The sequence below is a fragment of the Mesorhizobium calcicola genome (assembly GCF_042682105.1).
In the GTDB taxonomy this organism is placed as follows: Bacteria; Pseudomonadota; Alphaproteobacteria; order Rhizobiales; family Rhizobiaceae; genus Mesorhizobium; species Mesorhizobium calcicola.
Genome location: NZ_JBHUGY010000032.1, coordinates 54,999 through 112,014, shown reverse-complemented (window position 1 = coordinate 112,014; position 57,016 = coordinate 54,999). Strand labels below are relative to the sequence as shown.

Below are 57,016 nucleotides of genomic sequence, written 5' to 3'. Positions count from 1 at the left end.
AGGCAAGCGCGTGTCGCTCTTCGGGCTCGGTGGCTCGGGGATCGCGACGGCGCGCGCGCTGATCGCCGGCGGGGCGGACGTGCTGGCCTGGGACGACAATCCCGACAGCGTTGCCAAGGCAGCGGCCACCGGCATCGCAACCGGCGATCTGCGTGGCGCCGACTGGGCGAAGTTCTCGGCTTTCGTGCTGTCGCCGGGCGTGCCGCTGACGCATCCCAAGCCGCATTGGACGGTGGAGCTGGCGCGCGGTTCCGGCGTCGAGATCATCGGCGACATCGAGCTGTTCTGCCGCGAGCGGACGCTCGCCGCGCCGGCCGCACCGTTCATCGCCATCACCGGCACCAACGGCAAGTCGACGACGACCGCACTGACCGCGCATATCGTGAAAGCGGCCGGGCGCGACACCCAGATGGGCGGCAATATCGGCCGCGCGGTGATGACGCTCGATCCGCCTGAACCCAATCGGCATTATGTCGTCGAATGCTCATCCTACCAGATCGACCTCGCGCCCTCGATCGACCCGACAGCCGGCATCCTGCTCAATTTGACGCCCGACCATCTCGATCGCCACGGCACCATGCAGCATTATGCCTCGATCAAGGAGCGGCTGGTGGCCGGCAGCGAGACGGCGATCATCGGCATCGACGATTCCTGGTGCGCGCAGATCGCCGAGCGGCTGGAGCGGGCGGGGCGGCATGTCATTCGCATTTCCAAGCGGCTGCCGCTCACCGACGGCTATTTCGCCGACGGCGGCAACCTGATGGAAGCGGTGCACGGCCGCTACAGCCGCGTCGCCTTCCTCGAAGGCATCGGCTCGCTGCGTGGCCAACACAATGCGCAAAACGCGCTGGCGGCGGTCGCTGCTTGCCTCAAGGTCGGGCTGGACCTCGGCGAGATCCAGTCGGGGCTGGAAAGCTTTCCCGGCCTCGCGCACCGCATGGAGCAGGTCGGCCGCAAGGACCATGTGCTGTTCGTCAACGATTCCAAGGCGACCAACGCCGATGCGGCGGCACCGGCACTGTCGAGCTTTCCGCGCATCTACTGGATCGCCGGCGGCCTGCCCAAGGAGGGCGGCATCGAGCCGTTGCGCGGCTTCTTCCCGCGCATCGCCAAGGCGTATCTGATCGGTGAGGCGGCGCCCGCCTTCTCGGCGACCCTGGGCGAGGCAGTGTCCTACGAAATATCGGGCACCTTGGCCGCGGCGGTCGAGCACGCCGCGCATGACGCGGCTCGAGACGATGGCGGCGAGGTGGTGGTGCTGCTGTCGCCGGCCTGCGCCAGTTTCGACCAGTTCAAGAATTTCGAAGTCCGCGGCGAAGCCTTCAGGCAAGCTGCGAATGCTATCGAGGGCGTGAAACCCATCGGAGGGGCACGATAATGCAGAGCCGTCTCGATAAAAGTCCGGTCGCGACCTGGTGGTGGACGATCGATCGCTGGTTCCTGGCGGCGTTCCTGTCGCTGATGGGGCTCGGCATCGTGCTGTCCTTCGCCGCCAGCCCGGCGGTGGCCGAACGCATCGGCCTCGACAGCTTCCACTTCGCCACCAGGCAGATCATCTTCACCGTGCCGGCGCTCGGCGTGATGCTGGCCGTCTCGTTTCTCGAATCCAGGCAGATCCGGCGCATGGCGCTGATCATGATGTGCATCATGCTGGTGCTGATGGTCGCGGTTCTCTACGTCGGCGTCGAGGTGAAGGGCGCGCGGCGCTGGGTATCGCTTGCCGGCCTGTCGATCCAGCCGTCGGAATTCCTCAAGCCCGCCTTCGTCATCATGTGCGCCTGGCTGTTCGCCGAACACAAGCGCCAGCCCGACATTCCGGGCAATCTGTTCGCCATGCTGCTGCTGGTGCTGGTGGTTTCGCTGCTGGTTGCTCAACCGGACCTCGGGCAGACGATGCTGACGACCGGCACCTGGGGCATCATGTTCTTCATGGCGGGGTTGCCATGGCTATGGATCGTTGCGCTGGGTGCGGCCGGCGTCGGCGGCGTCTTCGCTGCCTACACGGTGTTTCCGCACGTTGCCTTGCGCATCGACAAGTTCCTCACCGGCGAAGGCGACACGTTCCAGGTCGATATGGGCCGCGAAGCGCTGATCAATGGCGGCTGGTTCGGCGTCGGGCCGGGCGAGGGCACCGTCAAGCGGGTCATCCCGGACAGCCATGCCGACTTCGTCTTCTCGGTCGCCGGCGAGGAATTCGGGCTGATCATGTGCTTCTTCATCATGTCGATCTTCGCCTTCATCGTGCTGCGCGGCCTCAACACGGCGCTGAAGGAGCATGACGATTTCACCCGCTACGCGGTCGGTGGGCTGGTCACGGTGTTCGGCCTGCAGGCCGTCATCAACATGTGCGTCAACCTGCAGCTTGTGCCGGCCAAAGGCATGACGCTGCCTTTCATCTCCTATGGCGGCTCCTCGCAGATCGCCATCGCCATTTCGATGGGCATGGTGCTGGCGCTGACGCGCAAGCGGCCCGAAAAGCGCAAGCAGATGGGCTTTGCCCTGTCGCAACGCGCCCTGCCGGCGGAGTGATATGGCGAGAGGCGTCATCCTTCTCGCGGCGGGCGGAACCGGCGGGCATCTGTTTCCCGCCGAGGCGCTGGCGCACGAGCTGAACGAGCGCGGCTGGACGGTGCATCTGGCCACCGACGACCGCGCCGAGCGGTTCGCCGCCCATTTCCCGGCGGCCGCCATCCATCCGACCCAGTCGGCGACGATGGGCTCGAAGAATCCCGTCGCCCTGCTTGGCGCTTTCTGGAAAATCTGGCGCGGCGTGCGCCAGGCTTCCGCTATCATCGCCAGGATCAAGCCGGATGCCGTCGTCGGCTTCGGCGGCTATCCGACCTTGCCGCCGCTCTATGCGGCGACGCGGCGCAAGGTGCCGACGCTGATCCATGAGCAGAACGCAGTGATGGGGCGCGCCAACCGGGCGCTGGCCGGCCGTGTCGATGCGATCGCCGGCGGCTTCCTGCCACAGGACACCAGTGCGATCGGCGCCAAGACGGTGACGACAGGCAATCCGGTCAGGCCTCCCGTGCTGGAAGCGGCCAAGACGCCTTATGCGGCATCAACCGGGGATCAGCCGTTCAGGCTGCTGGTGTTCGGTGGCAGCCAGGGTGCCCAGTTCTTCTCGGACGCGGTGCCGGCGGCTATCGCCCTGCTCTCCGAAGCGCAACGCAAACGGCTGATGATCACGCAGCAGGCCCGCGCCGATGACGTGGCGCGCGTGAAGGCGGCCTACGCAACCCTTGGTGTCGCCGTCGAAGTTTCGCCCTTCTTCACCGACATGGCGCAGCGCATGGCGGCGGCGCATCTGGTCATCTCGCGCTCCGGCGCCTCGACCGTTTCGGAGATCGCCGTCATCGGCCGGCCGGCGCTGCTGGTGCCTTATCCCTATGCGCTCGACCACGACCAGGCAGCGAACGCGGCGGCCCTTGCCGCCGCCGGCGGTGGCGAAGTGCACCCGCAATCCTCGCTTTCGCCAGAGCGCATCGCAGCGCTTCTCGGCGGGTTGATGGACGACCCCGAGCGGCTGGCGGCGATGGCGGCGGGAGCCAAATCGGCCGGCCGGCCCGACGCGACACAGTTGCTCGCCGATCTCACAGAGGCTATTGCGTCCCAAAAAACCGTTTCAGACTTCAGGAAGGGGACGCACGCATGAAGATGCCGCAGACCATCGGCCTTGTGCATTTCATCGGTATTGGCGGCATCGGCATGAGCGGCATCGCCGAGGTGCTGCACAATCTCGGCTACAAGGTGCAAGGGTCCGACCAGGCCGACAGCGCCAATGTGCAGCGGCTGCGCGACAAGGGCATCGAATGCTTCGTCGGCCACACGGCCGAAAATCTCGGCGATGCCGAGGTTGTCGTCGTCTCGACGGCGATCAAGAAAACCAACCCCGAACTGAAAGCCGCGCGTGAAAAACTGCTGCCGATCGTGCGCCGTGCCGAGATGCTGGCCGAACTGATGCGCTTTCGCCAGGCGGTGGCGATCGGCGGCACGCATGGCAAGACGACGACGACCTCGATGGTGGCGACCTTGCTCGAAGCCGGCGGGCTCGATCCGACCGTCATCAATGGCGGCATCATCAACGCCTATGGCACCAACGCCCGCATGGGTGACGGCGAATGGATGGTCGTCGAGGCCGACGAGAGCGACGGCACCTTCCTCAAGCTGCCGGCCGAGATCGCCGTCGTGACCAACATCGATCCCGAGCATCTCGATCACTATGGCAGCTTCGACAAGGTGCGCGAGGCGTTCCGCCAGTTCGTCGAGAACGTGCCGTTTTACGGCTTCGGCGTGATGTGCACCGACCATCCCGAGGTGCAGGCGCTGGTCGGCCGCATCGAGGACCGCCGCGTCATCACCTATGGCGAGAATGCGCAGGCCGACGTGCGGTTTACCAACCACCGCATGGCGGGTGCCATTTCGGAATTCGACGTGGTGATTCGCAACCGCAAGAGCGGTGGCCAGACGACGATCGCCGGCCTGCGTCTGCCGATGCCCGGCCGTCACAACGTCTCCAACGCGACAGCGGCGATCGCGGTGGCACATGAGCTCGGCTTGTCCGCCGAGGCGATCAAGAAGGGCCTGTCGTCCTTCGCCGGCGTCAAGCGCCGCTTCACCCATACAGGTTCCTGGAACGGCGTCGATATATTCGACGACTATGGCCATCATCCGGTCGAGATCTCGGCGGTGCTGAAGGCGGCGCGCAGCGCCACCAAGGGCCGCGTCATCGCCATTGCCCAGCCGCACCGCTTCACCCGGCTGCATGATCTGTTCAACGAGTTTTCCACCTGCTTCAACGATGCCGACACAGTGGTGGTGGCGCCGGTCTACGCGGCCGGCGAAGAGCCGATCGAAGGCGTGACATCCGATGCGCTGGTGTCGCGCATCCGCGCCGGCGGCCATCGCGACGCGCGCTACGTCGAGGGTCCGGCCGCAATCGCGCCAATCATCCGCGATCTGGCCAAGCCCGGCGACTTCGTCGTCTTCCTCGGCGCCGGCAACATCACCCAATGGGCCTATGCGCTGCCCAAGGAGCTTGGCGGGACGGTCTCATGATGCACGGCCAGGCCCTGATCGACAGACTTGGCGACCGGCTTGCCGGCCTGCGTGGCCGCCTCACGCCGAATGCCGAGATGGACAAGATCACCTGGTTTCGCGCCGGGGGGCAGGCCGAAGTGCTGTTCCAGCCGGCCGATGAGGATGACCTTGCCGCGTTCCTCAAAGCCGTTCCCGAAGACATCCCGCTGACCGTCGTCGGCGTCGGCTCGAACCTTCTGGTCCGGGACGGCGGCATTCCGGGTTTTGTTATCCGGCTTTCTGCCAAGGGGTTTGGCGAGGCCGAAATCATTTCGCCGACCACGATCAGGGCGGGTGCGGCCACGCCCGACAAGCGCGTCGCGGCGGTGGCGCTCGAAGCCGGTATTGGCGGCTTCCATTTCTATCACGGCATTCCAGGCGCCATCGGCGGTGCGCTGCGGATGAATGCCGGCGCCAATGGCGTCGAGACGCGCGAGCGCGTCGTCGAGGTGCGTGCGCTCGACCGCAAAGGCAATGTGCAAACGCTGAGCAATGCCGAGATGGGCTATGCCTATCGCCATTCGGCTGCGCCGTCCGGACTGATCTTCACCTCGGTGGTGTTCGAAGGCTTCGCCGAGGACAAGGCGGCGATCAAGGCGGCGATGGAGGCGGTGCAGAACCACCGCGAGACCGTGCAGCCGATCCGCGAGAAGACCGGCGGCTCGACCTTCAAGAATCCGGAAGGCACGTCGGCCTGGAAGGAGATCGACAAGGCCGGCTGCCGCGGCCTGATGATCGGCGGTGCGCAGATGTCACCGATGCACTGCAACTTCATGATCAACACCGGAACCGCGACCGGTTACGATCTCGAATATCTCGGCGAGACGGTGCGCACGCGGGTGCTGGAGAATTCGGGCATCCGGCTGCAGTGGGAAATCAAGCGCATCGGCAATTTCCGGCCGGGGCATGCCGTGCAGGAGTTTCTCGGGCAGCTGCTTTAGCTCCTGTTGAAGTTCGCGTGATGCATGAACTTCAACGAGGCCGAAAATGGCCCGTGACCGTTGCTGCGAAGACTCAACGACACGATTTTCGCATCCATTTTCTCAGAAAGTGAATCCCTCGGAATCGTAAGCACTTGCCAGTGAATCAACTCTCTGATTCTCTGCTCCAAAGCGTTTCCTGATTTGAGTCGTTCGACGCGTTTTCAGCGTTTTCCGTCTGGGGGGCAGCCTGCCGGGAGACTCGGACTCGATGTTGCGGAAAGTCTGGTTTTTGGTCCGCCATGAGAGGGGATGACGGGGAATGAAAAGCAAGCATGTGGCCGTCCTGCTGGGAGGTTTCTCGTCCGAGCGGCCCGTGTCTCTGTCCTCGGGAAAGGCTTGTGCCGATGAGCTCGAGAAGGAAGGCTACCGGGTCACGCGCGTCGATGTCGGGCGCGATGTCGGCTCGGTGCTTGCCGAGCTCCGGCCCGATGTCGCCTTCAATGCGCTGCATGGCCCGTTTGGCGAGGACGGCACCATCCAGGGCGTCCTCGAATATCTCGGTGTTCCCTACACGCATTCCGGCGTGCTCGCCTCGGCGCTGGCCATGAACAAGGAACAGGCCAAGCGGGTTGCCAGGTCGGTCGGTGTCCCTGTCGCCGAATCGAAGGTCGCCAGTCGCTTCGCCATCCAGAACAAGCACCCGATGAAGCCGCCCTATGTGGTCAAGCCGGTCAATGAGGGGTCGAGCTTCGGTGTCGTCATCGTGCATGAGGGGCAGTCGCATCCGCCGCAGGTCATCGGCTCGTCGGAGTGGAAATATGGCGATACCGTCATGGTCGAGCGCTACATCCATGGCCGCGAGCTGACCTGCGCGGTGATGGGCGATGTGGCGCTGGGAGTCTGCGAGATCATCCCGACCGGCCATTCCTTCTACGACTATGATTCAAAATATGTCGCCGGGGGATCAAAGCACGAATGCCCCGCAAAAGTTTCACCGAATATTTACCAAAAAATACAAACACTGGCGCTCAAGGCTCACCAAGCGATCGGCTGTCGGGGCGTTTCCCGGTCGGACTTCCGTTATGACGATCGGCATTCCGAAAACGGCGAGGTTGTCTGGCTCGAGGTCAACACCCAGCCGGGTATGACGCCGACGTCCTTGGTGCCTGAAATCGCCGCCCAAGCCGGGCATTCGTTTGGCGATTTGTTGAGTTGGATGGTGGAGGACGCTTCGTGTCTGCGTTGAAATGGGGACAAGGCAAAGGGAAGGGCGCGGCCGGGCCGGCGCTGTTCGGCCTGCCGTTGTCATCAGGCCATTTCGTGCTGCCGCGCGTGCTTCGCCGCCCGGTGCGCATTCTGGCGCGCCTGGGCGTGGGAGAATTCCAGGCGCCGCGCTTCTCCGCGGCCATGATGTCTGCCGCACTGATTGCCTCGAGCAGTGCCTATGGCGCCTATCTCGGCGGCCATGTCGATGGCATCGTTCAAAGCATCACTGCCCGCACCGGCTTCGCCGTCGATCAGGTCAAGGTGGTCGGCAATCGCCAGACTTCCGAGATCGACATCCTCGACAGGCTCGAACTCGACGGCTGGACCTCGCTCATCGGTTTCGACGCCGAGGCCGCGCGGGAGCGCATTGCCACCTTGCCGTGGATCGAAGTCGCGGCGGTGCGCAAGGTCTATCCGCACACGCTGGAAGTGCGTGTCGAGGAGCGCGCCCCCTTTGCGCTGTGGCAGCAAGGCGATGATCTCTCTGTCATCGAGAAGGATGGCGCCGTGATCGCGCCGTTCTCGGGCGGAAAGCAGGTGCTGCTGCCGCTGCTGATCGGCGTCGGCGCACCGGCCAAGGCGCCGGACTTCCTGGCCAAGATCGAAAAATACCCCGATCTGGCGACCCGGATCAAAGGCTACATCCGTGTCGGCGAGCGGCGCTGGGACCTCAAGCTGGACAACGGCATCACCGTCAAGCTTCCCGAGGAAGGCGAGGATCAGGCGATCGCCGAACTCGTCAAGATGGACGAGGACAAGGGGCTGTTGTCGCGCGACATCGCTGCCGTCGACATGCGTCTGACCGACAGGCTGGTCGTGCAGCTGACGCCGGAGGCGGCGACGCAGCGCGAAGCCGCCCTCAACGAAAAACCCAAAAGCCTGAAGCGCAAGCCGGAGACGAAGATATGAGCTGGCTTGGCGGTCATGGCGATGCCGCGTCGCGCCGGTCCGGCACCCTGACGGTGCTGGATGTCGGTTCGAGCAAGGTCTGCTGCATGGTGGCCAAGTTGAAGCCGAGCGATGACGGCAAGCTGTTGCGCGGCCGTTCGCACCGGATACAGGTGATCGGCATCGGCCACCAGAAGTCGCAAGGCGTGAAGTCAGGTGTCGTCGTCGATCTCGATCGTGCCGAACATGCCATCCGTCTCGCCGTCGACGCGGCCGAGCGCATGGCCGGGCTGACGGTCGATTCGCTCATCGTCAACATGACTGCCGGCCGGCTGAAGAGCGAAGCGTTCTCGGCCACCATCAACCTTGGCGGCCACGAGGCCGACGAGGCGGATATCAAGCGCGTGCTCGGCGCCGGCGCCAAGCAGGCGCTGAAGGCCGAGCGTGAGGTGATTCATTCGCTGCCGGTCGGCTTCTCGCTCGATGCGGAGCGCGGCGTACGCGATCCGCGCGGCATGGTCGGCGACGCACTCGGCGTCGACATGCATGTGCTGACGGGCGATGCCGCACCAATGCGCAACCTCGAGCTTTCCATCAACCGCTCGCATCTGTCGGTCGAGCGCATGGTGGCGACGCCCTATGCCAGCGGACTGGCGGCGCTGGTCGACGATGAGCTGGAAATGGGCGCCGCCTGCATCGACATGGGCGGCGGCACGACGACGATCTCGGTGTTTTCGGAAGGCAAATTCGTCCATGGCGACGCCATCGCCATCGGCGGCAACCATGTCACGCTGGATATGGCCAAGGGACTTTCGACCTCGCTCGACGCCGCCGAGCGGCTGAAGGTGATGCATGGCTCGGCGCTGCCGGGCAGCGCCGACGACCGCGACCTGGTCTCGATCCAGCCGATCGGCGACGATGGCGACGTACCGCTGCAGATTCCGCGTTCGGTGATGACGCGCATCGTGCGCGCCCGCATCGACGAGACGCTCGAACTGCTGCGCGACCGGCTGAACAAGTCCGGCTACGGCAATGCGGTGGGCAAGCGCGTCGTCTTGACCGGCGGCGCCAGCCAGCTTGCCGGCCTGCCTGAGGCGGCGCGCCGGATTCTGGGACGCAATGTGCGCATCGGCCGCCCGCTCGGCGTGGCCGGCCTGCCGGAAGCGGCAAAGGGACCGGCCTTCTCGGCCGCGGTGGGGCTTCTGATCTATCCGCAGATGGCGAGTTTCGAGAGCCATCCGGCGAAAGGAATTTCTGGTCTCAGAATGACCGGGACGGGCGGGAAACTGCATCGCATGAGTCAGTGGTTGAGAGACAGTTTCTAATTGACGGGGACAGCCCCATAGGCGGCCGCGGCGGCGAAGCGGCGTGAAAGGCAAAGGACGGAGACAATGACCATCAATCTGCAAAAGCCGGACATCACCGAGCTTAAGCCGCGCATCACCGTGTTCGGTGTCGGCGGCGGCGGCGGCAATGCCGTCAACAACATGATCACCGCCGGTCTGCGCGGTGTCGAATTCGTGGTGGCCAACACCGACGCGCAGGCGCTGACCATGTCGAAGGCCGATCGGCTGATCCAGCTCGGCGCGCATGTCACCGAGGGCCTCGGCGCCGGATCGCAGCCGGAAGTCGGTCGCGCGGCGGCGGAAGAATGCATCGACGAGATCATCGATCATCTGTCCAATACCCATATGTGCTTCGTCACAGCAGGCATGGGCGGCGGCACCGGCACGGGGGCTGCTCCGGTCGTGGCGCGTGCCGCCCGCGAAAAGGGCATCCTCACCGTCGGCGTCGTCACCAAGCCGTTCCATTTCGAAGGCCAGCGCCGCATGAAGACGGCGGATTTTGGCATCGAGGAGCTACAGAAATGCGTCGATACGCTGATCGTCATCCCCAACCAGAACCTGTTCCGGCTGGCCAATGACAAGACCACCTTCGCCGACGCCTTCGCCATGGCCGACCAGGTGCTCTATTCCGGTGTCGCCTGCATCACCGACCTGATGGTCAAGGAAGGCCTGATCAATCTCGATTTCGCCGACGTCCGTTCGGTCATGCGCGAGATGGGCAAGGCGATGATGGGCACCGGCGAGGCTTCGGGCGAGGGCCGCGCGATGGCCGCCGCCGAAGCGGCGATTGCCAACCCGCTGCTCGACGAGACCTCGATGAAGGGCGCCAAGGGCCTGCTGATCTCGATCACCGGCGGCCGCGACCTGACGCTGTTCGAAGTCGACGAAGCGGCGACCCGCATCCGCGAGGAAGTCGACCAGGACGCCAACATCATCCTGGGCGCCACCTTCGACGAAGAACTCGAAGGCGTCATCCGCGTCTCGGTGGTTGCCACCGGCATCGACAAGTCGGCGGCTGAGATCGCCGCAGCGCCGATCTCGATCCGCACGGCGCCGCCGAAGCCGGTCGGCCGTCCGGCCGTTGCCGCGGTGGAAAGCCGCCCGGCGCCGGTGCAGCAGGCCGCTTACGAACCGCGCTCCATCGACCCGGTCGCCGAAGCCATCCAGCTGGCCGAAGCAAATGCCGCGGCGATGGCGCAGGCTCGCCCAGTGCCGGTCGCCCATGCGGATGATTTCCGCCCGCAGAGCAAGATCTTCCAGGCGCCGCCAGCACAGCCGATGCCGCAGCCAGTCGTCCAGCAGATGCAGCCGGCTCCCCAGCCGCGCGAAATGCTGCAGCGCGAAGTCCCGCAGTCGGCCATGGCGCCGCAGAGGATGCCGCGCGTCGAGGACTTTCCGCCGGTCGTCAAGGCCGAGGTGGATGCCAAGAGCCGCCCGGCCGACCACGAGAACAACAGCGGACCGATGGGCCTGCTGAAGCGGCTGACCAACGGCCTGACGCGTCGCGAGGAAGAGCCTGCACGGCTCCAGCCGGCGCAGCCGCGCGAACCCAAGCTGCGCCAGGCTGCTCCTGAAGTGCGCCGTCTTGCCAGCCAGGACGCGCAGCTCTACGCGCCGCGCCGTGGTCAACTCGACGAACAGGGCCGCCTGACACCGCAGGTGAGGGCGACTCAGGACGACGATCAGCTGGAGATTCCGGCGTTCCTGCGCCGCCAGGCCAACTGAACGGTAAACGAGCCTTAACAATTGTTAACAGGCAGGCAAGGGATTGCTTGCCTGTTAACGTTTTAAATGATGTGATTTCAAATACTTACCAGGATGTACAGGATACGGTTCGCGGTTACAAAGAGTAAGAAACCGTGATTTGGAGTCTCCCTCCCGCGACATTATCTTCGCTGCCTACCATAGTCGGTTTGCCGGGATTTCGGGGGAAGTCGCCCCGCCTGCCGATTTTAACAAGAGCCGCGCCCTCGGGCTGGAAAGCGGACCTAGGCATTACGGGCTTATGGGGATTGTCTTGCACGACTATCAGACGACATTGAAGACGCGCGCGTCGCTTACCGGCATCGGCGTCCACAGCGGCAAGGAAGTCTCCATCAGCTTCATGCCGGCGGATGCCGATACCGGCATCGTATTCCAGCTTTTCAACGGCGCAGAGCTGGGCCGCGAGTTCCGCGCCCTGGTTTCCGAAGTCGGCGCGACCGACCTGTGCACCATGCTTGGCGATCCCGCGGGCGAGCACATCGCCACGGTCGAGCACATCATGGCAGCGCTGTTCGGGCTCGGCATCGACAATGTCGCCATCGAGATCGACGGCTCCGAGGTTCCCATCTTCGACGGCAGCGCCATGCCGTTCGTCGAAGCCATCGACCAGGCGGGCGTTGAGACGCTGTCGGTCAAGCGGCGCTATATCAGGGTCATCAAGCCGGTTCGTATCGAGAACGGCGCCTCGTGGGCGGAGTTCAAGCCCTATGACGGCACCCGTTTCGAGGTCGAGATCGACTTCGAAAGCCCGGCGATCGGCCGTCAGCTGTTCGCCTCGGACATCAATGCCGATATTTTCCGCCGCGACATCGCGCGCGCCCGCACCTTCGGCTTCATGAAGGATGTCGAGCGGCTGTGGGCCGCCGGCTACGCGCTCGGCTCCTCGCTGGAGAATTCGCTGGTGATCGGTGACGACAACCGCGTCATCAACATGGGCGGCCTGCGCTATCCCAACGAGTTCGTGCGCCACAAGACGCTGGACGCCATGGGCGACCTGGCGCTGGCTGGCGCCCGTTTCATCGGCTGCTTCCGCTCCTATCGTGGCGGCCACAGGATGAATGCCGCCGCACTGCGCCGCCTGCTGTCCGATCGCACGGCGTTCGAGATCGTCGAGACGACGCGCCGCGAGCGTGGCCGCAGCGCCGAGATGAACGCCGTCAACGCGCCGCTTTATGCGCCCTGGATGATCTGAATCTCTTAACTTTTTTCGGATCCCATGGCAGCTGCAAGTGTTGCATGAATGCATCACCTATTGGTGAAATTGCACGGATGTTCAAGCAGCGTCCGACCGCCACAAAAATGCGCGATTGGCCGGCGATAGCGTTGCCGGGCAAGGCCGTTATGGTTTATGGCTGCTGCCGTCGAATAGTGCATGTCGCTCAAAATTGGGGACCAAGTTTGGGACAACAGCATGCAAAGCGCATTGAAATAACGCCGAAAGGGCGGAATCCAATCATGTTCTTCAAGCGAGTTGGTCAATCGAAAGCGCCGCAGCGGGCTGTTTTCCTGGCGCTTTCGGTGGTTGTTCCATCGCTCTTCCTGTCGGCCTGCATGTCGTCGGAGAAAGATATCGACCTGTCGACCTATGTCGACCAGACCGAGCCGGCCGATGTTCTCTACAATCAGGGCCTTGCCAATCTGAATGCTGGACGCCTGCAAGAGGCGAGCCGCAAATTCGATGCCGTCGACCGCCAGCACCCCTATTCGGAATTCGCCCGCAAATCGATGGTGATGGGCGCTTTCGCCGACTACCGCCAGGGCCATTACGACGAGGCGATCGGCTCGGCCAAGCGCTACCTCACGCTCTATCCGTCGACCGATGACGCCGCCTACGCGCAGTACATCATCGGCTTGAGCTACTACCGCCAGATCAAGGACGTGACGCAGGACCAGAAGGAAGCGCGCCAGACCGTTCAGACGATGCAGGACCTGGTGACGCGCTGGCCGACATCGGCATATGTCGAGGACGCCAAGGAAAAGATCCGCTTCGCCAACGATCAGCTGGCCGGCAAGGAGATGCAGATCGGCCGCTACTATCTCGAGCGCCGCGAATACATCGCCGCCGTCAAGCGCTTCCGCACCGTGGTGGAGACTTATTCCAACACGCGCCATGTCGAGGAGGCCCTGGCCCGGCTGACCGAAAGCTATTATGCGATGGGCCTGACCTCGGAGGCGCAGACCGCCGCCGCCGTGCTCGGCACCAACTACCCCGACAGCCCGTGGTACAAGGATTCCTACAAGCTGCTGCAGAGCAATGGGCTTGCGCCGCGCGAGAATGCCGGGTCGTGGATATCCAAGGCCGGGAAGATGATCACCGGCGCCTGACCCCAGAGCATTGGACCGAAGCGTGAGCAACGCTTTTTCGGATTGATCCGGTGCTCAAACAAAAAGATAGTGCGGCGCCGCGACTCCAATGATCGCGTGCCGCTCTAGATCCGGGTTCTGATGCTTTCCAGACTGTCGATCCGCGATATCGTCCTGATCGAGAAGCTGGATATCGACTTCCAGCCCGGTCTTTCCGTGCTGACCGGCGAAACCGGTGCCGGCAAATCCATCCTGCTCGATGCCTTGTCGCTGGCGCTCGGTGCGCGGGGCGATGCGTCGCTGGTGCGCCATGGCGCGGCGCAGGGCCAGGTCATCGCCGTCTTCGACGTGCCACGCAACCATCCGGCCCGCGCGCTGCTTGCCGAAAATGCCATAGACGATGACGGCGACATCATCCTGCGCCGCCTGCAGACGGCCGACGGCCGCACCCGTGTCTTCGTCAATGATCAGCCCTCAAGCGTCACACTGATGCGCGATGTCGGGCGCGCGCTGGTCGAGATCCATGGCCAGCACGATGAACGGGCTCTGGTCGATCCCGGCGCCCATCGCGAGGTGCTCGACGCTTTCGGCGGCCATCTCGGCGCCGTTCGCTCGACGAGCGAAGCATGGCGGCACTGGCGCGGCTGCGAGCAGGAGCTGTCGCGTCACCGTGCCAAGGTGGCGGCGGCCGCCCGCGAGGCCGATTATCTGCGTGCGGCGGTGGCGGAGCTGACGAAGCTCGATCCGCAGCCGGGCGAAGAGACCGATCTCGCCGAGCTGCGCGCATCGATGATGCGGGCGGAGAAGATCGCTTCCGAAATCCATGATGCGCAGGACGTGCTGTCCGGTCCGTCCTCACCCTTGCCGCAACTGGCGAGCCTGCTCCGACGGCTGCAACGCAAGGTGACCGAAGCGCCGGGGCTGCTCGACGAGGTGGTCAAGTCGCTCGACGAGGCGATGCTGTCGCTCGACGCGGCGCAGTCGGGCGTCGAAGCCGCGCTTCGCGCCACCGAGTATGATCCGCAGCGGCTGGAGAAGGCCGAGGAGCGGCTGTTTTCGTTGCGCGCCGCCTCGCGCAAGCACAGCGTGGCCGTCGACGACCTGGCGCAACTGCGCGACACGATGTCGGCCGATCTCGCCGATCTCGATGCCGGCGAGGAACGCCTGCATGGGCTGGAAAAGCAGGCTGCCGCGGCGCGCGAGACCTATGACATCGCCGCCGCGCAGCTGTCCTCGCTGCGACATGCGGCGGCGGTCGGCCTGACCAAGGCCGTCATGGCCGAATTGCCGGCGCTGAAGCTCGAACGCGCCGCCTTCATCGTCGAGATGAGGAGCGAGGCCGAGAGCCGCATGGAAGAGGGCATCGACCAGATCGAATTCTGGGTGCGGACCAATCCAGGCACACGGCCCGGGCCGATGATGAAGGTGGCTTCCGGCGGCGAGCTTTCGCGCTTCCTTTTGGCGCTGAAAGTGGCGCTGGCCGACCGTGGCTCGGCGCCGACGCTGGTTTTTGATGAAATCGATACCGGCGTGGGAGGCGCCGTGGCGGACGCCATCGGCCAGCGGCTGGCGCGATTGTCGAAGCGCGTCCAGGTTTTGTCGGTCACGCACGCACCTCAGGTGGCGGCGCGCGCGGCGACACATTTCCTGATCTCCAAATCGGGCAGCACCGACCGGGTCGCGACCGGCATTGCCGAGATGGACCGGCCGGCGCGGCAGGAAGAGATCGCCCGCATGCTGGCCGGTGCCACCATCACCGACGAGGCGCGCGCCGCCGCCGAGCGGCTGCTGCGCGAGAACACCACGGCAGCGTAAGAACAACCGGCGTCATGGATCGAGTCAGGACATGGCTCGATCCTGCTGTTCGGGAATGATTTTCCCAAAATCCTCATCTATTGTTACGCGCAACCAAAGCGTGTCGCGCTTTGGTTGTTGTTTTTGTGCCTGTCGTTGTCCCAAAACCGCACCACACTTTTGGGCGACATGCATTGTTCAGGGAAGAAAAGCATGGCCGAAAAACCTGTCGATTCGCTCAGCGAAAGTGAGGCTGAAGCAGAGCTCAAACAGTTGGCCGAGGAGATAGCCGGTCATGACCGGCGTTATCATACAGAAGACGCACCGACGATCACCGACGCGGAATATGATGCGCTGACACGGCGCAATCTTGCCATCGAGCAGCGCTTTCCGGCGCTGGTGCGCGAGGATTCGCCGTCGCGCAGGGTTGGTGCGGCGCCGGCGGAAGGCTTCGCCAAGGTGCGTCACGCAGTGCCGATGCTCAGCCTCGCCAAGGCCTATACCGACGAGGATGTCGCGGATTTCATCGAACGCGGCCGGCGGTTCTTCGATCGCGACAAGGATCTCGACATCGCCTTCACGGCCGAGCCGAAGATCGACGGACTGTCGGCTTCGCTGCGTTATGAGGGCGGCGTGTTCGTGCAGGGCGCAACGCGTGGCGACGGTGCCGTCGGCGAGGACATCACCGCCAACCTCCGCACGATCGCCGACATTCCCGCGAAGCTGAAGGGCTCGGGCTGGCCTGATATCATCGAGATACGCGGCGAGGTCTACATGACCTACGCCGAATTCGAGGCGCTCAAGCAACGCTCGGCGGCGGTTGGCGGCCAGTACTACGTCAATCCGCGCAACACGGCGGCCGGTTCCCTGCGCCAGAAGGATGCATCCGTCACCGCCAGCCGCAACCTCAAATTCTTCGCCTATGCCTGGGGCTATACGTCGGAGGATCCCGCTCCAACCCAGTACGGCGCCGTGCAGAAGTTCAAGGATTGGGGTTTCTCGATCAGCCCCCTGATGGTGCGGGCGAAGTCCGCCGAGGACCTGATCGCGCATTATCATCGGATCGAGGAGCAGCGCTCATCGCTTGGCTATGACATTGACGGCGTGGTCTACAAGGTCGACCAGTTGGAGCTGCAGCGCCGATGGGGGTTCGTCACCGGTGAACCGCGCTGGGCGGTTGCGCATAAATTCCCCGCCGAACAGGCGATGACGACCGTACAGAAGATCGACATCCAGGTCGGCCGCACCGGTACGCTGGCGCCGGTAGCGCGCCTGGCGCCGGTTACGGTTGGTGGCGTCGTGGTCGAAAATGTCACGCTGCACAATGAGGACTACATCAAGGGTCTGGACAGCACGGGCCAGCCGATCCGTGACGGCATCGACGTGCGCATCGGCGACACGGTGGTGATCCAGCGGGCAGGGGATGTCATCCCGCAGATCGTCAGCGTCGTCATCGACAAGCGTCCGCCGGATGCCGTTCCCTACGAATTCCCGCACACCTGTCCGATCTGCGGCTCGCCGGCGACGCGCGAGATCAACGAGAAGACCGGCAAGGAAGATTCCCGCCGGCGCTGCACCGGCGAACTGATCTGTCCCGCGCAGGCCGTGGAAGGATTGCGGCACTTCGTGTCCCGCGGCGCCTTGGACATCGAAGGCCTCGGCGCCGAGAACATCGACACCTTCTTCAATGCGGGATTGATCAAGACAGCCGCCGATATCTTCACGCTCAGGGACCGCCGCCCCGCCGTCACCAAGGCGCTGGCCGAGCGGCGCGAGGAGCAGGCCAGGCAGCGCGAGGCGGCATCGGGCAAGACGCGCAAGAATGTGCGCAGTGTCGAGGACCGCAATTACGAAGGCCTGGACAAGCTGTTTGCTGCCATCGATTCGCGGCGGGAACCGGAGCTCGACCGCTTCATCTTCGCGCTCGGCATCCGCCATATCGGCGAAACGACGGCCGCGGTGCTTGCCAAGACCTTCTCCACCATCGAGGAGTTGATCCGCGTCGGCAAGGAAACGGCGGCGGCCGCCGATCCACACACAGTTTTCCCGTCCGTCAATGGCATCGGCGACACGGTGATCGACGCGCTTCGCGATTTCTTCGGCAATGAGCGCAATGACGACGTGCTCGACGCGCTGCTCAAACAGGTAAAGCCGAAGCCGTATGTCGTGACCATCTCGGCCGACAGCGCGGTGGCCGGCAAGACAATCGTGTTCACAGGCACGCTGGAAAAGATGACGCGTCCGGAAGCCAAGGCAATGGCGGAACGTCTCGGTGCGAAGGTCGCGGGCTCGGTCTCGGCGAAGACCGACCTGGTGGTCGCCGGGCCGGGTGCCGGCTCCAAGCTGAAGCTCGCCAGCGAACTCGGAGTCGAGGTGATCGACGAGGACGCCTGGCTGGCGCGGATCGGCAAGGCGTGATGGAAGGAGCATTCAAGGGTTTCGGGCAGAAGGCCATTCCGTTCCTGAAGGCGCTGGATTTCCATCAGAGCCGGGAGTGGTTCCTGGAGAACCGCGACCTGTTCGAAAAGGAGTTGCGGGATCCCTTCGGCGATCTGGTCGAAACGCTTACGCAGCGTTTTGCGGAGGCAGGGCTTGGCCTGCGCGGCGATCGCAAGAAATCGCTGTTCCGCATCAATCGCGACGTGCGCTTCGCCAAGGACAAGCGGCCTTACAACCGGCATCTGTCGGCGATCCTGTCGCCCGACGGCACCAAGATGGAGCAGGGCGTGTTCTACGTGCACATCGGGCTAGAGGGTTGCTTTGCCGGCGTCGCCTGGTGGCAGCCCGAGGCAGCGCTGCTGCTGGCGATGCGCCGGGCCATCGCGACGCAGCCTGAGAAGTTTCGCGCCATGGTGAAGGCGCTGAAGAAAAACGGCCTCGAACTCGACACCGAAGGCTGCATGAAGCGCACGCCGCGCGGCTTCGAGCATGTCGCCGACGCGGACCTGGTCAGCGCCATCCGCAACCGGTATTTCGCCGTCCGGCACGCGATCGATCCGGCCGGGATTCATGGTCCGGCGCTGGTCGACGATCTCGTCGATTTCACCTTGCGCGCGAAGCCGCTACTCGACTGGGGCAGGGCGATCCAGGGCAAAGCTCTCGCCGGCTAGCCCTAGCAAGGCGATCCGGCGATCATTTTCGCTGATCGTTTGGCTCAAGCGAATTCGTGTGACAAGGCAGGCCACGCCGCCTACATCCGCCATTCCCGAGGAGTGGTCGATGGCGACGGACGTAATTTCAGAAAGCAGTGTGAAAAGCGATTTCTGGCAAGGCGTGCGGCTCTCGATGCCGGTCGTGGTGGCGTCGGCGCCGTTCGCGGTGCTGTTCGGCGCGCTCGCCGTCGACAATGGCTTCTCGGTGTTCGAAGCCTTCCTGATGAGTGCGCTGGTCTATGGCGGCGCTAGCCAGATGGTCGGCATCCAGCTGTTCGGCCAGCATGTCGCGCCGTGGCTGATCGTGCTGTCGATCTTCGCCGTCAACTTCCGCCATGTGCTCTATTCCGCCGGCATCGGCCGGCGCATCGAGCACTGGCCTCTCGTCCAGCAGGCGCTCGGCTATTTCATCCTCACCGATCCGCAGTTCGCCGTGGCCGAGGCGAGGGCGCAATCCGGCCAGACGGTCGGCTTCACCTGGTATCTGGGACTTGGCCTGCCGGTCTACGTGTTCTGGGTGATCGAAAGCGCGCTTGGCGCGGTGTTCGGCAAGCTGATCCCTGACACGCATGCGCTGGGCATCGATTTCCTTTTGCCGATCTACTTCCTCGGCCTCGTGATGGGTTTCCGCAAACGGCCGCTGTGGCTGCCGGTGGTCATTGCCAGCGCCGCCGCCTCGATCATCGCCTACAAGACCGTCGGCTCGCCCTGGCACGTCTCGATCGGTGCGATTGCCGGCGTGCTGCTCGCCGTCATCCTGCCTCCCCACCACAGCGGCGTGAAGGCACGGCCATGAGCACGACATTTTGGATCATCATCGCCGGCGCGGTCGCGACCTATCTCACGCGCATCGGCGGGCATCTGGTCATCTCCCGTTTCGACAACATTCATCCACGCGTCGAGGCCGGCCTCAACGCCGTGCCGGCCGCGGTGCTGACGACGCTGGTGGCGCCCGAACTGCTGAATGCCGGACCGGCGGAATGGGCAGCGCTGGTCGTCACATCAGTGGTTTCGCTGCGTGGCGGGCTGATGGCGATGTTTTTGGCGGGCGCGGCGGCGCTGATACTGGCGCGGCAGTTCGTCGGGTAAGACGTGTCGACATTCCAGTGATGCGCCTAAAGCGCATCGCGTTCCACCGGATTCAGGCGATAGCGCCAGGCCTTGTTTTATGCGTTCTCGCAAAACCGAGGTTGATTTTGGGCGACATGCGTCAGGAGGGTTCCCAAGCTTCTGAGAAATCAGGAGTTTTGTGCTGTCTCCTGTTGAACACGCTCGCAGCCTGGGACGTCTTCAAGCCGATAATAGACCGGAATGCCCCGCTCACGCGCAAGGCGAACGTCGTTGTCCGCTCCCTTGGATTCGCCCGGAAGGCGAAGTACGGCGTCGCATCTCTCCAGAAGGCGACTTGCCGCAGGATAGAAAATTTGATCGTAGAGGGCGTCTCCGAGATGTTGTCCGCCGGCGGCGTGCCACACTGGCAAAGCCACCCACTCGCCGATCATCGGCAGGTGTCCAGCCTTGAAAAGGGGGCATGACGCTTCTTCAAGAAGCCGAAGGTTGGCTGCCATCTTGTCGGGGTTATCTCCCGTACCCGATCGATAGGGGCCTGCAATCAGGATCATCATGTCACTGCCTCGTCGTGCTTGGTTTTTCTTGCTTTAGCCAGAAAATCATGCAATTTCGTGCAGAGTCAAGATATTTCATGCAGAGAGGGCAATCTCTTGCTTACCAAGGAGCGGCAGGCGCACATTCTGAAAGTGCTGCGGCGCGATCACCGTGTTGTCGCCAAGGTTGTCAGCCAGGAACTCGGTCTTTCGGAAGACACGATCCGGCGTGATCTACGCGAACTTGCCAGCGAAGGGTTGTTGCAACGGGTCCATGGCGGAGCGCTGCCAGCTTCTCCCGCCATGACGGACTTCGCAGGTCGGGCGCAAGTGTCCCCACAGGGGAAGATCTCGATCGCAGGTGCAGCTGCCGGTCTGATCCGCTCGGGTCAGGTCGTGTTTCTCGACGGCGGAACGACGGCGGTCCAACTTGCCCGGAATTTGCCCCCTGGGCTGGAAGCGACAGTGGTCACCCACAGTCCGAGCGTCGCGGTCGAACTGGTCGAACACCGTGGCGTCGAAGTCGAACTGATTGGCGGCCGACTATTCAAACATTCGGTTGTTGCCGTGGGTGCGGTGGCGATGGAAGCGATCGCCCGGGTGCGCGCGGACATCTATTTCATGGGAGTGACAGGCATTCACCCACAACTAGGCCTCACCACCGGCAATGCCGAGGAGGCTGCGATCAAGCGTGCCTTGAGCCAACAGGCGGCGGAGACGGTGGTGCTGGCTTCGCGTGAAAAGCTGGGAGCCGCTTCGCCGTTTCAAATAGCCCGTCTGGAGGAGGTTGACTCTATGGTCGTCGAGGCTGGGCTGCCCGAGGAATTGATTGATCCCTATCGCCGTCTAGGGGTGACAGTAATCGTCGCTTGACGAGTTCGCGCGCGAAGCGTCGGTACGAGAATTAGAGCTTCTGATCGTGCGGCAGCGGCGCGGTCGCTTTCTCCAGCCAGGCCAGTGTTTCGCCGTCGAGCATTGGCCCGATCTCGGCCAGCACGCGGGCATGGTACGCGTCGAGCCAATGCAGCTCGTCGCGCGTCAGCAGATCGGTGCGCACCAGGCGGATGTCGATCGGCGCCAGCGTCAGCGTCTCGAAGCCGTGCATGGCGATGTCGCCGCCCTCGACCTCTTCCGCCGGCGTCACCAGGATGAGGTTCTCGATGCGGATGCCGTAGGAGCCTTCCTTGTAATAGCCGGGCTCGTTGGACAGCATCATGCCTTCGAGCAGCTTTTCGGTGCCGGTGCGGGCGATGCGCTGGGGTCCTTCATGCACGGCCAGGTAGGAGCCGACGCCATGGCCGGTGCCGTGGGCGAAGTCGCAGCCATGCTTCCACAGCGCCATGCGCGCGACGGCGTCGATTTCCGAGCCGCGCGTGCCGGCGGGGAAACGCAGCGTGGAAATGCCGATCATGCCCTTCAGCACCAGCGTGAAGCGCTCGCGCAGCTCCTCGGTCGGCTGGCCGATCGGCACGGTGCGGGTGATGTCGGTGGTGCCGTCCTGATACTGGCCGCCGGAATCGAGCAGGAACAGTTCGCCGGCCTGCAGCTTGCGGCTGGTGGCGCGCGAGACGCGGTAGTGCATGATGGCGCCGTTCGGGCCGGCGCCGGAAATGGTGTCGAAGGAGATGTCGCGCAGCGGCATCTGGGTTTCTTCGCCGGTCTGCCGGCGCGTCTCCTCCAGCCTGGTGACGACGGCGATCTCGTCAAGCGAGCCGGGTCTCTGGCGCTCGAGCCAGCACAAGAGCTTCGCCACAGCGGCGCCATCGCGGCGGTGCGCGGCTCGCGAACCGTTGATCTCGGCCTGGTTCTTGGTGGCGCGCGGAATGCGGGCGGGATCGGGCGCGGCGATCACGGTGCCGCCATTGTCCTCGACCAGCATGCGCAGCCTGTCGGCCGCCAGCACCGGGTCGAGCGCGATTTTCCCGCCGCCCTTGGCGAGGGCCACGACCGCCGCTTCGAATTCGCCGGGCTCATGCGGCTCGGCGAGCTGGGTGAGATAGGCCGCGACCTGGCGCGAGAATTTGCGCCGGTCCATGAACAGCTGGTGCGAGCCGTCGGCAGCCAGGATGGCGAAGCCGAGCGCCAGCGGCGTGTGCGGCACGTCGCCGCCACGGATGTTGAAAGCCCAGGCGATGGAGGAGGGGTCGGTCAGCACCGCATGGGTGGCGCCGTCCTTGGCGATCGCTGTTGCCAGCCGCGCCAGCTTGTCCTTGGCGAGCTCGCCGGCAAAGCCGATCGGGTGGAGCTCGACCTGGGCCGCCGGGGCCTCGGGCTGATCCTTCCAGATGATGTCGATCGGGTTCTTGTCGAGCGGCACCAGCACCGCGCCGGTCTTGTCGGCGGAGGCCTGCAGCGCCTTGACCTCGCCGATCGTGTGCAGCCACGGATCAAAGCCGAGCCGCGCGCCCTTGCCGATCGCGTCCTTCAGCCAGACGGCCGGCGGGTTGTCGACCAGGCTTTCGATCGAAAAGATGTCGAGATCGACTTCGTGGCGCACCTGCAGCGTGTAGCGCCCGTCGACAAAGACGAAAGCACGGTCGCGCAGAACGATGGCAACGCCGGCCGAGCCGCTGAAGCCGGTCAGCCATTTCAGCCGCGCCGAGCGATCGGCGACATACTCGCCCTGGTGTTCGTCGGCCCGCGGCACGATGAAACCGTCCAGCCCGTTGGCCGCCAGCCACTGGCGCAGCAGCGCCACGCGCGGCTTGCCGACTGCCGGGTCGCCCGCGGAATCGAAGGTCTGGAACATTGTGGCCTCCCTGAATTTCGGCGCTGGTGTAGCGCATGGGCCTGAAAATCGGAAATCGATTTCCAGCTGGCGCAACCTGCTACAGCGCTGCCTGACTGACAACCGGCTGGGCTTGGTCCAAGCTGGGCCGTTGCCTGGCTCAATGCTTGAGGTGGATCGTCACCCAGCCCTCGCGGTGCAAGGTGCGCACGTGGCGGAAATTCTGGCCGACATAGGCCGAGACGACGGCGTCGCGCTGGCGCTCGAGAATGCCTGACAGCACGATCGAGCCGCCAAGCGCGATGTGCTGCGCCATTTGCGGCGCAAGACGCATCAGCGGCCGCGCCAGTATGTTTGCGACGATGAGATCGAAAGGCGCGCGCTTGCCAAAGATCGGGTGGTGAAAGCCCGGCGCCGTCACCGTCTCCACCAGCGCCTTGACGTGATTGAGCCGTGCATTGGCGGCAGCCACTTTCACCGCCACCGGGTCGATGTCGGTGGCCAGCACCGGAATGTGCGCCAGCTTGGCGACGGCGATGGCCAGCACCGCGCTGCCGGTGCCGAGGTCGAGCGCATTGCGCGGCTTTTCGCGGCGCATGACCTTTTCCAGCATTTCAAGGCAGCCGGCGGTCGTGCCGTGGTGGCCGGTGCCGAAGGCTAGGCCCGCCTCGATTTCGATGGCGAGTTCGCCGCTGTGGCGCTTCCTGCGGTCATGCGCGCCGTGGACGAAGAAACGGCCGGCGCGCACCGGCTTCAAGCCTTCCAGCGAGCGCGCCACCCAGTCGATATCGGGCAGGGATTCGCGCTCGATCGGCTTCGGTATGGAAAGGCCGGCGAGAATGTCCTTGACCCGCGCCTCGACCGCATCGACGTCGCCATCGGCATAGAGCGACACTTCGTAGATGTCGCGATCCTCATCGACCTCCAGCACGGCGATCGGCAGGCCTTCATCCTCGAAGGCCGCCTCGAACGCCGCGAAAATGCTGACGGATTCAAGCTTTCCGGTAATGAAATGAAGCCGCGTCTGGGTCATGGATTCTATTCTTGTTTGAGCATGATCTTGTCCGAAAACCGGTTCCCACTTTTCGGGATCATGCGTCAGCCCGCAGCCAAGCGCTTCAACTTGGCGATGGCGGTGTCAGCGCTTTCGCCATAGGCGATGGTCCCGGCAAAGTCGCCCTTGGCGTTGAGCAGCAGCACCGAGGCGGTATGGTCCATCGTGTAGTCGCCGTCGCCGGTGTCGACCTTCTTCCAGTAGATGCCGAACGACTTGGCCATGGCATGGACCTTGTCCGGGTCGCCGGTGATGCCGGTGATGCGGTCGGAGAAATTGCTGACATAGCTGTTCATGACATCGGGAGTGTCGCGCTCCGGATCGACCGAGACAAAATACGCGTGCAGGTTCTTGCCGTCGTTGCCGAGCGTCTTCAGCCAGCCGGCCAGTTCGAACAGCGTGGTCGGGCAGACCTCGGGGCAATGGGTGAAGCCGAAGAAGACGACGCTAGGCTGGCCCCTGAAGGCGGCCTCGGTGATCGGCGCGCCTTTCTGGTCGACCAGCGCAAAGGCGGCGCCGAAAGGCTCGCCGCCATAGTGGCCGCGGTACCAGTCGAAGGTCAGCCAGCCGATGCCGGCCGCCATCAGGACGAGAATGCCGACCAGAATAGAACGCATCATCCGTAAGGTCCGTCCGCAGAATCATCAGGGTGCCGGCCCCATGCCGCGCAGCACGACAGTCTTAGCGGTTCGACCCCGCCCAGGCAAAGTGCCGCGTTGCCGCAACCGCATATGGGGTCGACGGACCTGCTTGCAAAGCCGGGCTGTCCGCCCCACCTGTGACCGGCAACTCGAACCGCAGGAGGCTCCCTTGCAGGGACTGATTGGGCGAAAACTGATCGGCGGCGCGCTGGCCGCGTGCGTTGTCCTTGGCGCCGGTGCGGCCGTTGCCGATGAAGTCGGCAAGGTCGGCGTCGACTGGCTCGGCAACGACATCATCGTCGAGGCGATCAAGGATCCGAAGGTGGGGGGTGTGACCTGCCACGTCTCCTATTTCGATCGCGGCATCATCGATCGCCTGCACAAGGGCAACTGGTTCGAGGATCCTTCCGATTCCTCGATCTCCTGCCGCCAGACCGGCCCGATCACCATCGGCGACATCGATATGAGCGAGGGCGGCGAGGAGGTGTTCAAGCAAGGCATCAGCCTGATCTGGAAGAAGCAGGTGGTGAACCGCATCTACGACAAGGCCAACGAGACGCTGATCTACCTGTCGCATTCGCGCCAGGTGCAGAACGGCTCGGCCAAGATGTCGATCAGCACCGTACCGCTCTACGGCCAGAACGTGGTGTGGACCAACGGCAAGCCGAAATAGGCGGGGTCCTTCGCAATTGGTATGATGGACAATTGCTCCCGTCTTGCGGGAGCAATTGCTCTAACGTAAAGCCGCCCGCATGGACCGTTCCGAAAATCTCGTCCTGAAGGATTCCGAGCCGCGCATCCATCCGACCGCGGAACTGAAGGCCTGCAAGCTCGGCCGCTATGCCTCGATCGGCGAGCGGGTGGTGCTGCGCGAGGTGAGCGTCGGCGACTTCTCCTATTTCGAGCGCCATGCCGAAGCGATCTACACGACGATCGGCAAATTCTGTTCGATCGCCGCCAACAGCCGTATCAACGCGCTGGAGCATCCCATCGAGCGGCTGACCCAGCACAAGGTCAGCTACCGGCCGAACGAGTATTTTCGCTGGCTGGGCGTCGACGCAGGATTCCGCAGGCGGCGGCAGGCGAAAGCCGTGACCATCGGCCATGATGTCTGGATCGGCCACGGCGCGGTGATCATGCCTGGGGTCACCATCGGCAATGGCGCCGTCATCGGTGCCAATGCGGTGGTGACGCATGACGTACCACCTTACGCCATCGTCGCCGGAGTGCCGGCCAGATCGCTCAGGCCACGCTTCCCGGCCGCTGTCGCGGCGCGGATCGAAGCTCTCGCCTGGTGGGACTGGCCGGTCGAAAAACTCGCCAGGGCGGTTCCCGACATGCAGGCATTGCCGATCGAGGCTTTCCTCGACCGCTGGGAAAACGACGCCATCCGACCGGACTGAAACCCCTTCCGCCATGCGGGGGTGGCGAAGCGGAAGGGGCAGGAGGTAAACCGCTGTAAAGCGGAAGGAACAGGCTCTCTTGCCTGCACGGTTACTGTGACATTGAAGCCATAAGGTGTGTTTTCCGCCTTGTTCTCTTTATGCGTGTATCGAATTGCGCCTGACGTATTTGTTCGCGCCTGGAACTTGAAACGGTCGCCGGTTGTTTCTCATCGCGCCGCAGCGTTCAGGGATTTCGATAAATGGAAAAGCTTTTCACCAAGATCGCCAACTGGGTCTCCCATGTAACCGGCGTGCCGCTGACATTTGCCGTCTGCAGCCTGATCGTCGTGGTCTGGGCAGTCAGCGGGCCGTTCTTCGGCTTTTCGGACACCTGGCAGTTGGTGATCAACACCGGGACCACGGTCATCACCTTCCTGATGGTCTTCCTCATCCAGACCACCCAGAACCGCGACGGCGCGGCAATCCAGGCCAAGCTCGACGAATTGATCCGGGTCAGCAAGGGCCACAACCACTTCATCGGCATCGAGCACCTGACCGAATCCGAAGTCGAAGAGATCCGCGACAAGTGCGAGCGTGCGGCAAAGCGGCATGACGAGCAGATCGCCGCCATGGCTGCGAAGAAGGCCGTGGCGCAGAAACGCGGGCCGAAAAAGCACGCCGCCTGAAGGGAGACTCAGCGCTTCATGAACGCCGCGAAAGGCTCCTTGTAGTCCGGATGCCAGCGCGACAGAGCGGGGCGGTTCTCGATGATGTCGCCGATCGCCCAGGCCATGCGCTTTTCATCCAGCGGCCGCGCCGCTTCATTGTCCGGGCACAGGATGTAGAAATCGCCCCTGGTCAGGGATTCCAGCATGAAATCAACGACCTGTTCGCCGGTCCAGGCACCGGCCGGCTTTTCCGTCGCGCCCTCGGTGAGGCCGGTAAAGGTGAAACCGGGGATGAGCAGATGGGCGGCGAGATGGGCACCGGGCTCGTTGCGCAGCGCGTGCGCCAGGCCTTCGGTGTAGGTCTTCACGCCGGCCTTGGACACATTGTAGGCAAGGTTGCCGGGCGGCGTGGTGATGCCTTGCTTGGAGCCGGTGTTGACGATCAGGCCCGGCTTGGCCGAGGCCAGCATGCGCGGCCCGAAAGCCTCGACGCCGTGCACGACACCCCAGAAATTGATGTCCAGCAGATGCTTCCAGGCATCGCGGTTTTCCCAGGGCTTTCCGGGATTGTTGCCGACGCCGGCATTGTTCATCAGCAGCGCCACGTCGCCGAAGGCGCCGAACGCCCTTTCGGCGAGACGGTCCACTTCATCCGCCTTCGAAACGTCGGCGGCGACGGCAAGCACCGCATCGCCGCCGGCAATCGCGGAAACGGCGCGCGAGGCGTCGTCAAGGCGCGGACCGCCGATGTCGGCGAGCACGATCTTCATGCCCATCAATGCAAGCCGCCTGGCGGCAGCAAGACCGATACCGCTGGCGGCGCCGGTGATGACGGCGGTGTTGCCCCGGCCAAGCGCGGGCAGGGCGGTCTGGATTTCGGCGTCGGTGATCATGGGGCGATGGGTCCTTCTTTCGATGGCGCCGAACTTAGCGCTGGAATGGGCTTGCGCAAGCCTCACCGCGCTCAAAGCGCATCGCGTTTGTAGGGATTGGTGCGGCGCGCCTCAGGCTTTGTTTTCACGCATGTCGTCGTCCCAAAACCGCTGCGTCCTTTCGGGCGGCATGCATTGGCCCGGGTTGACCAGCCCGGCCGAGGCTGCGCATGTTGCCGCGAGAAATGGAGATTTCCCGATTGACCGACTGGGTCGCAATTCTGAAGGAACAGACCGCCACCGGCGACCAGATGGGCCGCGAGGTGCCGCAGATGCTGGCCAACCCCGACATCAGCGAAGCGCAGGTGAAGACGCTCTTTTCCGCCCTGGAGAAACAAGCCGAGTTCGTCGAGAAGCTGCGCATGGCGCTGGAGAAATTTGGCCATGATTTCTCGGTGATCAAGGCGGCGGAACGGCTGGAGGAGCGCTATGCCGACCTTGCCGCTTCGGTGGCGGAAAAACTGAAGGCGATGCGCAAATAGAGCAATTCCAGGAAAAGTGTGAAGCAGTTTTCCCGGGAAAAGCGCGTAACGATTTCCCTCAGGGAATTGCGTCAGACAAAAAGCGCTACTTTTCGATCACCCGCGCGAAGCGCGTATCCGGCACGAGCCAGATCATCGCGACCAGCACATAAAGCGCGACGCCGATCCACTGATTGACGAAGGTCAGCAGGACGGCTGCGATGTAGACAGCCAGCGAGAGCTTGCCCTTGCGGTCGTTGCCCAGCGCCTTGGCGAAGGCGGTGTCGTTGCCGTGCAGGCGATGCAGCGCGGCGGCCAGAATATTATAAGCGATCGCGCATAGAGCGAGATCGGCGCCATAGACGGCGACCGGCACCGGCGCGAAATGGTTCTCGCCCATGAAGGCGGTCGTCACCGGCATCAGCGACAGCCAGAACAGAAGATTGAGGTTCGCCCACAGCACGCGGCCGTCGACGCGCTGCACGGTGTGAAACATGTTGTGCAGATTGTTCCAGTAGATGCCGACATTGATGAAGGACAGCACGTAGCTGAAGAAGACCGGCCACAACGGCAACAAGGCGGAAACATCCTCGCCATGCGGCACTTTCAGCTCGAGCACCATGATGGTGATGATGATGGCCACGACGCCGTCGGTAAATGCCTCGACCCTGCCTTTGCCCATGGATTCGCCCTCGCTATCGGCGAAATCTACGCGACGGCGGGACGCGCGGCTACCGGCCAAGTGGCTGGGCGAACCGGAAGTAGTTTGCATATTGCGCAACGGCGGCAGGAAAGCCGCAAGTGGCGCCCGAGAGGATCAAGCCGTTTCAGGCGAACCGCGGAAGACGCCGAGTATCGCTCGACCAGCAGCTGTCAAACGCTGGCCAGGGTGACAGATCTTTCAGCCGTTCGGCGTCTCAGGCGTCATATTCGCGCGCTGCCGCGGCACGCCAAGGCCGGTGTCCGGCGGCTCGCCGGCGGCCGGTCTGTTCTCGATCATGTGCATGGTGCGCCAGCCGCCGAAGCGGTAGTAGGCCGCGGCCAGCACAAGCGAGGTGATCGAGCCGGCCGGAAAGCTCCACCACAGCGCTTCCTCGCCGATCACGCTCCGCATGAAATAGGCAAAGCCGGTGCGCATGACGAGCACCGAAATCACCAGGATGATCAGCGGCGGCATCACCGCGCCGGTGGCGCGCACGGTGGCGAACAGCACGATGGTGATGCCGAACAGGATGAACGACCAGGACGCGATATTGTTGATGTGGGTGGCGATGTCGATCGCGGCGCTGTCGCTGCTCAGGAACAGGCTCAGCACCGAACGGTCGAAAACGGACAACACGGCAACCAGTGCGCCGGTCAGGACCAGGTTGAAGCCGACACCGGAGGCGGCGATGCGGCCGATCCGGTCCCAACGTCCAGCGCCGACATTCTGAGCCGCCATCGAGGAGACCGCCGCACCGATGGCGAGCGCCGGCATCTGGATGTAGGTCCACAGCTGCGCGGCGATGCCGTAGGCGGCGGCGACCTGCGAACCGTAGGAGTTGACGATGCCCATTACCGTCAGCGCCGCCGCCGAAATGACGATCATCTGCAGGCCCATCGGCACGCCCTTGAAGACGACGATGCGCAGCAAAGTGGGGTCGGGCCGCAGCAGCGCGAGGTTGGCACCGGCCAGCCGCAGCGGGTGCTTGCGCACATAGAGCACGATCAGAATCGCGATCACGCTGACCGTCTGGCCGATCAGCGTCGCGGTGGCGGAGCCGGCGATGCCGAGCTCCGGGAATGGCCCGATGCCACGGATAAGCAACGGGTTGAGCACGATGTCGAGGACCACGGCAAGCGCCATGAAGAAAAAGGGCGTGCGTGAATCGCCAGCACCGCGCAGCACCGTCATGACGAAGGACAAAAGATTCATCATCGGCACGGCGACGAAGATGATGCGCAGATAGGAGCGCGCCAGCGGCAGCGCATCGGCCGGGGTGCCGAGCATGTTGAGGATGCCGTCGACCCAGACCCAGCCGCAGACCGCGAACACCACCGAGACGAGGAAGAAGAAGGTGGCGCTGGTGCCGACGATGCGGCGCGCCTCGGGCAAGTCGCGGGCGCCGACCGACTGTGCCACCAGGATGGTGGCCGCCATGCCGATGCCGAACACCGTGCCAAGGATGAGGAACAGCACCAGGTTGGCGTTGGAGGTGGCGGTCAGCGCCGATTCGCCGAGAAAGCGGCCGACCCAGACGGCATTGATCGACCCGTTGAGCGACTGCAGCACGTTGGAGCCGAGCACCGGCAGGGCGAACAGCAGAAGCGTTCGCGGAATCGGGCCGCTGGTCAGGTCGCCGGTGCGCCGGCGCGTGGGCATCTTGTCGTCCATGGCAGGCAACTCGGCGAGGCTTGGGTTCGGTCCGCGATGATTGCCGATTCAACCTGACAGGTCGATGCGGCGTGGGAAAAAGTCGGCCTAAGGCCTTCCAGCGTGCCTGATCTAATCATGTTCTCAAACCTACCGGAATGGGATATTGATCCTGGATGCGTGGGGCCGCATTCCTTACTTATGGATAAGCCGGGGGGTTCATGTCCGATATTCCGCTGTTTTCTGAGCGCCTGAGCCGGCGCGCGTTTCTCGGTGCGTCCGCTTTGGGCGCGGCCTCCGTGGCTCTTTCGGCGTGCACCACCGCGGACGTGGCGCCGCCAGTGGCCGCGCCGCCGAGCGATCCGGCTTTCGGCGATGTCGCATCGATGTATGCGGCGCGCGTCGACGAGGGTTATCAGTTGCCGGCAATCCCGGTGGCCAAGATCGATCCGAAGTTCGTGCGCCAGATCGTGCCCGATCCGACCGGAGAAAAGCCCGGCACGATCGTCGTCGATACTTCCGAGCATTTCCTCTATCTGGTGCGCGACGGCGGCGAGGCTATCCGCTATGGCGTCAGCCTCGGCAAGGCCGGTTTCGGATGGACCGGCAGCGCCGTGGTTCAGGCGAGGAAGAAGTGGCCGGTCTGGACGCCGCCGCCGGAAATGATCCAGCGCCGACCGGAACTGGCGAAATACAAGGACGGCATGCCGCCTGGCCCGCAGAGCCCGCTAGGCGCCCGCGCGCTGTATCTTTTCCGCGACGGCAAGGACACGATGTACCGGCTGCACGGCACGCCGGAGTGGGATTCCATTGGCAAGAACGCTTCGTCCGGCTGTGTGCGCTTCATGAACCAGGACATCATCGACCTCTACAGCCGCGTCAACGGCGTCGCGCCGGTCTTCGTGCGCGCGAACCTGTCGCCCGCCGCGAAGATCACCGCCGTGTCGAACAGGACCGCGGAGCCGATCGACGCAGGCGTGCCAAGGGACGCGGAGATTTTGAAGTAGGTGCTCGGCGGACGCGCTTGGCGCGTCCGCCTGCATGGTGTCGCTACTTCTTGGCGAGGCCGGGAAGCGTGACCTGATAGACCAGGACCATGGTGTCGACATTGGCGCCGTCGTCGGCCTTGTAGGGTGCGCCGACCTGGAAGCCGTCCTGGGTGAGGAAGTCGTTGTCGTTGGCGACGAACAGGAAATAGTCGTCGGGCAGCTTCGGATCGAGCACGCTGGCGAGCGACATCGCTTCCCACTTTTCCGAGAGGTTGTTGGTGTCGTTCGGCGCGCCATTGTGCAGGCCGAAGCGGCCGAGCTCGGCATTGTCGTTGAGGTCGATGAACGGCGTCAGCTTGGCCGGCGTCACCGATGGGTCGAGCAAGCCCTTGGGCGCCACCGGCTTGTCGGCGGCGTCAAAGGCGCCACCGGCGATGTCGGTCGCGGCGGAAAGATCGACGATGTTGATCCGGCGAAGCAGCGAGGTGTCGCCCTTCACCCCCTGGCCATTGCCGCTGTCGCGGGTCAGCATCAGGAATGTCTGGTCGGACAGGGCCACGATCTCGCTCTGCGCCGCTACCTTGGTCTTGTCCTTGGCATCCTTGAACACGGGCAGCGGCAAGACATATTCGTGCGCCAGCTTGAGATGGGCGAGGTCGGAAGCGTCATAGACCAGCGCGCGCGTATTCTGGCGCGTCGCGCCGGAATCGCCGCCATCCTGCCGGGGCGCCGACTGCAGCACGGCGATCAGGAACTTGCCGTCCGGCGTCATCGCCATGCCTTCCAGGCCCTGATTGTTCTGACGGCCGGTGTCGGGATCCTTCGGATCGGGCTCGGCAGCACCCGGGCCGGGGTTGTCCGAGGAGAAATTCGGCGCTCCCTTGCGCATCGGCACCAGTGCCGCCGGCGGCTGGGTCGCCGACAGCAGGCGCCCTTCGGCGGAAAACCGATAGATGTTCGGGGCATATTCGTCGGAGATGAACATCGAGCCGTCGGGCAGCCGCACGATCGCCTCGTTGTCCAGGGCGAGCTTGCCGTTGGTGGCCGTGGGCAGCATCGGCATGTCGCCGCTTGCCGCGCGCACATCCGACAGCGGATCGAGACCGGTGGCATCGGCGCCCTTGTCGTCGGTGAGAAGCATTGTGTCGGTGAGCGTTGCCTTGACGCCCGTCTGCTCCTGGCCGGCCGCGGGTGCAGCACCTGGCGCCACCGGGGCAAACTCGATGCCGATGGTGTTGAGGCGTGGCCGGTAGTCGGTGGTGCCGGCGACATTGTAGCCGCGGTCCGGCAGCAGCCAGAGCGAGCCCTTGTAGCCAGCCGCGTCATGCGTCCAGCCAGCGGCGTCGATCGCCATGCCGGAGCCGGAGCCAAACGTCTCGCCGAACTTGTCGCGCTGAGCGGCCGGCATGCGGCCGACGCCAACCAGGCCCTTGTTGACGAGACCGCCGACGGTCGCGGTGCTGTCGGCGAGCGCCGGCGTCAAGGCGGTGAACAATGCCAGCGCGACGCCGAGCGACGCGGTTCGGTACAGGTGTTTCATGGATTATCCCTCTTTGTGACAAAGCTTGCCGGAGCGGCCGATAGGCGAAAAGCTGAAAGAGGTGCGGCATCGATGATGCCGCGCGCGCCTCCCCGAAAAGCGGTCTACGGCGTGAACATGATGCTTGCGTGACAGTGCGAGATGCACGCCGCCGGCTTCTTCACACGCCGATAAAGGCGTGTGGTCGCACGAGAGAATTGATCACTCCCTCAGGCTGAGGTCGACAAAGCGCAGTGTGTTTTCATCGCACTAGACACTTATGTCCAGTGCGTATAGAGTGCCGGCTTCGGACTAGTCGTGGAGGGAAGGCCTTGAAGTCGCATTACCGCGCAGTCGTCATCGGGGGTGGCGTGGTCGGGGCCTCGGTGCTCTATCATCTGACGCGTTTCGGCTGGAGCGATGTGGCGCTCATCGAGCGAGCCGAATTGACGGCCGGTTCGACCTGGCACGCGGCCGCCGGGTTCCACGCGCTGAACGCCGATCCCAACGTCGCGGCGCTGCAGGACTACACCATCAAGCTCTATCGCGAGATCGAGGCCGAATCCGGCCAGAACGCGGGTCTGCACATGACGGGCGGCGTCAACATCGCCAGCGATCCCCGGCGCTGGGAGTGGCTGAAATCGGCCTGGGCCGTGTTCCAGTCGGTCGGCATCGAAACGGCTCGCCTGGTGACACCGGAAGAGATCAAGGAGATCTGCCCGATCGTCGATGTCAGCGACGTGCTCGGCGGTCTCTACGATTCCAACGAAGGCCATCTCGACCCTTATGGAGCGACGCATGCCTATGCCGGTGCCGCGAAAAAGCGTGGTGCCGACGTGATCCTGCGCAACCGCGTGGTCGCGTTGAAGGCGCGTGCCGACGGGCACTGGGATGTCATCACCGAGCAAGGCACGATCGTGGCCGAGCATGTCGTCAACGCCGGCGGGCTGTGGGCAAAGCAGCTCGGCCGCATGGCCGGCGTCGAATTGCCGGTGACGCCGATGGAGCATCACTATTTCATCACCGAGGACATTCCGGAGGTTGCCGCCCTCGACAAGGAACTCGGGCTTGCAGTCGATCTCGACGGCTTTTCCTACCTCAGGCAGGAGCGCAAGGGCGTGCTGCTCGGCGTCTACGAGCAGAACCCGAAGCACTGGAACATGGATGGCGCGCCATGGGATTACGGCATCGAGCTGATCCCGGAAGACATCGACCGCATCAGCCCGGAACTGTCCAAGGCCTATGAGCGCTTTCCGTGCCTAAGGACGGCCGGTATCCGCAAATGGGTCAACGGCGCCTTCACCTTCACGCCGGACGGCAATCCGATCGTCGGGCCGGTGCGCGGGCTGAAAAATTACTGGGTTGCCTGTGGCGTCATGGCCGGCTTCAGCCAGGGCGGCGGCGTCGGCAAGTCGCTGGCCGAGTGGATGATTTATGGCGAGCCGCTAGCCGACATCTTCGGCATGGATATTGCTCGCTATGGCGCCTTCGCCGCCAATCGCTGTTATCTCAAGCAGACGACGCGGCAGTTCTATTCGCGCCGCTTCGTCATGACCTTTCCCAACGAGCGGCTGCCCGCCGGACGGCCGCTGAAACGCCCCGGCGCCTATGACGGCATGACGGCGGCGGGATGCGAATGGACAGCGTCCTGGGGTCTGGAAATCCCGGCCTATTTCGCGCCGATGGGATTTCGCGAGAACACGACGCTGCGGCGCTCCAACGCTTTCGACATCGTCGGCGACGAGGCGCTGCAGGTGCGGCGTGCCGCCGGTCTCGTCGATATCTCGGCCTATGCGCGCTATGCGGTCTCGGGGGTTGGGGCCGAAGCATGGCTTGACCAGTTGCTTGCCTGCAGGCTGCCGAAACCGGGACAGGCGAGGCTGGCGCCGATGCTCGGCCATGACGGTCGGCTGAAGGGCGACCTCACGGTCATCAACTGGGGTGGCGGCGACTATTGGCTGATGGGCTCCTACTATCTCAGGGAATTCCACATGCGCTGGTTCGAGAGCCATGCGGCGGAGGGCGTCACTGTCACAGACCTTTCCGACACTATGAGCGGCTTCCTGCTGACCGGGCCGAATGCACGCAAAATCCTGGCGCGCACGACGCATCAGGACGTGTCCGGCATGGCACTGCCGTTCATGGCCTGCGGTGCATTCGACATCGGCATGGTGCAGGCACGAGTTGCCCGCCTCTCCATTGCCGGCGAGCTCGGATTCGAGATCAATTGCCCGGTGACCATGCATGCCGGCTTGCGCGAAACGCTGCTGGCCGCAGGCGAGGACCTTGGCCTTGCCGAGATCGGCTACTATGCGCTCAACGCGCTGCGGCTGGAGAAGAGCTTCGGCATCTGGTCGCGTGAATTCACGCAGGGCTACACACCCGGTCAGACCGGTCTCGACCGCTTCATCGCGTTCGGCAAGGGCGAGTTCGTCGGCCGCGAGGCGGCGCTGAAGGAGCGCGATGCCGGCACCTCGCAACGGATCGTGACGCTGGAGATCGATGCGCTCGATGCCGACGCCAGCGGGTTCGAGCCGGTCTGGCATGCCGGCCGGCGCGTCGGCTTCGTCACTTCAGGCGGCTTTGGCTACACGATCGGCAAGAGCGTCGCGCTGGCGTTGGTGGACGGCGATTTTGCCGAGGAGGGTACGGCGCTTTCGGTGCACATTGTCGGCGGCGAACGGCCGGCTCGCGTCATCGTGGCGTCGCCCTACGATCCCTCGGGCAGGGCGATGCGGCAATGAGGAGGATTTTTCGATGATCGATGACGCGGTACGAGACAGCAGACGCGAGCGCCGGCGTGGACGCACGGGCGAAGCCGGCAGCGAAAGCAGCCGCCGGCCCAACTACCGGTCGCTGAAGAACCCATTCCTGCCGCAGCCGATCTTTTCGGATGACCAGGTGGCTTCTATCCACGATACGGCGCTGCGCGTGCTGGAGGAGCTCGGCATCAAGGTGCTGCTGCCGCAGGCGCGGGAGATTTTCGCCCGCGCCGGTGCGCTTGTGGACCCGGACACCGACATGGTGCGCATCGGCCGCGACATCGTGGCCGCGGCACTGGCCTCGGCGCCAAAATCAATTCCAGCGCTGGCGGGCGACCGCAGCCGCGATCTTTTGCTCGAACTCGGCTCGATGACGTTCCTCGCGGGCGCTGGCGCGCCTAACGTCACAGATCTCGAACGCGGCCGCCGGCCGGGAACGCTCAGCGCCTACGAGGAATTGACCAAGCTCATCCAGCATTTCGACGTACTGCACATGCTTTGCCCCTGCATCGAGCCGCAGGATGTCGACACCCGTTTTCGCCACTATGCGGTCAACCGCGCGCAGTTGACGCTGTCCGACAAGTTCCCCTTTGTCTTCGCTCGTGGAACGCCGCAGGTCGAGGATGGGTTTGAGATGATCCGGCTGGCGCGCGGGCTGTCAGAGGATGAATTCCGCGCTGGCGCCCATTGCTACACCATCATCAACACCAATTCACCGCGCCAGCTCGACATTCCGATGGCGCAAGGCATCATCGACTTCGCCCGCGCCGGGCAGGTCCTAGTCATCACGCCGTTCTGCCTGGCCGGGGCCATGGCGCCGATCACGGTCGCCGGCGCGCTGACGCTGCAGCATGCCGAGGCGCTGGCCGGTCTGGCACTGGCGCAGATCGTGCGCCCGGGCGCACCCGTGCTTTACGGTTCCTTCTCCTCCAATGTCGACATGAAGTCGGGCGCTCCGGCGTTCGGCACACCCGAGCACGTCAAGGCGACACTGGGGGCCGGCCAATTGGCGCGCTTCATCGGCCTTCCCTGGCGTTCAGGCGCCGGCAGTGCCGCCAACATTTCCGATGCGCAGGCAGCCCATGAGTCGCAGTTCGCCCTTTGGGGCTCGGTGCTTGCCGGCGCCACCGTCTGCATCCACGCCGCGGGCTGGCTGGAGGGTGGCCTGAGTGTCTCCTTCGAGAAGCTGATTACCGACATCGAGGCGGTGCAGTCGATTGCCGAGCTTTGCGCGGCAACTCCTGGCGACGACGACGCGATCGGTTTCGAGGCCATCGCCGAAGTGCAGCCTGGCGGCCATTTCTTCTCGGCCGGCCACACCATGGCGCGCTACCGCACCGCATTCTACGAGCCACTGGTGGCCGACTGGTCGAATTTCGGTAACTGGACGCAAAGCGGATCAAAGACCGCCAGCGAGCGCGCCACCGGTATCTGGAAACGCATCCTCACCGATTTCGAGCCGCCCGCTTCGGCTGCCGCGGCCGCCGGAGTGCTCGACGAATTCATCGCGCGGCGCACGCAAGAGGGCGGCGCGGCGCCGGTTTCGTGATGCGCAGCCGCGACACCCAGGTCGGTCACGTCGGGTTGTCGAGCGTGAACAGGTCGCTCTCCTCGCCAGCGGCTGGTTGAGCTCGTGGGCGATCGAGGCCGTCAATTTGCCCAGCATCGTCATGCGCGTGATGTGGGCGAGTTGAACCTGCGCCTCGCGCGCGGCGGCCTCGGCGGTGGTGCGCAGGGCCAGATAGGCGGTGACGGCGATCGGCACCAGGCTGATGGCGCAGTTGACCACGCCCGCCGGCACGGCATCTGCCCGCGTCAGGAAAAAACTCAGCACGGTGAGCGCCGTGCAGGCCGCCGCCACCATCGCCACGCCGCGGCGGTCGAGGTAGCGGACCGCGATCAGGACAATGATGACGTAGACCGCGATCTCCAGATTGGTGATCGTGTCGGCCAGGAAGATCGCCGCCGCCAGCAGCGCAAGCAAGACAGGCAGCAGCGGCTGGTGCCCAAGGAGCGGCAAGGATCATCTTCCAGACATGCCGGTCCTTTTTGCCGATCAAATTGCCGCACGTGACGGTGGGGACATTATCGCGCGGCCTTCTGGCCCGGCAAGGCGTCGCCCAATCCGATAGTGTCTCAGTTTGAAATTCGACCCAGAGCTTTTTGCTTGGCTTGATTCTTTTGCGTGCCGCGATGCTGATTGCAATGAAAGCAAGCGGCGGCAAGGTTGCTCAGATCGTCAGTGCCGCCATCCATACGGGCTTTCTTGTGTTCGATGGTTGGACGTGTCGGGCCTCGCTTCGTAAACGGGCGGCGACAATAGTAACACAATCCGCCTTGGAGCTTAGCCAGATGGCGGCGGACCCACATTCGATACAGAGGATTTCTTAGGGTCCTCATGTTCCCCCCACAAAATGGAAACATGGGTGCGGGCTAGACGTCAATCCGTTTTTGTAGCGCGCTTGCGTGACTCTTCTGCGTCATCGGCATCCGCACGGGTCGCAATGCCCACGACGCGAACGACATTGCCGGTCACGTCGGCGGGCGCTTCTGGCCTTTGGGTATTAGCGCGGGTACTCCAAAACGATGACGTAGCCTGACGGCTCGGTGAATGGACCGTTCTCCGTCGAGATATCACGGGTTGGCTGCCAGATCACGCTGATGATCCGGCTTCCTTCTTCGCCGAGGCTATGCAGAAGCGTCTTTAATCGTTCAACGTCGTCCGGGCAGGTCTGGACGGTATATGGCATGAAACCTCCCATACTTTGCGGTAGGCATATAGGATTTCGGCCGGGTTCGCGATAAGCGACTGCAAATCATCATCGCAGACGCAAGTTCTACGCCTTGTCATTGGCAATCGGCGCATCCCGTGCAGAAATGGGCGGCATGCGCGAAGCTTTGATCGCAGTGATGATCTTCCTGTGCCTGGCAGCGGCGCCGCTGGTCAGCATGGCGATCTGGCCGAGGCTGCCGGCCAGACATCGCGACGACGATACGAACAATGTGGTTCGGCTCGCCGCCAACCTGTTCGGGGTCATGACCTCGCTGATGCTTGGCCTGATGATCAACTCGGCCAAGAACACCTTCGAATCGATCGATCACAATGTGCACGCCTATGCGACGGAACTGATCCTGCTCGACAGGATCTTGCGCCAGTATGGCCCGGAAACCGACGCGGTGCGCCAGCCGCTTGTCGTTTATGTGCAGAGAGTGGCGGGCGATGCCTCGCCGACCGGTGAGACGCCGGTGGTCGCCAACCGGCTGTCCGAACATCTGCTGACGGAGATCGGCACCCGGCTGAGCACGCTGGCGCCGGTCGACGCGGCGCATGGCGCCCTGTTGCAGGATGCCGGTCAGCGTCTGAACAAAGTGGTGGAATTGCGATGGATTCTGATCGAGCAGTCGGAGGGCGCGATCCCCTGGCCGCTGATTGGCATGCTGGTTGCCTGGCTGGCGTTGATCTTCGCCAGCTTCGGCTTCAGGGCACCCCGCAACGCCATCACGGTTTCGACCTTCGCGGTTTCGGCCGTGCTGATCGCCGGCGCGCTCTACCTGATCCTGGACATGGACGTGCCGTTCTCCGGTCCGATCCAGATTTCACCGGCGCCCCTGCAGAGGGCATTGGCGGAATTGCAGCAATGATGCGGAACCGGCGTCGTTCCCGGGCATTCAGGGAGATGGCTCCACGGAGGACGACATGGGTTTCGACCAGTATCACGAACCGCCTGAAGAACTGTCGCAGAAGGTGCGGACCTTTGCCCGCATGATCACCTCGCTGATCGAGGAGGCGGAAGCGATAGGCTGGTACGAACAGCGCATGTCGGTGGAGAAGGACCCGCAGGCGCGCGCCATCATGAAGAACGCGCAAGGCGAGGAGTTCAAGCATTTCGGCATGGATCTCGAATTCCTGCTGCGCCAGAAGAAAGATTGGCGGGCGGAACTGAAGGAAATCCTGTTCACCACCGGCGATATCGTCAAGCGCGGCGAGGCGGGCGAGAAGAAGGTTGATTAAAGTCTACCCCCTAGGCAAATTCCGCAGCCGATCGGGCTCCCCCACAATCGAATCGCTGTCGCGCGCGACTAGCTCCAGCGGCCAGACCTCGCGCATGATCCGCGGACCGTCGGGGCCGGCGAAGGCCGGGATCGAGGCCAGCAGCATTTCAGCGAGACGCTGCCCCATCGGCTCCAGGGCCGGGCGGAAAGCGGTCAGCGCCGGTGAAAAATAGCGACAGAGCGGCGTGTCGACGATGACGGTCACCGCAATGTCGTGGCCCGGCCTGATCCCCATCTCGCCCAGCGCCTTGCAGCCGCCAAGCGCCATTGCGTCATTGTTGAAGATGATGGCGGTCGGTGGGTCCTTGGAGCGCATGACCTGCGGTGTCACCTCGTAGCCGCCGGCCTCGTTGATGAAGCCGGACGCGATCAGCTCGGGGTCGACCTCGATGCCGTGCCGCCGTAAGGCCTTGCGATAGCCGTCGAGGAACAGGTAGGCGAAATTGAGATTGAGCGATGGGCGGATGGCGGCAATGCGGCGGTGGCCGCGCGCCACCAGGCGGTCGACCGCGTCGGCACCGGCTTTTTCGAAATCGAGGTCGAGCGAAGGATAGGACTTGGCGCCGGAGCGGCTGCGGCCGAGCGTCGCGAACGGGAAGCCGGCCTGGGTGAGATAGTCGATGCGCTCGTCCTCGCGCCGCGTCCAGGCCAGCACCACCGCATCGGCGCGGCGCGTCTCGACGACACGGCGCAGGCGCTCCTGCTGGTAGTCGCCAGGCGCGCCCATGACCACGATCAGGTCGAGCCCGCTCTCGGCAAGTTTCGCCTGCAGCCCGATCAGGAACGGGATGAAGAACGGCTCGCCATATTGCTGGTCGCCCGGATGCGGCTGCAGCATGAAGGCGATCGAATGGGTGGCGCCCTGCCGAAGGCTGCGGCCTGACTGGTTCGGCGAATAGTTCAGCATCCTGGCCGCCTCGAGCACGCGCTGGCGCGTGTCGGCATTGACGTCGGCGCGGCCGTTGAGAGCGCGCGACACCGTGCCTATCGAAATGTTCAGGTGACGGGCAAGGTCATGAATGCTGGACGCCAAGTGACTGTTCTCCCCCTAGCTTGGCTAGCACCGGTAGCCGCTCAGGCCAAGGCGACAAGACAATTTTTTGCGAGCGGCCAATTGACATTCTACACCTTCGGGTGTGTTCTCGTAAACGTTTACGGAAAACATTTACGGCCATGCCGTGAATGCCGTGACGATCGGTCTGGAGGGACCGGGCGGAGGAGGAGTGCTGGATGGTCAATGTCGTCATGGCCGGCTGCGGAGCGATGAGCAAGCAGTGGCTCGATGCCGTGAGGCAGATCGACGGGCTTTCTATTGTCGGCCTTGTCGACCTCGACGCCGACAGGGCGAAGGCGAGGGCGCGCGAATACGACCTCACCGGCGCCGTCATCGGCACCAGCCTCGACGCGGTGCTCGACCAGACCAGTCCCGACGCCGTGTTCGACGTGGTGGTTCCCGCCGCCCGGCGCGAGGTTGCGTTCTCGGCCTTTGCCCATCACTGCCATCTTTTGACGGAAAAGCCGCTCGCCGACAGCCCGGAGAATGCGCGCGCCATCGTCGAGGCCGCCCGCCAGGCCGGGCGCATCCATGCCGTCGTCCAGAATCGCCGCTACGTCGCCAATGTCAGGCGCATCAGGCGCTTTCTCTCTTCCGGCGCCATCGGTGCCGCGACCAGCATCCATGCCGACTTCTTCGTCGCGCCGCATTTCGGCGGTTTTCGCGAAGAGATGGCGCATGTCCTGCTGCTCGACATGGCAATCCACACATTCGACGCCGCCCGCTACATGGTCGGTGGTGAGCCGGCCAGCGTCTATTGCCAGGAATGGGAGCCGGCGAGTTCCTGGTACCGGCAGGGATCATCGGCCAGCGCCGTCTTCGATCTCGGCGGCGGCAAGGTCTTCACCTATGCCGGCTCCTGGTGCGCCGCCGGCTTTCGCACCAGCTGGGAGAGCACATGGCGCATCGTTGCCGAGCGCGGCAGCCTGGTCTGGGACGGCGATGACGAGCTGAAGGCCGAGGTGGCGCTGCCCGTTCGCGACGGCCTGTTCGACCGCACCGGGCCGATCGCCGTGCCGCCGCTCGACCCCGCCGACCGCGTCGGCGGCCATCTCGGCATCATCCAGGACTTCATGCGCGCCATCGAGACCGGCACCGAGCCGGAGACGCGGGGCGCCGACAACATCAAGAGCCTGGCCATGGTCTTCGGCGCCATCGAGAGCGCCGAGACCGGACGGCGGGTAGCGATCGCAGAGGAAGCACAATGACGTCAAACCCGCTTCTCGACATCAGGATCGGCACCATGGTGCGGGCCAATCTCGACGACCCGGCCGCCTATATCAAGGCGATCTTGCCGCTCGGCTTCGAGAGCATCCAGCCCTTCTTCTGGCAGACGCTCGGCGGCAAGGATCTGCCGCGGCTTGCCGGCCAGATCCACGAGGCGATCGGCGATGCCGACGTCACGGTGTCCTCGATCGGCGTGTTCGGCAATCCGCTGGAGGGCGGCGATGTCGATCGCGGTGTGCTCCAGGCCTGGGAAACGGTGATCGACAACGCGCATCTGTTCGGCACCTCGATGGTCAGCGGCTTCACCGGCCGCCTCCGCGGCAAGCCGCTGCCGGAAAGCCTGCCGCGCTTCAAGGAAGTCTGGGGTCCGCTGGCAAGACGCGCCGCCGACAAGGGCGTGCGCATCGCTTTCGAGAATTGCGCCATGGACGGCAACTGGGCTGGTGGAGACTGGAACATTGCCCATAATCCGGACGCCTGGGAGCTGATGTTCAACGAATTGCCCGACGACAATCTCGGACTGGAATGGGAGCCCTGCCACCAGCTCGTCTACCTGATCGATCCGTTGCCGCAGATCCGCAAATGGGCGCCGCGCATCTTCCATGTCCACGGCAAGGACGCGACGGTGCGCTGGGACGTGATCCGCGAGCACGGTGTATTCGGCCGGCTGCCGTTCGTGCAGATGCGCACGCCGGGCTTCGGCGACAGCGACTGGGTGCGGGTGATCAGCGAATTGCGGTTGGCCGGCTACAAGGGCGCCATCGACATCGAGGGCTGGCACGATCCGGTCTATCGCGACGAACTGGAGATCACCGGGCAGGCACACGCCCTGGAGTATCTGAAGCAATGCCGGGGAGGCGCCAGCTACCTGCCTAACCCGGTGTGAGGGCGGGCCGGCGGGAGGTGCCGGCTGCCCAAGATTGCGGCGCACTGCCGAAGCGATCGTCGAAAACCCCTCGGCTTAGCCAGGGAAAAAAGGGAGGATAAGTGCATGAGCATGACGATGAGAAGGACACTTCTGCGCTCGACCATCGTGGCCGCCGCCACGACACTCGGCGCTGCAATCTCTATTTTGCCCGCGCAGGCGCTCGACGCCCAGTGGTGCAAGGACGTCCACATCCGCTTCTTCGTCGGCGGTGCCGAGGGCGACGCTTTCGGCTCCATCGTCTACAATGGCGCCAAGCAGGCGGCAGCCGATCTCGGGCCGAAGGTCGACTACATCTTCTCGGGCTGGGACGTCGAAAAGATGGTGCAACAACTGCGCGAAGCGGTCGCGGTCAAGCCGGGCGGCATCGCCATGATGGGCCATCCGGGCGACGCGGCGATCATGCCGCTGGCCGAACAGGCGCACAAGGACGGCATCAAGATGATGTACCAGAACGTACCGGTGCCGACGGTGACGGCGGCGTTCGGTGGCGGCTATGTCGGCGCCCAGCAGGAGCAGCAGGGCCGCGCGCTCGGCGCCGAGGCGTTCAAGCTGGCCAAGCTGAAGGCCGGCGACAAGGCGATCATGATCGGCCCATTCGAGAACGAGAGTCGAGGCGCACGCGAGCGCGGGACAGTCGCCGCACTGAAGGAGGCCGGCATCGATGTCGTTCAAATCAATTCTCAAACCGAGTGGGCAGCCGATCCGAATCTCGCGATCCCGTTGATCACCGCCGCGTTGCTCAACAATCCCGGCGTCAAGGCGGTCGGTTACCCCGGCGGGCAGATGCTCGGCAATGTGCCGACATACATGCAGGCCGCGGGGAGGAAGCCCGGCGACATCTTCAACTTCGGCTTCGACACCAGCCCGCAGATCGTCGAAGCCTTCAAGGGCGGCTGGGTGCAGCTGACGGCTGACCAGCAGCCTTTCCTGCAGGGCTATCTGCCGATCCTCAGCCTCTGCCAGCAGGTGGTACTGGGTCTGGCGCCAATGAATGTCGACACCGGCGCCGGCTTCGTCACACCTGAGAATTACGAGATCGTCGCCGAGCTGGCCAAGCAGGCGCTACGCTGACCTCCCAAGCCGTCGGCCGGGATTGAGCCCGGCCGACGGAGCCGCCGGCGACAAGCCGGCAAGAGACAATCAAGCGAGGATACGATGGCCGAACGCATCATCGAACTGCGCGACATCAGCAAGTCCTATGGCCACGTCTATGCCTTGGGTGGGGTCAATCTCAGCGTCGACCGCGGCGAGGTGGTCGGCCTCATCGGCGACAACGGCGCCGGCAAGTCGACGCTGATCAAGATCCTGTCGGGCGTGGTCAAGCCGACCAGCGGCGAGATTCTCATCCGCGGCAAACCGGTGACCGGATGGAGTGCGGCGCGCTCGCGCGACGCCGGCATCGAGACGGTGTTCCAGGACCGGGCGCTGGCCGTACAGCAGACAATCGTGCGCAACATCTTCATGGGCCGCGAGCTCACCGGCTTTCTCGGCTGGCTGAAGGTCAACAAGGAGATCGAGGAGGCGAGCCGGCTGATGCGCGAGATCGGCTTCACCTCGAAAGTGTTCACGCCGCAGTCGATCGTCGGCCAGCTGTCGGGCGGCGAACGCCAGGGCGTGGCGATCGCGCGGGCCATCTACAAGCAGGCGGAGCTGATCATCCTAGACGAACCGACGACGGCGCTGTCGCTGACCGAGACCGCCAAGGTCTTCCATTTCGTGCGCCAGGTGCGGGCGAGCGGCCGCTCGATCCTGTTCATCGGCCACAACATCCATCATGTCTTCGACATCGCCGATCGCTTCGTGGTGCTGGACCGCGGCAAGGTCGCGCTCTCGGCCGATCGGCGCGAGGTCAAGTCGGCCGAAGACCTCATCAACTTCATGGAAGATGTCGCGCATCCCGGCGGATTGCCCGGGCTGCACGAGGCCGGCGAAACGGAGCAGCGAGCGCGATGAGCAAGACCATGGAACCCGATCTCGATAGCCCCCTCGGCGGGCATGGTGGGGCAGCTCGGAAAGAGTGGAAACACCCGTCCGATCACTGGCTGCGCGGCTTTGTCCTCGACAACCGGGCGGCACTCGGCACGCTCGCCGTGTTCATCGTCATGATGGCGGTGTTCATGATCGCCAACCCGACCGTCTTCACCACCTGGTATCTCTACAGCTCGGTGCTGACCACGCTGCCGGTGGCGCTGTTCGTGGTGGTGCCGCTGGTCTTTGTCGTCACCTGCGGCGAGATCGACCTGTCGTTTCCAGCGACGATGGGTTTTGCTTCCTGGGTCTTCGCGCTGGTCGTGCAGGCCGGCTACGATCCGTTCCTGGGCATTGCCGCGGCACTCGTCACCGGCATGCTGCTCGGTTTCCTGGTCGGCTCGCTGGTCGTCTATGGCGGGCTGTCGTCGCTGATCGCCACGCTCGGCATGAATTTCCTGCTGCGCGGCCTGATCCAGATCATCAACGAGGGCAAGTCGACCGCGTTGACCAGCCTCAGCAACAGCTGGGCCTACACAATCTTCTCCAGCCAGGTCTACGGCATTCCGGTGCAGATTTTCTGGGCCATCGCCTTCGTAGTGCTGTCGGCGATGCTCTACAACAGGCACCGTTTCGGCGCGCAGGTGAGGGTGGTCGGCGACAATCCCGACAGCGCCCAGCAGATGGGCATCGACGTCAAGCGCGTGCGGGTCAAAGTGTTCGTCTTCGTCGGCATTGGGGCGGCGATCGCCGGCACCTTCTCGGTGATGATCAACTTCACCTGGTGGCCGACCGCCGGCGACGGCTATCTCTTGCCGGTGCTGGCATCGGTGTTCGTCGGCGGCACGCCGACCTGGGGCGGTATCGGCACCGTCGTCGGCGGCGCGATCGGCGCCGTCACCGTGTCGTTCATCCAGACCGGCGTCGTGGCGGCGGGCCTGAGCGGCTTCTACGTGCAGTTCTTCAACGGCCTGATCATCATCCTGTCGCTGCTCGGCCATAAGTGGAACCAGGCTCGGTATCGCTAGGCGGGAATTTGAGGCCGCTCACACCGCCGCGACAAACCCGTCCAGAACGCGTTTCTGGCCGGCTTTGTCGAAGTCGATGGTCAGCTTGTTGCCTTCGATGGCCGAAATGTTGCCGTTGCCGAATTTCTGGTGGAAGACGCGGTCGCCGACATTGAAGGGCGACGGCTTGTCGGCGACGGATTTGGCGACCAGTTCGCCGTCGATGGTGCGGCCTTTGACCGAGGTGCGGCCGGCGCCGTAGCCGCTGTCGGTCTCGCCATAGCCGATGCGCTCGACCTGATGGCCGGAGCGCGTGCCCCAGTTGCGGTCGGTCGCCTCCGTGCGGTTGGCCTGTGCGCGCTGCCAGCCCGGCGTCGAATAGGTGTTGGAGAAGGCGCCGGATTTTTCGGCGTTGGCGCCGACATTGTCGAAACGCGAGGCGCCATAGGGGTTCTGCCGGCCGCCACGGCCAGAGGCGAAGGAGCCGCCGCCATAGGGGTTGCCGTAGCCGCCATAGGAATTGCCGCTTTCGGCGATCTCGACATGGGATTCCGGCAGCTCTTCGAGGAAGCGCGACGGGATGGTCGATTGCCAGAGCCCATGGATCAGGCGGTTGGAGACGAACCAGATATGCAGGTTCTTCTTGGCCCGCGTCAGGCCGACATAGGCCAGCCTGCGCTCTTCCTCCAGTCCGGAGCGGCCGCCTTCATCGAGCGCGCGCTGGTGGGGAAAGAGGCCTTCCTCCCAACCGGGGAGAAAAACCGTCTCGAATTCGAGGCCCTTGGCCGAATGCAGCGTCATGATGCTGACGGCGTCCTGGCCGGCATTCTGCTCGGCATCCATGACCAGCGCCACATGTTCGAGGAAGGAGCGCAGCGATTCGTACTCCTCCATCGAGCGGATCAGTTCCTTGAGGTTCTCCAGCCGGCCCGGCGCCTCGGCCGAGCGGTCGTTCTTCCACATGTCGGTGTAGCCGCTCTCCTCGAGAATGGTCTCGGCGAGCTCAGTATGCGGCTTGGTTTCCAGCGCCTTCTGCCAGCGCTCGAAATTGGCGGCCACTTCGCGCAACGCGGCGCGCGGCTTCGGCTTCAGTTCGTCGCTTTCGGCGAGATTGCCGGCGGCCTCCAGCATCGGAATGCGCAGCGCACGCGCCGTGTCGTGGATCTGGCGGATAGTGGCTTCGCCCAGCCCGCGCTTGGGCACATTGACGATGCGCTCAAAGGCAAGGTCGTCGCCGCTGTTGGCAACGACGCGGAAGAAGGCCAGCGCATCGCGGATTTCCATGCGCTCGTAGAAGCGCGGGCCGCCGATGACGCGGTAGTTGAGGCCGAGCGTGATAAAGCGGTCCTCGAAGGCGCGCATCTGGAAGGACGCGCGCACAAGGATTGCCATGTCGTTGAGATTGTGCTTCTGGCGCTGATAGGCCTCGATGGTCTCGCCGACGGCGCGGGCTTCCTCCTCGGAATCCCAGGCGGCGTGGACATGCACCTTGTCGTCCTCCGGCTCGTCGCGGTCGGTGAACAGCGTCTTGCCGAAGCGGCCCTCATTGTGGGCGATGAGGTGGGAGGCAGCGCCGAGGATGTGCGCGGTCGAGCGGTAGTTGCGCTCCAGCCGGATGATGGTGGCGCCGGGGAAATCCTTGTCGAAGCGCAGGATGTTGTCGACCTCGGCACCGCGCCAGCCATAGATCGATTGGTCGTCGTCGCCGACGCAGCAGATATTAACTTTGTTGTCGCTCACGGGCTGTTCCGCGCCTGCGGGCGCGGGCCCTCCGCGCGGGCCTCGCAACGGCTCGGACGGACGGTCGTCCTTGCGGCTTTCGGCCGATTGGAGACCGGTCGATGAAGATGGACGCGAGGGTTGCGGCCGCTGCGCCAGGAGGCGCAGCCACATGTACTGGGCGGTGTTGGTGTCCTGATATTCGTCGACGAGGATGTATTTGAAGCGCTTGTGGTATTCCTTCAGCACATCCGGATTGGCGCGGAAGATGCGGATCGGATGGCACAACAGGTCGCCGAAATCGCAGGCGTTCAGCGTCTGCAGCCGCGCCTGATAGGCCTTGTAGAGTTCGCGGCCCTTGCCGTTGGCGAAGGCGCGGGCGTCGCCCTCGGCGATGTCGGCCGGGCCTTGCCCCTTGTTCTTCCAGCCGTCGATCATCTGGGCGAACTGCTTGGCCGGCCAGCGCTTGTCGTCCAGCCCCTCGGCCTGGATCAATTGCTTGATCAGCCGCACGACGTCGTCGGTGTCGAGGATGGTGAAGTCGGAGCGCAAACCGGCAAGCTCGGCATGTCTGCGCAGCAGCTTCACGCCAATCGAGTGGAAGGTGCCGAGCCACGGCATGCCTTCGACATTGCCTTCGCCGATCAGGATGCCGATGCGCTGCTTCATCTCGCGCGCGGCCTTGTTGGTGAAGGTGACGGCGAGGATCTGCGAGGGGAAGGCCTTGCCGGTGGCGAGGATGTGGGCGATGCGGGTGGTGAGAACACGCGTCTTGCCGGTGCCGGCGCCGGCCAGCACCAGAACCGGCCCCTCGGTGGTTTCCACCGCCAGCCGCTGCTCGGGGTTCAGCCCCTTCAGATAGTCGGGGGCATTGTTGTGGCCGCCGCGGGCCGCCATGGCGCGCGCGGCAATGCCCGACGGGGCCGCGGGCCGCGCATTGGGTTCATCGAAAAAGGGCATGTCTTCGGAAAAGCCGGACATCTCCCCCGAATGTAGTGATTCGGGAGCGAAAGGCCAGAAGTGTCTACGTTTTGTTCCGCTAAAGTGCCCGATGTCGGGGTTCAGGCCTTGCGATAACCGAGGGCGACGAAAAATCGATGCCCGAACGCGCGCGCCTCGTCCGTCATCACGGCGCCGAGAGCGACCTGCATCTGGTCGTAATAGTGGCTGCCGGCGGGCGATGTCAGGAAAGTCTCGTAGAGCTTGAGATCGTCAAGCGGCAGCTCCCGGTAGATGTAGGCCACCGATGCCATGACGTCCGTTTCGATGTCATGGCGAAGGCCTTCGGATCGCTGGCGCAGCAGGGCCATGATCTGGTCGTCGGGCAGGGGCTTTCCGGCCGCCCCTAGCATCTCCGAAAGCATCGCGTAGCCCATGTTCAAGGCTACGGCTTCTCCGGTGTCGACAGCGCTGAGATCATCGATGAGCTTCTTGTACAGTGCGAGTCGAGCCGGATCCCGGGACGGAAGTTCGCCCAGGATCTTGGGACCTTCGATCGTCTTTCGTTGCCTTTGTTCTGGAGTGGAGGCCTGGATTTCCAGCGCCGTGACATGTTTGCCCAGGGGCGACGCGTAGAATGAGGCGAGGTCGGCCAGGTCCTTGGCCGGCAGTTTGTCCGCCATTCGCGCTTCGATGGCTGCTTCCATCTTGTTCGCGTCAAAGGCGCCTTCCAGAGCTGCCGCGAGTGCATCCTGGACTTTTTGCGGCGGCGTTCCCGGCGCCGATTTCACGGCTGCGACGAAACCCGGGCCGGTAGCCATCAGCATCTCGTGGAAGCCGTTCGCCTTGTTGATCTCATGCAGCGTCTGCGCCGGCGCGGCCACGGAGAAAGAGACAAGGCAACAGAGTGCAAGCACTAGGCGCGTCAGCGGCGGAACGAATGACGTCATTTGCTTGCTCCCGCGGAGAGATGATGGACACTGCTGGAAAACCCGACTGCAGGCAAGATGGATTGCCACCTTGGCGTGTGTGTTGCCTTGACAGGCGGGGCGGGCGGGAGAAAGCTGGGCAGAGGGCAGGAACGGGTGCAGCGGGCTGTCCCTGGGCGTGGCAAAGCGCAACAGTCGAAGGAGTATCATCTTGGCTGTCACCATCACCTCCCTCATCCTTTTCCTCATCGGTCTGGCGCTTGGCGGCGGCGGCATCCGGTTGGCTTCGCTGGGCGGCAGCTGGTACTATATTATCGTCGGTCTCGCCTTCCTGATCGCCGCCTGGCTGCTCTACCGGCGCCGGTCGACTGCTTTGTGGCTCTACGCGGCGATCGTGATCGGCACGCTGGCCTGGGCAGTCTGGGAGACCGGCTTCGACTGGTGGGAACTCGGCCCGCGCGGCGGCATCATCGTGCTGGTGGCGCTGTGGCTGCTGACGCCGTGGGCGAGGAGAGGCGTAGCCGGCCCCGACGCGCGCGCGCCGCTCATCCTTGCCGTGCTGGCATCGCTGGCGGTTGCCGGCTATTCGATGACCGCTGACCCGAAAGGCATTGACGGCGAACTCAGCACCGACAAGGTGGTCGCCAATGCCAACCTCGGCAACGACGTGCCGACTGGCGAGTGGCACTATTACGGACGCACCCAGTTTGGCCAGCGCTATTCGCCGCTCGACCAGATCAGGCCGGACAATGTCTCCAGGCTGCAGCCGGCATGGACCTATCGCACCGGCGATGTGAAGGGGCCGGACGACATCGGCGAGACCACCTATCAGGTGACGCCGCTGAAGATCGGCGACACGCTCTACATCTGCACGCCGCATAATTTCGCCATCGCGGTCGATGCCACGACCGGCACGGAAAAATGGCGCTACGATCCCAAGATCAAGCTCGACAAGGATCGCCAGCACCAGACCTGCCGCGGCGTGTCCTATTATGCCGATGCCGCCATCGCTGTCGGCCAGCCCTGCGCGACCCGCATCTATCTGCCGACCTCGGATGCGCGGGTGATCGCGCTCGACGCCGCCAACGGGCAGGTCTGTCCGGCCTTCGCCGAGGGCGGCACGCTGAACCTTCTGACCAACATGCCCTATCCGAAATCGGGCTATTACTACTCGACCTCGGCGCCGCTGATATCAGGCAGCAAGATCATTGTCGGCGGCGCGGTCAACGACAACTATTCGACGCAGGAGCCGTCGGGGGTCATCCGCGCCTATGATGTCGGCACCGGCGCCTTGGTGTGGAAGTGGGATTCCGGCAACCCGGACCAGACGACGCCGCTGGCGGCGGGCCAGACCTATACCGCCAACTCGCCCAACATGTGGTCGACGCCGAGCGCCGACGAGAAGCTTGGGCTGCTCTATGTGCCACTCGGCAACCAGACGCCGGACCAGCTCGGCGCCGGGCGCAGCGACAATGTCGAGAAATTCTCCTCCTCGATTGCCGCGCTCGACCTCAACAGCGGGCAGTTGCGCTGGGTGCGGCAGACCGTGCACCACGACCTCTGGGACATGGACGTGCCGGCGCAGCCGAACCTGATCGACATCACCAAGGCCGACGGCACGGTGGTGCCGGCGCTGGTCGGGCCGACCAAGCAGGGCGACCTCTATGTGCTTGACCGGCGCACCGGTGAGCCGGTCGTTGCAGTCAAGGAAGTGCCGGCGCCCGGCGGCGCCGTCGAGGGCGATCACACGTCGCCGACGCAGCCGGTGTCGGATCTCTCCTTCAGCCCGAAGCCGCTGACCGATGCCGACATGTGGGGCATCACCATGTTCGACCAGCTGGCCTGCCGGATCGCCTTCCACAAGCTGCGCTACGAAGGCCGCTACACGCCGCCCTCGGTGCAGGGGTCGCTGATTTATCCCGGCAATTTCGGCGTCTTCAACTGGGGCGGGGTGGCGGTCGATCCCGTGCGGCAAGTGCTGTTCGGCATGCCGACCTATCTGGCCTTCACGTCGAGACTCGTGCCCCGCGCGGACGTGCCGCCGCCGGGCGACAACACCAAGGGCAGCGAGCAGGGGCTGAACCGCAACGAGGGCGCGCCCTATGCGGTTGTGATGGGGCCGTTCCTGTCGCCGCTCGGCATTCCCTGCCAGGCGCCGCCCTGGGGTTATGTCGCGGGCGCGGATCTGCGGACCGGCACCATCGCCTACAAGCATCGCAACGGCACCGTCTACGATATGACGCCGCTGCCGCTGCCGCTGAAGGTCGGCGTGCCGGGCATTGGCGGGCCGATCATCACCGCCGGCGGCGTCGCCTTCCTGGGTGCCGCGGTCGACAATTATCTGCGCGCCTATGACCTGACGTCGGGCAGGCAGATCTGGCAGGCCAGGCTGCCGGCCGGCGGCCAGTCGACGCCAATGACCTATACGGTCGCCGACGGACGCCAGTTCGTGGTTATCGTCGCCGGCGGCCATGGCTCGATCGGCACCAAGCCGGGAGATTATGTGATGGCCTACGCGCTGCCGAAGTAGGGGCTCCGCGGGGTGAGCGATCCGCCTAACTGATCCCGAGATGGCTCCGCAGGCTGGGCACCGAGCCGAGCGTGCAAGCCCTCGACCAGGGTGACGACGGAGAGGTCGTTGGCACCAGAAGGGCTGGCGCGACGTCACGGCTTTCGTGCCGAAACCAGGAGGTAGGCCTTGGTGATCGCGCCGAAATAGCTCGCGATCAGCCGGCAGACCGCCGTACTGCTAAAGCTCATGGTCAGGCTCATGGCGCCTTTGCGATGTTCGGATGCCGGCCAGGCGACAAGATTGCGGCGGAAGCCGCCGAGACATTCATCCGTAGCGTCTTCGACAATCACGTCTTTGAAACCCAACTCGTCGAACTGGGCCCGGTAGGACGGAATGTCCGGGAAGAGGTTGGCCTTTGGCACGCCGATGCGGTCGGAGATGCCGGATGTGAACCTTCGGAACAGGATATCGGAGAGGACAAGCGCGCCGCCGGGCTTGAGCACGCGAAAGGCTTCCGCCAGGAAGGCTGCGCGGGTGCCGAAATGGAAAGCGGCTTCCACGCAGATCACCGCATCGAAGCTTTCATCGGCAAAGGCGAGCTTGACGGCATCCATCTGGAGCACCGTCGCACCCGGGGCGTTCTGGCGTGTCGTCGCAACTTGAGCGGCGGAGATGTTGATGGCGGTGACCGCCTGCGGCGGATAGCTGAGCAGCAAACGCCTGGTCGAGGCGCCGAGCCCGCAGGCAACGTCCAGGATGCTGCCATCCTTCCTTGGCAGCCGCGCCAGCAACGTGTCGACCAGCGCTTCGCTCGCCTCGCGCTGCGATGCCGCGCCTGTCGCCCAATAGCCGAAATTGTAGAAGCCGCTGCCGCCATAGTAGCGGCGCTGCTTGCCGCTTTTCATGGCCCGGTCGTAGATGCGGACCATCATGCGATCTTTTGGCATTGTTCGTTCCGTCAGCGTGTGGATCAAAGCATGTCGGGAAGGGCGACGAGATCGCGGAAACGGCCGTTGGCGCGTGCCTGGCGGATAGACCCGCCGCGCGGCCGCAAGATGACCTCGACCTTGCCATGAGGCCGATGCGTCACGGCAAGGCGGTGGCCGATGCTCGAGCCAACCGGCAACTCGACCGAACGCTTTGTGAGGATGGTCGCCAGCGCGATGCGCATCATCTGATAGCCGAACGTCGTGCCCGGGCACATATGGCCGCCAGCGCCGAACACAAGATATTGGTATGGCGACGGCTTCAGGTTGCTCCAACGGTCGGGGTTGAAACGATCGGGTTCCGGGTAGAGCGAGGGGTCGCGGTTGATCAACATGCCGCCGATAAGGACCCTTTCGCCGCGCTTCACGTCCTCGCCGCCGAGGACGGTGCTTCCTGTTGCCTTGCGCATCAGCAGCGGTACCGGTGGGAACAACCGCATGGCTTCCTTGACCGTGGATTCGAGCAGCGGCACCCGATCGAGCGCGCTCATTGTCACCGGTCCGCGGTCCAGCGCGGCATCGAGCTCGGCAACGAGGCGGGTCATGATGGCAGGGTGTTGGGTCAGCAGGATCATTGCCCACGAGAGCGCGTTGAGGCACGTGTCGTATGCAGCGCCAAAGAAGAAGCTGATGATGCCGCCGATCAATTGTGGGCTCGGCGGGTTGCCGGCCTCGTCGAGGTTATTGGCCAGCAGGGCCAGAATATCCTGGGCGTCCGGATTGCCCCGCTTTTCCGCTGCCCAGGTGAGGATGGCACGTTCGAGCTTCGGTGCTTCGAGGATCCAGCGCACATAGGCCGGGCCGGGTACGATCCAGCTTGCTGTCATCAGGCTGCCGATCATGTTGGCGACCGGCAATCCACGGGCGGAATCGTCACCGAACAGCAGCCCTATGGCGAGATGTTTCGCCATCTGGGCGCTGATCTTCGTCAGCGGCAAGGGAATATCAACTGGCCAGCCATCGACAAGCGATTCCGCGATCGACGCCATCTTGGGCGCCATGGCGAGCACCGGGGAACGCTTGAGTGGCGGCAAGAACATCTTGCGGTAGTGTTCGTGACGCAGGCCGCGCAGTCGCGTCATGCCATAGACGAGGCGCGAAGAAGCATGGTTCTTTCTGCCGGCCATGTTGATCTGGACGTTGACCCAGGTTTCGGTCCCGGACAACAAGGTCCGGCATAGCCCCGTATCGGCAACCACGAAAAGCCGCTTTGGATTGGCGCGGGTGGAATGCGGATAGTCGATCTGTAGAAATGGGCCATGCTCGCGGTGCGCATCACGCACGGTGACCAACGGATCGGCGAGAAACCGCGCTATAAAGCCAAGTGACCGGCGCCTGCCCAGTCCATATGCCAGCATGTAAAGTCCCCCAACCCCACTTGGCACCCTAAGGATATCTTCGCGCCGGTCCATAGGTTTCTGCGGATCGATTGACGTAGCCTGCCGGTGAACACCGTCACCCAACAGTGACTGGACCATGCAAGGCCCGACCCTATCTTGCCCCGCAACGAGACTTCCCGAAACCGAGGAGCAAATCCATGACAAAACCTAACGCCAACACCAAGCCGGCCATCACCCAGGCGATGATCGACGCCTATGATGAATACACCCATCTGACGCTCGACCGCCGCCGCTTCATGCAACAACTGACCAGGCTCGCCGGATCGGGCGCGGCGGCGGCGGCGATCGCGCCGCTTTTGGCGGCGAATTCGGCGCAGGCGGCAATCGTCGCCGACAACGATCCGCGCGTGAAGGGCGAGGACATCAGCTATCCCGGCAGCGGCGGCGAGATGAAGGGCTATCTTGTCAGGCCGGCGGACCAGACCGGCAAGCTCGGCACCGTCATCGTGGTGCATGAGAACAGGGGCCTCAACCCGCATATCCGCGACGTCGCGCGGCGCGTGGCGCTGGAAGGGTTCGTGGCACTGGCGCCGGATTTCCTGTCGCCGCTCGGCGGCACGCCTGACGATGAAGACAAGGCGCGCGACCTGTTCGCCAAGCTCGATCCGGCGCAGACGGTGGCCAATGGCGTGGCAACGGTCGCTTTCCTCAAGGCTGACAAGGACGGCAACGACAAGGTCGGTGCCGTCGGCTTTTGCTGGGGCGGCGGCACGGTCAATATGCTGGCCGTCAACGCGCCCGATCTCAGCGCCGGCGTCGCCTATTACGGCATGCAGCCGAAGGCCGCCGATGTGTCGAAGATCAAGGCGGCGTTGCTGCTGCACTATGCCGGGCTGGATGAGCGCACCAATGCCGGCATCGACGCCTTCAAGAAGGAGCTCGACGCGGCGCATGTCGAATACACGGTCTATATCTATGAAGGCGCCAACCACGCCTTCAACAATGACACCTCGGCGGCGCGCTATGACAAGAAGGCGGCCGACCTCGCCTGGGGCCGAACGATCGCGTTCCTGAAGGAGAAGCTAGCCTAGCGTCGTTGTTTCAGCGCGCCGGCTTGTGGAAGGCTACGCCGGCGACCACCAGTGCAATGCCGAGGCAATCGGTCAGGCTTGGAATCTGGCGCAGCACGATGACGCCGATCAGCGTCGCGGTGACCGGCAGCAGCGACAGCATCAGCGCAAAGCTGGCGCGCGGCAAACGCGACATGGCGAGCTGGTCGCAGATGTAAGGAATGACCGACGAGCAGACGCCGACGCCGATGGCGGCGAGAAGCAGCATTGGTGAGAACAAGGCCGGCAGCGCATCGGTGAAGCCGATCGGCAGCACGACGATGAAGGCGATGGCCATGGCCGCGCCGAGGCCGTCGACGCCGTCGCCCGCGCCTGCGCGGGCGACGCGGTGGCCGAGCACGATGTAGCCGACGAACAGCGCGCCGTTGAGGAAGGCCCAGAACAGCCCGACGGGATCGCTCGACCATTTCACGTCGATGAGCAGCAAGATGCCGGTGACGGCAATGGCAAGGGCGGCGAGATTGCGCGGGCTTCTGAAGCCGATCAACGCGATGCCGATGGTGCCGACGAATTCGACCGCCGCCACCAGCGAGATCGGCAAGCGGTCGAGCGCAAGGTAGAACGAACAGTTCATCACAGCCAGGCAGGCCCCGAGGGCCAGCAACAAAAGCCGCGTCGAGCGATCGGCGCGGGCGAAGGTCCGCCATGGACGGGTCAGCGGCGCGAAGATCAGTGCGGCGGTGGCGATGCGCAGCCACGCCATGCCGAGCACGCCGACATGCGGGAACAGCAGCACGGCGAATGACGGCCCGAGGTAGTGGAAGATGGCGCTGACGCCGAACCAGACATGCGGCGGCAGCTTTGCCGCCAGCCCGCCAAAGGTGTGGCCAGCAGGGGCAGGGCTGGCTGCGAGAGCTTGCGTTTGATCATCCATCGGATCAGTATCGCAGGCGGATTTGCCGATTTATATGGATGATGTTTGGCTCTTCCGGCTATTTCTCGCCCGGAAGCAAGGAGTTTTCCATGAAACGCCTTCGAACTGAAAACGCCGACCTCGATGCGGCGGATATGAAGATCCTGCGCCTTCTGGAAAAGGACGCACGCATCAGCACGGCGGAGCTTGCACGCTCGGTCGGCCTGTCGGCGCCGAGTGTCGCCGAGCGCATCAAGCGGCTGCAGGAAAGCGGCGTGATCGAGGCCTATTCGGTCAGGATCAACCCCGCCGCACTTGGCCTGCCGCTGTCGGCATGGCTGCGCATCCGTCCGGTGCCGGGGCAACTGGCCGTGGTGGCCGAGATCATCCGCGAGCTGCCGGAGATCGCGCAATGCGACCGTGTGACCGGCGAGGACTGTTTCATCGCGCTGGCGCATGTCGGCTCGGTGGCCGAGCTCGAACGGGTGATCGACCGCATCATTCCCTATGCGATGACCAACACGGCGATCATCCAGTCGTCACCTGTGGTGGCGCGCTCGCCGCTGGCGGCAGTCAAGCGCCATACTTGAGGGCAAGGGGACTTGAGGGCAAGGGGTCGTCGATTCGAAGATCTTAAGCGTGGCCGCGCTTCAAACGCGCCTGCTTCAGGATAGCGCGCCAGCGGATCATGTCGAACGGGATCGGCTCGTTGCTGTTGGCGATGTGGAAGATCTCGTTGTTGACGTTCTTGAGCGA

General features: G+C 64.1%; 51 protein-coding genes (2 of these 51 only partly in view). 34 read left to right on the top strand and 17 right to left on the bottom strand.

What is annotated here, in order from left to right:
* The 16 genes from murD to ACFSQT_RS22130 all read left to right on the top strand — a co-directional run.
* Positions 1–1,378, top strand: the 3' portion of a protein-coding gene (murD, locus tag ACFSQT_RS22205; RefSeq protein WP_379022143.1) for a UDP-N-acetylmuramoyl-L-alanine--D-glutamate ligase. It extends 23 nt beyond the left edge of the window; only the last 1,378 of its 1,401 coding nucleotides appear in the window; its start codon lies off the left edge, out of view; its stop codon occupies positions 1,376–1,378.
* Positions 1,378–2,529, top strand: coding sequence for a putative lipid II flippase FtsW (gene ftsW / locus ACFSQT_RS22200; protein WP_379022141.1), 1,152 nt, complete (start codon positions 1,378–1,380; stop codon positions 2,527–2,529). Before murD ends, ftsW begins: the two co-directional genes overlap by 1 nt.
* Position 2,530: 1 nt before the next feature.
* Positions 2,531–3,658: an undecaprenyldiphospho-muramoylpentapeptide beta-N-acetylglucosaminyltransferase gene (gene murG, locus ACFSQT_RS22195; protein WP_379022139.1), complete on the top strand. Its 1,128-nt coding sequence runs from the start codon at positions 2,531–2,533 to the stop codon at positions 3,656–3,658.
* Positions 3,655–5,061 (top strand): UDP-N-acetylmuramate--L-alanine ligase, encoded by a 1,407-nt coding sequence (gene murC, locus ACFSQT_RS22190; RefSeq protein ID WP_379022137.1) that lies wholly within the window; start codon positions 3,655–3,657, stop codon positions 5,059–5,061. The genes murG and murC overlap by 4 nt, the downstream gene beginning before the upstream one ends.
* Positions 5,058–6,023 (top strand): UDP-N-acetylmuramate dehydrogenase, encoded by a 966-nt coding sequence (gene murB, locus ACFSQT_RS22185; protein ID WP_379022135.1) that lies wholly within the window; start codon positions 5,058–5,060, stop codon positions 6,021–6,023. Before murC ends, murB begins: the two co-directional genes overlap by 4 nt.
* A 301-nt stretch (positions 6,024–6,324) precedes the next feature.
* The gene (locus ACFSQT_RS22180) at positions 6,325–7,251 is read left to right on the top strand and encodes a D-alanine--D-alanine ligase (protein ID WP_379022134.1); all 927 of its coding nucleotides are present in this window, start codon (positions 6,325–6,327) and stop codon (positions 7,249–7,251) included.
* The gene (locus ACFSQT_RS22175) at positions 7,239–8,180 is read left to right on the top strand and encodes a cell division protein FtsQ/DivIB (RefSeq protein ID WP_379022132.1); all 942 of its coding nucleotides are present in this window, start codon (positions 7,239–7,241) and stop codon (positions 8,178–8,180) included. The genes ACFSQT_RS22180 and ACFSQT_RS22175 overlap by 13 nt, the downstream gene beginning before the upstream one ends.
* On the top strand, positions 8,177–9,484 hold the full coding sequence (gene ftsA / locus ACFSQT_RS22170) for a cell division protein FtsA (RefSeq protein ID WP_379022130.1): 1,308 nt from the start codon (positions 8,177–8,179) through the stop codon (positions 9,482–9,484). The genes ACFSQT_RS22175 and ftsA overlap by 4 nt, the downstream gene beginning before the upstream one ends.
* 66 nt (positions 9,485–9,550) lie before the next feature.
* Complete coding sequence (gene ftsZ / locus ACFSQT_RS22165) at positions 9,551–11,230, top strand: cell division protein FtsZ (RefSeq protein WP_379022128.1); 1,680 nt, start codon at positions 9,551–9,553, stop codon at positions 11,228–11,230.
* Positions 11,231–11,510: 280 nt separating this feature from the next.
* A complete protein-coding gene (gene lpxC, locus ACFSQT_RS22160; RefSeq protein WP_379022126.1) occupies positions 11,511–12,461 on the top strand; it encodes a UDP-3-O-acyl-N-acetylglucosamine deacetylase in 951 nt (316 codons plus the stop codon).
* 263 nt (positions 12,462–12,724) lie between these two features.
* Positions 12,725–13,594, top strand: a complete 870-nt coding sequence (locus tag ACFSQT_RS22155) for an outer membrane protein assembly factor BamD (RefSeq protein ID WP_379022124.1) — start codon at positions 12,725–12,727, stop codon at positions 13,592–13,594.
* 120 nt (positions 13,595–13,714) lie between these two features.
* Positions 13,715–15,388, top strand: coding sequence for a DNA repair protein RecN (recN, locus tag ACFSQT_RS22150; protein ID WP_379022122.1), 1,674 nt, complete (start codon positions 13,715–13,717; stop codon positions 15,386–15,388).
* Positions 15,389–15,580: 192 nt separating this feature from the next.
* Positions 15,581–17,785 (top strand): NAD-dependent DNA ligase LigA, encoded by a 2,205-nt coding sequence (gene ligA, locus ACFSQT_RS22145; protein ID WP_379022120.1) that lies wholly within the window; start codon positions 15,581–15,583, stop codon positions 17,783–17,785.
* Positions 17,785–18,477 (top strand): DUF2461 domain-containing protein, encoded by a 693-nt coding sequence (locus tag ACFSQT_RS22140; RefSeq protein WP_379022175.1) that lies wholly within the window; start codon positions 17,785–17,787, stop codon positions 18,475–18,477. Before ligA ends, ACFSQT_RS22140 begins: the two co-directional genes overlap by 1 nt.
* 109 nt (positions 18,478–18,586) lie before the next feature.
* A complete protein-coding gene (locus ACFSQT_RS22135; protein WP_379022118.1) occupies positions 18,587–19,315 on the top strand; it encodes an AzlC family ABC transporter permease in 729 nt (242 codons plus the stop codon).
* Positions 19,312–19,608, top strand: a complete 297-nt coding sequence (locus ACFSQT_RS22130; RefSeq protein WP_379022116.1) for an AzlD family protein — start codon at positions 19,312–19,314, stop codon at positions 19,606–19,608. Before ACFSQT_RS22135 ends, ACFSQT_RS22130 begins: the two co-directional genes overlap by 4 nt.
* 149 nt (positions 19,609–19,757) lie before the next feature.
* On the opposite strand, the gene ACFSQT_RS22125 is transcribed toward ACFSQT_RS22130, so the two are convergent.
* Complete coding sequence (locus tag ACFSQT_RS22125) at positions 19,758–20,144, bottom strand: DUF4406 domain-containing protein (protein ID WP_379022114.1); 387 nt, start codon at positions 20,142–20,144, stop codon at positions 19,758–19,760.
* Between the two features lie 96 nt (positions 20,145–20,240).
* Here ACFSQT_RS22125 and ACFSQT_RS22120 point away from each other — a divergent pair, with 96 nt between their 5' ends.
* On the top strand, positions 20,241–20,996 hold the full coding sequence (locus ACFSQT_RS22120) for a DeoR/GlpR family DNA-binding transcription regulator (protein ID WP_379022112.1): 756 nt from the start codon (positions 20,241–20,243) through the stop codon (positions 20,994–20,996).
* A 31-nt stretch (positions 20,997–21,027) separates the two neighbouring features.
* Here the strand turns inward: ACFSQT_RS22120 and ACFSQT_RS22115 are convergent, their stop codons facing one another.
* From ACFSQT_RS22115 to ACFSQT_RS22105, 3 genes are all read right to left on the bottom strand, one after another.
* On the bottom strand, positions 21,028–22,872 hold the full coding sequence (locus tag ACFSQT_RS22115; protein ID WP_379022110.1) for an aminopeptidase P family protein: 1,845 nt from the start codon (positions 22,870–22,872) through the stop codon (positions 21,028–21,030).
* A gap of 139 nt (positions 22,873–23,011) precedes the next feature.
* Positions 23,012–23,884 carry a 50S ribosomal protein L11 methyltransferase gene (locus ACFSQT_RS22110; protein WP_379022108.1) on the bottom strand — a complete coding sequence of 291 codons (873 nt, stop codon included), beginning with the start codon at positions 23,882–23,884 and terminating at the stop codon, positions 23,012–23,014.
* 65 nt (positions 23,885–23,949) lie between these two features.
* On the bottom strand, positions 23,950–24,525 hold the full coding sequence (locus ACFSQT_RS22105; RefSeq protein WP_379022106.1) for an SCO family protein: 576 nt from the start codon (positions 24,523–24,525) through the stop codon (positions 23,950–23,952).
* A 190-nt stretch (positions 24,526–24,715) separates the two neighbouring features.
* On the opposite strand from ACFSQT_RS22105, the gene ACFSQT_RS22100 reads away from it, so the two are divergent.
* The 3 genes from ACFSQT_RS22100 to ACFSQT_RS22090 all read left to right on the top strand — a co-directional run bounded on the left by ACFSQT_RS22100 (position 24,716) and on the right by ACFSQT_RS22090 (position 26,617).
* Positions 24,716–25,219 carry a CreA family protein gene (locus ACFSQT_RS22100; protein ID WP_379022104.1) on the top strand — a complete coding sequence of 168 codons (504 nt, stop codon included), beginning with the start codon at positions 24,716–24,718 and terminating at the stop codon, positions 25,217–25,219.
* A gap of 79 nt (positions 25,220–25,298) precedes the next feature.
* Positions 25,299–25,949 carry a DapH/DapD/GlmU-related protein gene (locus ACFSQT_RS22095; protein ID WP_379022102.1) on the top strand — a complete coding sequence of 217 codons (651 nt, stop codon included), beginning with the start codon at positions 25,299–25,301 and terminating at the stop codon, positions 25,947–25,949.
* A 242-nt stretch (positions 25,950–26,191) separates the two neighbouring features.
* The gene (locus tag ACFSQT_RS22090) at positions 26,192–26,617 is read left to right on the top strand and encodes a low affinity iron permease family protein (protein ID WP_379022100.1); all 426 of its coding nucleotides are present in this window, start codon (positions 26,192–26,194) and stop codon (positions 26,615–26,617) included.
* Positions 26,618–26,625: 8 nt separating this feature from the next.
* Here the strand turns inward: ACFSQT_RS22090 and ACFSQT_RS22085 are convergent, their stop codons facing one another.
* Positions 26,626–27,492, bottom strand: coding sequence for an SDR family NAD(P)-dependent oxidoreductase (locus tag ACFSQT_RS22085; protein WP_379022098.1), 867 nt, complete (start codon positions 27,490–27,492; stop codon positions 26,626–26,628).
* Between the two features lie 239 nt (positions 27,493–27,731).
* Between ACFSQT_RS22085 and ACFSQT_RS22080 the strand changes: the two genes are divergently transcribed.
* Positions 27,732–28,013, top strand: a complete 282-nt coding sequence (locus ACFSQT_RS22080) for a hypothetical protein (RefSeq protein ID WP_379022096.1) — start codon at positions 27,732–27,734, stop codon at positions 28,011–28,013.
* An 85-nt stretch (positions 28,014–28,098) separates the two neighbouring features.
* Here ACFSQT_RS22080 and ACFSQT_RS22075 read toward each other — a convergent pair whose 3' ends face one another.
* Together ACFSQT_RS22075 and ACFSQT_RS22070 are read right to left on the bottom strand one after the other, a co-directional pair.
* Positions 28,099–28,674 (bottom strand): TMEM175 family protein, encoded by a 576-nt coding sequence (locus ACFSQT_RS22075; protein ID WP_032930804.1) that lies wholly within the window; start codon positions 28,672–28,674, stop codon positions 28,099–28,101.
* A gap of 219 nt (positions 28,675–28,893) precedes the next feature.
* Positions 28,894–30,366, bottom strand: coding sequence for an MATE family efflux transporter (locus ACFSQT_RS22070; protein WP_379022093.1), 1,473 nt, complete (start codon positions 30,364–30,366; stop codon positions 28,894–28,896).
* 200 nt (positions 30,367–30,566) lie between these two features.
* On the opposite strand from ACFSQT_RS22070, the gene ACFSQT_RS22065 reads away from it, so the two are divergent.
* Positions 30,567–31,352: a L,D-transpeptidase gene (locus ACFSQT_RS22065; RefSeq protein ID WP_379022091.1), complete on the top strand. Its 786-nt coding sequence runs from the start codon at positions 30,567–30,569 to the stop codon at positions 31,350–31,352.
* Between the two features lie 43 nt (positions 31,353–31,395).
* On the opposite strand, the gene ACFSQT_RS22060 is transcribed toward ACFSQT_RS22065, so the two are convergent.
* Complete coding sequence (locus tag ACFSQT_RS22060; protein WP_379022089.1) at positions 31,396–32,874, bottom strand: esterase-like activity of phytase family protein; 1,479 nt, start codon at positions 32,872–32,874, stop codon at positions 31,396–31,398.
* A gap of 311 nt (positions 32,875–33,185) precedes the next feature.
* Between ACFSQT_RS22060 and ACFSQT_RS22055 the strand changes: the two genes are divergently transcribed.
* Complete coding sequence (locus tag ACFSQT_RS22055) at positions 33,186–35,597, top strand: GcvT family protein (RefSeq protein WP_379022087.1); 2,412 nt, start codon at positions 33,186–33,188, stop codon at positions 35,595–35,597.
* A gap of 13 nt (positions 35,598–35,610) precedes the next feature.
* Positions 35,611–37,164: a trimethylamine methyltransferase family protein gene (locus ACFSQT_RS22050; protein ID WP_379022085.1), complete on the top strand. Its 1,554-nt coding sequence runs from the start codon at positions 35,611–35,613 to the stop codon at positions 37,162–37,164.
* Positions 37,165–37,751: 587 nt separating this feature from the next.
* Here ACFSQT_RS22050 and ACFSQT_RS22045 read toward each other — a convergent pair.
* Together ACFSQT_RS22045 and ACFSQT_RS22040 are read right to left on the bottom strand one after the other, a co-directional pair.
* Positions 37,752–37,985, bottom strand: coding sequence for an HNH endonuclease (locus ACFSQT_RS22045; protein ID WP_379022083.1), 234 nt, complete (start codon positions 37,983–37,985; stop codon positions 37,752–37,754).
* Between the two features lie 194 nt (positions 37,986–38,179).
* Positions 38,180–38,365 (bottom strand): hypothetical protein, encoded by a 186-nt coding sequence (locus ACFSQT_RS22040; RefSeq protein ID WP_379022081.1) that lies wholly within the window; start codon positions 38,363–38,365, stop codon positions 38,180–38,182.
* A 136-nt stretch (positions 38,366–38,501) separates the two neighbouring features.
* Between ACFSQT_RS22040 and ACFSQT_RS22035 the strand changes: the two genes are divergently transcribed.
* Both ACFSQT_RS22035 and ACFSQT_RS22030 read left to right on the top strand, forming a co-directional pair.
* Complete coding sequence (locus tag ACFSQT_RS22035) at positions 38,502–39,257, top strand: bestrophin-like domain (protein WP_379022079.1); 756 nt, start codon at positions 38,502–38,504, stop codon at positions 39,255–39,257.
* A gap of 55 nt (positions 39,258–39,312) precedes the next feature.
* Positions 39,313–39,627 carry a ferritin family protein gene (locus ACFSQT_RS22030; protein WP_379022077.1) on the top strand — a complete coding sequence of 105 codons (315 nt, stop codon included), beginning with the start codon at positions 39,313–39,315 and terminating at the stop codon, positions 39,625–39,627.
* Between the two features lie 3 nt (positions 39,628–39,630).
* On the opposite strand, the gene ACFSQT_RS22025 is transcribed toward ACFSQT_RS22030, so the two are convergent.
* Positions 39,631–40,701 carry a LacI family DNA-binding transcriptional regulator gene (locus ACFSQT_RS22025; protein ID WP_379022075.1) on the bottom strand — a complete coding sequence of 357 codons (1,071 nt, stop codon included), beginning with the start codon at positions 40,699–40,701 and terminating at the stop codon, positions 39,631–39,633.
* Between the two features lie 197 nt (positions 40,702–40,898).
* On the opposite strand from ACFSQT_RS22025, the gene ACFSQT_RS22020 reads away from it, so the two are divergent.
* From ACFSQT_RS22020 to ACFSQT_RS22000, 5 genes are all read left to right on the top strand, one after another.
* Positions 40,899–41,930 (top strand): Gfo/Idh/MocA family protein, encoded by a 1,032-nt coding sequence (locus ACFSQT_RS22020; RefSeq protein ID WP_379022073.1) that lies wholly within the window; start codon positions 40,899–40,901, stop codon positions 41,928–41,930.
* Positions 41,927–42,835, top strand: a complete 909-nt coding sequence (locus tag ACFSQT_RS22015; RefSeq protein ID WP_379022071.1) for a sugar phosphate isomerase/epimerase family protein — start codon at positions 41,927–41,929, stop codon at positions 42,833–42,835. The genes ACFSQT_RS22020 and ACFSQT_RS22015 overlap by 4 nt, the downstream gene beginning before the upstream one ends.
* 105 nt (positions 42,836–42,940) lie before the next feature.
* Positions 42,941–43,948, top strand: coding sequence for a substrate-binding domain-containing protein (locus ACFSQT_RS22010; protein ID WP_379022069.1), 1,008 nt, complete (start codon positions 42,941–42,943; stop codon positions 43,946–43,948).
* Between the two features lie 84 nt (positions 43,949–44,032).
* Positions 44,033–44,830: an ATP-binding cassette domain-containing protein gene (locus tag ACFSQT_RS22005; RefSeq protein WP_379022067.1), complete on the top strand. Its 798-nt coding sequence runs from the start codon at positions 44,033–44,035 to the stop codon at positions 44,828–44,830.
* Positions 44,827–45,873, top strand: a complete 1,047-nt coding sequence (locus ACFSQT_RS22000; protein WP_379022065.1) for an ABC transporter permease — start codon at positions 44,827–44,829, stop codon at positions 45,871–45,873. Before ACFSQT_RS22005 ends, ACFSQT_RS22000 begins: the two co-directional genes overlap by 4 nt.
* 18 nt (positions 45,874–45,891) lie before the next feature.
* On the opposite strand, the gene ACFSQT_RS21995 is transcribed toward ACFSQT_RS22000, so the two are convergent.
* Positions 45,892–48,552, bottom strand: coding sequence for an ATP-dependent helicase (locus ACFSQT_RS21995; protein WP_379022063.1), 2,661 nt, complete (start codon positions 48,550–48,552; stop codon positions 45,892–45,894).
* Between the two features lie 80 nt (positions 48,553–48,632).
* Entirely contained in the window at positions 48,633–49,664 is a 1,032-nt protein-coding gene (locus ACFSQT_RS21990) for a DUF2059 domain-containing protein (protein ID WP_379022173.1), read from the bottom strand.
* Between ACFSQT_RS21990 and ACFSQT_RS21985 the strand changes: the two genes are divergently transcribed.
* Positions 49,651–51,969 carry a glucose/quinate/shikimate family membrane-bound PQQ-dependent dehydrogenase gene (locus tag ACFSQT_RS21985; RefSeq protein ID WP_379022061.1) on the top strand — a complete coding sequence of 773 codons (2,319 nt, stop codon included), beginning with the start codon at positions 49,651–49,653 and terminating at the stop codon, positions 51,967–51,969. The two genes, ACFSQT_RS21990 and ACFSQT_RS21985, sit on opposite strands and share 14 nt — an antisense overlap.
* Positions 51,970–52,103: 134 nt before the next feature.
* Here the strand turns inward: ACFSQT_RS21985 and ACFSQT_RS21980 are convergent, their stop codons facing one another.
* Positions 52,104–52,898: an SAM-dependent methyltransferase gene (locus ACFSQT_RS21980; protein ID WP_379022059.1), complete on the bottom strand. Its 795-nt coding sequence runs from the start codon at positions 52,896–52,898 to the stop codon at positions 52,104–52,106.
* Between the two features lie 23 nt (positions 52,899–52,921).
* Complete coding sequence (locus ACFSQT_RS21975; protein WP_379022057.1) at positions 52,922–54,295, bottom strand: cytochrome P450; 1,374 nt, start codon at positions 54,293–54,295, stop codon at positions 52,922–52,924.
* 179 nt (positions 54,296–54,474) lie between these two features.
* Between ACFSQT_RS21975 and ACFSQT_RS21970 the strand changes: the two genes are divergently transcribed.
* Positions 54,475–55,368, top strand: coding sequence for a dienelactone hydrolase family protein (locus ACFSQT_RS21970; protein ID WP_379022055.1), 894 nt, complete (start codon positions 54,475–54,477; stop codon positions 55,366–55,368).
* Positions 55,369–55,378: 10 nt separating this feature from the next.
* Here the strand turns inward: ACFSQT_RS21970 and ACFSQT_RS21965 are convergent, their stop codons facing one another.
* Positions 55,379–56,281 (bottom strand): EamA family transporter, encoded by a 903-nt coding sequence (locus ACFSQT_RS21965; RefSeq protein ID WP_379022053.1) that lies wholly within the window; start codon positions 56,279–56,281, stop codon positions 55,379–55,381.
* A gap of 89 nt (positions 56,282–56,370) precedes the next feature.
* On the opposite strand from ACFSQT_RS21965, the gene ACFSQT_RS21960 reads away from it, so the two are divergent.
* Complete coding sequence (locus ACFSQT_RS21960) at positions 56,371–56,850, top strand: Lrp/AsnC family transcriptional regulator (protein ID WP_379022051.1); 480 nt, start codon at positions 56,371–56,373, stop codon at positions 56,848–56,850.
* 43 nt (positions 56,851–56,893) lie between these two features.
* Here the strand turns inward: ACFSQT_RS21960 and ACFSQT_RS21955 are convergent, their stop codons facing one another.
* Positions 56,894–57,016, bottom strand: partial view of a hypothetical protein gene (locus ACFSQT_RS21955; protein WP_379022049.1) — the 3' portion only. It continues 75 nt past the right edge of the window; the window shows 123 of its 198 coding nt (coding positions 76–198); the start codon falls outside the window, past its right edge; it ends in the stop codon at positions 56,894–56,896.

Coding starts and splice junctions, on each gene's coding strand:
- ACFSQT_RS22085 (WP_379022098.1), bottom strand. CDS start 27,492: ATGATCACCGACGCCGAAATCCAGACCGCCCTGCCCGCGCTTGGCCGG.
- ACFSQT_RS22095 (WP_379022102.1), top strand. CDS start 25,299: ATGGACCGTTCCGAAAATCTCGTCCTGAAGGATTCCGAGCCGCGCATC.
- ACFSQT_RS22040 (WP_379022081.1), bottom strand. CDS start 38,365: ATGCCATATACCGTCCAGACCTGCCCGGACGACGTTGAACGATTAAAG.
- ACFSQT_RS22005 (WP_379022067.1), top strand. CDS start 44,033: ATGGCCGAACGCATCATCGAACTGCGCGACATCAGCAAGTCCTATGGC.
- ACFSQT_RS21990 (WP_379022173.1), bottom strand. CDS start 49,664: ATGGTGACAGCCAAGATGATACTCCTTCGACTGTTGCGCTTTGCCACG.
- murC (WP_379022137.1), top strand. CDS start 3,655: ATGAAGATGCCGCAGACCATCGGCCTTGTGCATTTCATCGGTATTGGC.
- murB (WP_379022135.1), top strand. CDS start 5,058: ATGATGCACGGCCAGGCCCTGATCGACAGACTTGGCGACCGGCTTGCC.
- ACFSQT_RS22045 (WP_379022083.1), bottom strand. CDS start 37,985: ATGTGGGTCCGCCGCCATCTGGCTAAGCTCCAAGGCGGATTGTGTTAC.
- ACFSQT_RS21975 (WP_379022057.1), bottom strand. CDS start 54,295: ATGCTGGCATATGGACTGGGCAGGCGCCGGTCACTTGGCTTTATAGCG.
- ftsZ (WP_379022128.1), top strand. CDS start 9,551: ATGACCATCAATCTGCAAAAGCCGGACATCACCGAGCTTAAGCCGCGC.
- ACFSQT_RS22060 (WP_379022089.1), bottom strand. CDS start 32,874: ATGAAACACCTGTACCGAACCGCGTCGCTCGGCGTCGCGCTGGCATTG.
- ftsW (WP_379022141.1), top strand. CDS start 1,378: ATGCAGAGCCGTCTCGATAAAAGTCCGGTCGCGACCTGGTGGTGGACG.
- ACFSQT_RS22065 (WP_379022091.1), top strand. CDS start 30,567: ATGTCCGATATTCCGCTGTTTTCTGAGCGCCTGAGCCGGCGCGCGTTT.
- murG (WP_379022139.1), top strand. CDS start 2,531: ATGGCGAGAGGCGTCATCCTTCTCGCGGCGGGCGGAACCGGCGGGCAT.
- recN (WP_379022122.1), top strand. CDS start 13,715: ATGCTTTCCAGACTGTCGATCCGCGATATCGTCCTGATCGAGAAGCTG.
- ACFSQT_RS22070 (WP_379022093.1), bottom strand. CDS start 30,366: ATGGACGACAAGATGCCCACGCGCCGGCGCACCGGCGACCTGACCAGC.
- ACFSQT_RS22030 (WP_379022077.1), top strand. CDS start 39,313: ATGGGTTTCGACCAGTATCACGAACCGCCTGAAGAACTGTCGCAGAAG.
- ACFSQT_RS22130 (WP_379022116.1), top strand. CDS start 19,312: ATGAGCACGACATTTTGGATCATCATCGCCGGCGCGGTCGCGACCTAT.
- ACFSQT_RS22180 (WP_379022134.1), top strand. CDS start 6,325: ATGAAAAGCAAGCATGTGGCCGTCCTGCTGGGAGGTTTCTCGTCCGAG.
- ACFSQT_RS22110 (WP_379022108.1), bottom strand. CDS start 23,884: ATGACCCAGACGCGGCTTCATTTCATTACCGGAAAGCTTGAATCCGTC.
- ACFSQT_RS22135 (WP_379022118.1), top strand. CDS start 18,587: ATGGCGACGGACGTAATTTCAGAAAGCAGTGTGAAAAGCGATTTCTGG.
- ACFSQT_RS22125 (WP_379022114.1), bottom strand. CDS start 20,144: ATGATGATCCTGATTGCAGGCCCCTATCGATCGGGTACGGGAGATAAC.
- ACFSQT_RS21970 (WP_379022055.1), top strand. CDS start 54,475: ATGACAAAACCTAACGCCAACACCAAGCCGGCCATCACCCAGGCGATG.
- ACFSQT_RS22140 (WP_379022175.1), top strand. CDS start 17,785: ATGGAAGGAGCATTCAAGGGTTTCGGGCAGAAGGCCATTCCGTTCCTG.
- ACFSQT_RS22010 (WP_379022069.1), top strand. CDS start 42,941: ATGAGCATGACGATGAGAAGGACACTTCTGCGCTCGACCATCGTGGCC.
- ligA (WP_379022120.1), top strand. CDS start 15,581: ATGGCCGAAAAACCTGTCGATTCGCTCAGCGAAAGTGAGGCTGAAGCA.
- ACFSQT_RS21980 (WP_379022059.1), bottom strand. CDS start 52,898: ATGCCAAAAGATCGCATGATGGTCCGCATCTACGACCGGGCCATGAAA.
- ACFSQT_RS21995 (WP_379022063.1), bottom strand. CDS start 48,552: ATGTCCGGCTTTTCCGAAGACATGCCCTTTTTCGATGAACCCAATGCG.
- ftsA (WP_379022130.1), top strand. CDS start 8,177: ATGAGCTGGCTTGGCGGTCATGGCGATGCCGCGTCGCGCCGGTCCGGC.
- ACFSQT_RS22090 (WP_379022100.1), top strand. CDS start 26,192: ATGGAAAAGCTTTTCACCAAGATCGCCAACTGGGTCTCCCATGTAACC.
- ACFSQT_RS22015 (WP_379022071.1), top strand. CDS start 41,927: ATGACGTCAAACCCGCTTCTCGACATCAGGATCGGCACCATGGTGCGG.
- ACFSQT_RS21965 (WP_379022053.1), bottom strand. CDS start 56,281: ATGGATGATCAAACGCAAGCTCTCGCAGCCAGCCCTGCCCCTGCTGGC.
- lpxC (WP_379022126.1), top strand. CDS start 11,511: ATGGGGATTGTCTTGCACGACTATCAGACGACATTGAAGACGCGCGCG.
- ACFSQT_RS21960 (WP_379022051.1), top strand. CDS start 56,371: ATGAAACGCCTTCGAACTGAAAACGCCGACCTCGATGCGGCGGATATG.
- ACFSQT_RS22020 (WP_379022073.1), top strand. CDS start 40,899: ATGGTCAATGTCGTCATGGCCGGCTGCGGAGCGATGAGCAAGCAGTGG.
- ACFSQT_RS22115 (WP_379022110.1), bottom strand. CDS start 22,872: ATGTTCCAGACCTTCGATTCCGCGGGCGACCCGGCAGTCGGCAAGCCG.
- ACFSQT_RS22075 (WP_032930804.1), bottom strand. CDS start 28,674: ATGGGCAAAGGCAGGGTCGAGGCATTTACCGACGGCGTCGTGGCCATC.
- ACFSQT_RS22000 (WP_379022065.1), top strand. CDS start 44,827: ATGAGCAAGACCATGGAACCCGATCTCGATAGCCCCCTCGGCGGGCAT.
- ACFSQT_RS22050 (WP_379022085.1), top strand. CDS start 35,611: ATGATCGATGACGCGGTACGAGACAGCAGACGCGAGCGCCGGCGTGGA.
- ACFSQT_RS22105 (WP_379022106.1), bottom strand. CDS start 24,525: ATGATGCGTTCTATTCTGGTCGGCATTCTCGTCCTGATGGCGGCCGGC.
- ACFSQT_RS22035 (WP_379022079.1), top strand. CDS start 38,502: ATGCGCGAAGCTTTGATCGCAGTGATGATCTTCCTGTGCCTGGCAGCG.
- ACFSQT_RS22155 (WP_379022124.1), top strand. CDS start 12,725: ATGTTCTTCAAGCGAGTTGGTCAATCGAAAGCGCCGCAGCGGGCTGTT.